Source organism: Streptomyces sediminimaris, assembly GCF_047049295.1.
GTDB lineage: Bacteria > Actinomycetota > Actinomycetes > Streptomycetales > Streptomycetaceae > Streptomyces > Streptomyces sediminimaris.
This window is the reverse complement of sequence record NZ_JBJWOT010000001.1, coordinates 6,535,154-6,591,579: the sequence shown is the minus strand read 5'-3', so window position 1 is coordinate 6,591,579 and position 56,426 is coordinate 6,535,154. Positions and strand designations below refer to the sequence as shown.

The following is a 56,426-nucleotide window of genomic DNA, read 5'->3' as shown; positions in this document are numbered from 1 at the left end:
AGGCGATCGTCGAGGCGCACCTCGCGTACTTCGAGGCGGGCGCGGACGTGGCGATCACGTCGAGCTACCAGGCCACCTTCGAGGGCTTCGCCCGGCGGGGCATCGGCCACGAGAGGGCTGCCGCGCTCCTCGCCCTGAGCGTGGAGTCGGCGCGCGAGGCGGCGCGGCGGGCGCGGGCGAACGGTGTCACCCGGCCGCTGTGGGTGGCGGCGTCCGCCGGACCGTACGGGGCCATGCTCGCGGACGGGTCGGAGTACCGGGGGCGGTACGGGCTCGGCGCCGGCGAACTGGAGCGGTTCCACCGGCCCCGCCTGGAGGTGCTCGCCGCGGCGGGTCCCGACGTACTGGCGCTGGAGACGGTGCCCGACGCCGACGAGGCGGCGGCGCTGGTGCGGGCGGTGCGCGGACTGGGCGTGCCGGCCTGGCTGTCGTACTCCGTCGCGGGCGGCCGCACCCGTGCCGGGCAGCCGCTGGAGGAGGCCTTCGCACTCGCCGCCGACGCCGACGAGATCATCGCGGTCGGCGTCAACTGCTGCGCCCCGGAGGACGCCGGCGGTGCGGTCGAGACGGCCGCACGTGTGACGGGCAAGCCGGTCGTGGTCTATCCCAACAGCGGCGAGTCCTGGGACGCCGAGGCCCGCGCCTGGAACGGCCGGACGACCTTCGCCCCGGACCAGGTCACCGGCTGGCGGGAGTCGGGGGCCCGGCTGATCGGCGGATGCTGCCGCGTGGGGCCGGAGGCGGTCGCGGGCGTCGCGGAGGCGCTGCGGGCCTGACCGTGAGCGCCTCGCCGCCCCGCGCTTCGGCCTCGCCGCCCCCGCGCTTCGGTCCCGTCGTCCCCGCGCTGCGGTCCCGTCGTCCCCGCGGCTCCCGGGCCGCACCGCCGGGACCTGTGAGCCCCTGGGCCCCGGCGCCGCACCGGGGCGGTCGCGCCGGGGCACCTGCGGTGGTGCGCGGGTCACCGGCGGTGGACCGAGCCCGGCAGCCGCAGGCGCCGTACGACCGATCGCAGCTCCGTACCGCGCGGGGGTGCCGTGAGCGGGGGCACCATCGCCCGGGGGGTGTCGTCCGCGTTGGGCAGGGTGCCGGCGCTCCACAGGGCGAGTTCGGCGTCGCGCGGCCCGTGGGCGACGCGCGGCGGGCCCGCGTCGAAGATCCGCACGGGGTGCGTGGCGTCCCAGTGCTGCCAGCCGGGGTCCCCCTCGGTCGCGAACCGCACCCACGCGGCGTGCATCGCCTCGGCGAGGTGCTCGGGCCCGCCCTCGCCCGCGAGCTTGCGCGACTCCGGCACGTCGCCGGTGTCGAACACGAAGCCGAGTTCCAGGGCGTGGCAGGCGCCCAGGCCGGGCAGGTTGGAGGGCCAGGCGAACTCGTAGACGTGGCAGGAGCCGCCCCGGGCGTCGGCCAGCCGGTGCAGCGGGCGGCGCAGCAGATGGTCGGTGACCATCTGCCCGACGGTCTCGGCGGTGCCGGCCCGCGGGTGCAGGGCGCGGTAGCCGCGGGGCACCTCGGTGCCGCAGTGGCAGCGGGCCATGGCGCCGGCGAGCGCGACGGCGCCCAGCCGGTCGACACGCTCCAGCAGGCCGCCGGGGACGAGCCAGAGGCGGTACTCCTCGCTGGTCCAGCCCATCATCAGGTCGACGCCCCGGGCCACGTCGCCGTCGACCAGGGCCTGCAGGGGGTCGCGCGGCACGAGGTCGCCGTCGACGACGATGCCGAAGGACGGGCCGCCCAGCACGGGGCTGCTGAGCCGGCCCACCTCGCCCTGGGTGCGCAGCAGCAGATCGCGGTCGACCTCGGCGAAGGCCGCGGCGGTCGCCGGGATCTTCAGCCGGGTCGCCATCCGGCGCACCATCCGGCGCACCTTGTCCCGTTCGAAGGCCTCGGGCGAACCGCTCTGCAGGACCGCCCGGCGCACCAGCCCCTGTGCCCGCGGGGCGGCCAGCAGGGCCCCGGTGCTGATCGCTCCCGCGGACTGGCCGGCCAGGGTGATCCGGTCCGGGTCGCCGCCGAAGGCCGCGATCGACTCGTGCACCCACTCCAGGGCGGCCAGCTGGTCGCGCAGGCCGGCGTTGGCCGGAGCGTCCGGGAAGAGGCCGTACCCCTCGACGCCCAGCCGGTAGTTCACCGAGACCAGGACCACGCCGTCCCGGGCGAAGGCCCGCCCGTCGTACACCGGCACCGCGGAGGATCCCCTGGTCAGGGCGCCGCCGTGCAGCCACACCAGGACCGGGAGGCGGGCGTCCGGGTCGGGCTGCGGGGTCCACACGTTCAGGTTGAGGCAGTCGTCGCCCGGCACGTCGGGATCCGACAGGTACGCGTCGAAGGACTCCGAGTACGGCGGCTTGGGCGCCGTGGGGCCGAAGGCACCGGCGTCGCGCACACCGTCCCAGGGCTCGGGCGGCACGGGCGGCAGGAACCGCCGGGGGCCGAAGGGCGGCGCCGCGTACGGGACGCCCCGGAACACGGCGATCCCGTGCTCGCGGCGGCCCCGAACGGCGCCGTACGGGGTGTTCACCACGGGGTCTGCAGGGACTGCTGCCGTCATACGACCACCCGTTTCCTCACGCGCTACCGCACCGTGAACAACAGAGCACCACAGGACGGCGCGGTATTCCGGCGCGGACCACGCACACGGACGTGTCGCCCCGGGGCGGGAGCCGCGGGGCGGGGGCGTGGGCCGGCCGGGCGGCTGCCGGTGCGCCGTGGCCGGCGCGCGCGGTCCCGCCCCTGGGGGTGGTGCCGGGTGCGGTCAGGCGCCCCTGGTCGGGACGCTGTTGTCGGGGGCGCCGTCGCCGTTCGGCGGGAGGTCTCCGCGTCGCACCGGGGCGGTGGGGACGGTCGTGGGGGCCGGGGGCAGGAGGTCGGCGAGTTCGGCGGCGGTGGGGCGGTGCACGGCGAGGAGCGCCCGGTGCAGGGTGGTGCGCGGGACGCCGGCGCCGGTGAGCCAGATGACGTAGCCCTTCCTCGGCTCCGCGTATCCGTGCTGCCGCCCGGCGCTGCGGTACCAGGCGTCGCCCTCGCGCGTGCACCTGGTCCGCCCCTCGGCCGCGTCACCCACGGGCTGCCGGGGGCAGGTGGCGGCGGTCAGCGTGCCGCGGTCCACGCGGATCTCGATCTGCGTGTGGGTCTTCTCCGACCAGTACACGGCGGAGAAGCCGTCGTCCCCGGAGACGCCCACGGACTGCCGGGCGAGGGTGTAGCCGGGCGACTCGGTGACGTAGACGAGTTCCGGGGCGATGCCCAGCGCCCGGGCACGGGCCGTGAGTCGGGCCGGGTCGGCGGGTGCGGCCGAGCCGCCGCCGGCCCCGGCGCCCGCGCCGGCCTTCTCGGTGCCGCAGCCGGTCACCAGCAGCACCGGCAGCAGCAGAAGGGGCGGCAGGGCACGCAAGGCACGCAAGGCACGCAAGGCACGCAGGGCACGTAAGGCACGGATCACGCCCCCATCCTGCCTCATGCCCTGTCACGCCGCCGCACAGGTGTTCCATCGCGGGGGCGGGGCTGCGTAGCCTCGACTCCGATGAACACGATCCCCCCACACCTCGACCACCTCGTCCTCGCAACCCCCGATCTGGCGGCGACGGTCGCCGAGTTCACGCGCCGTACCGGTGTGGCACCCGCTCCCGGCGGCGCCCATGTCGGGCGCGGCACCCGTAACTTCCTGGTGTCGCTGGGCGGTTCGAGCTACCTGGAGATCATCGGGCCGGACCCGGAGCAGTCGGAGCCGGACGGCCCGCGCCCCTTCGACGTCGACGCGGTGGCCGCCGCGCGGACCGTGACGTGGGCCATCAGCCCGCCCGACCTCGACGCGGCGGTGGCGACCGCCCGGGCCCGGGGCTACGACCCCGGCGACGTCCGCCCGATGAGCCGCCGCCGCCCCGACGGCACCCTGCTGGAGTGGCGGCTGACCGACGGCGACACCCAGCACCCCTCCGGTCTGGTGCCGTTCCTCATCGACTGGGGGAGGTCGGTCCATCCGACCGCCACGGACCTGCCGGTCACGCCCCTGCTCCGGCTGTCCGCCACCGCCCCGGACCCCGGCGGGCTCCGGCCCCTGCTGGCCGCCGTCGGGGCCGAGCTGGCCGTGGCCGAGGGACCGGTGGGGCTGTCGTTCACGGTGCGGACGCCCCGGGGGCCGGTGACCTTCGGCTGAGGCGCGGGGGCCGCGTCCGATTCCTTCAAGACCCGCCGCCGGCGTGCTGCCTACGGTGACCGCATGACTCCACGAATCGATGCCGTAGGGCTGGTCGTCTCGGACATGGCGGCCGCCGTCGCGTTCTACCGCCGGCTGGGCCTGGCGTTCCCCGAGGACGCCGGGAGCCGTCCGCACTGCGAGGCCGAACTGCCGGGCGGACTGCGCCTGTTGCTCGACACCGAGGACACGGTCCGCTCCTTCCACGCCGGGTGGCGGCCCCCCGCCGGCGGTTACCGGACCGGGCTGGCCTTCCGCTGCGACAGCCCGGCGGAGGTGGACTCGGCCTACGCGGAGCTGGTCGCGGCGGGACACCACGGGGAGCTGAAGCCGTGGGACGCCTTCTGGGGCCAGCGGTACGCGGTCGTGCGCGACCCGGACGGCAACGGCGTCGACCTGTTCGCGCCGCTGCCGCGGTAGCGGCGCGCCGCTATCCGAGCAGTTCGCGCAGCGGCAGGCCCGCCAGCTCCTTCACGTCCCGGGACAGATGGGCCTGATCGGCGAACCCGGCCCGGGCCGCCGTCTCCGCGAACGGCACCCCCCGCCGGGCCAGCCCCAGTGCCCGCTGCAGCCGCAGCACGCGGGCCAGCGTCTTGGGACCGTAGCCGAAGGCGGCCAGGCAGCGGCGGTGCACCTGGCGGGCGCCGAGACCCAGTTCCCCGGCGGTGGCCGCGACCGGGCGGCCCGCGCCGAGGGCGGTCACGAGGTGCCGCAGCAGCGGGTCGGGGGGCCCGGCGCCGGCGGCCAGGCGCAGTGCCAGTTCCTCCAGGCCGCTCTCCGGTACGGCGGCGGCGCGCACTCCGGCGGTCAGGCGGCGGACCTCCGCGGCCGGCCACAGGTCGGCGAGCGCCACGCGCCGGTCGCGCAGCTCGTGCGCGGGCACGCCCAGCAGGGCGGGAGCGGTCCCGGGGGCGAACCGCACGCCCGACCAGACGCCGGGAGCGCCCTCGGTGACATGGGCGCGCGTGTCGGGTCCCGCGACCAGCAGGCGGCCCTCGTGCCAGAGCAGGTCCATGCAGCCGTCGGGCAGCACCCGCCCCACACCGGCCACGGCCGGGGTGTTGCGCCACACGACCGCTCCGGACAGCCGGGACGGTCTCTCCTCGTACACGTCCATCAGCCTACGCGCGGTCTCCCGGCCGGCCCCGGCGCCCATGCCGGCTCACGCCGCGCACCCGCTCGAACCCGCCGGAGGGGACGGGCCGAGCGGGCTACGGGGTGTCCGGCTTGTGGTGCGGATGCGGTGGGTGCGTGCTCTTCACATGGGTGCGCAGGCGGGACGTCACGTCCTCCGGCGGCAGGAAGCGCGACCAGCGCTCGGGGAACTCGGAGGGCATGTCCGGGTCGTCCGGATCGTGTTCGACGCCCGCGGCGGCCCGGGCCACCTGCTCGGCCAGCTGCGCCTCCCGGACCCGCTCGTTCGCGGCGCGGGCCGCGGCGGTCGCGGCGGCCGGCCAGACCCGGTCGATCGCGGCGTTGACCGCGGCCCCGACAAGGACGGCGAAGGCGGACACACCGATCCACAGCAGCACGGCGACGGGCGCGGCCAGCGAGCCGTAGATGGTGGGGCCCTCCACGGTGCCGGTGAGGTAGATGCGCAGCAGGAAGCTGCCGAGCACCCACATCGCCAGGGCGACCAGCGCGCCCGGCACGTCCTCGATCCACGGGGAGCGGACCGGCACGGAGACGTGGTACAGCGTGGTCAGGAAGACGATCGACAGCACGATGACGACGGGCCAGTACAGCACCTGCACGACGGTCGTCGACCAGGGCACGACGTTCACCACCGCGTCCGGGCCGGCCACCATCAGCGGCAGCGCGACCGAGCCGATCAGCAGGGCGACGATGAACAGCGCGAAGGACAGCAGGCGGGTCTTGACGATGCCGCGGACGCCGTCGAGGCCGTACATCACGGTGATGGTGTCGATGAAGACGTTCACGGCGCGCGAGCCCGACCACAGGGCGAAGAGGAAGCCGATGGAGATGACGTCGGGTCTGCCGCCCTTCATCACGTCGTGCAGGATCGGCTGGGCGATCTCCGACACGCCCTTGCCGGACAGGACGGTCCTCGACGCCTGCAGGATGTTGTTCTCCAGGCTGGCGATGGTGTCGGCGCCGGTCCAGTCGTCGACGTAGCCGAGCAGGCCGATCATGCTGAGCAGCAGCGGCGGCACGGACAGCAGGGTGAAGAACGCGGCCTCGGCCGCGAGGCCGAGGATGCGGTACTCCATGCACGAGTTGACGGTGTCCTTGAGCAGCAGCCAGACGGTCCTTCGCTTCGAGACGTTCCGGTAGAGGGCACGCGCCCGGTGGAGACGCCCGGAGGGGGCCCGTGGGGATTCACTTGCTGGCTGCACGCCCTAAAGGTATCCGTCGTTGCCCGGTGCACTCACCCCCCCGGCCCGCCGCCCGTCGGGGCGCGAGCCCCGCCCGGCCCCGGGTACGCCGCCGCCCCCGTCCTCGTCCGCGTGGCACCGTCCGGGGCTGCGGGGCACCGCGCCCCGGCCACCGAATGGGCCTGAACGGGTCCCCCGCCCGGACACCGGACCGGGCCGGTCGTGCTGACCGGCGCCGATCCGGGGTACTTTCGCCGCATGGCACGCCGCACCCACACCGTGACCAACCAGCCGCCGCCCCTGGTCGGCTACGACGTCTACAGCGCCGACCGTGCCCTGACCGAAGCCGTCGAGCGGCACCTGGACCCCAGGCTGCTCGACGAGGGACGCGCGGAACTGGCCGCCCTGGGGCGGGCCTCAGGGTCCCGGCAGCTTCAGGAATGGGGCACCCAGGCCAACGAGAACCCGCCCCGGCTGCGCACCCACGACCGCCAGGGCCACCGCGCCGACGAGGTCGACTTCCATCCCGCCTGGCACCGGCTGCTCGGCAAGGGCGTCTCCGCCGGCCTCACCGCGGCCTGGAGCCGGCCCGGCGGCCACGTGCGCCGGGCCGCCGCGTTCGTGGTGTGGACGCAGGTCGAGGCCGGCAACCTGTGCCCCCTGTCGATGACCCATGCGGCCGTGCCCGCCCTGCGCACGGACCCGGCGCTCGCCGCCGAGTGGGAGCCCCGGCTGACCTCCGAGGTCTACGACCGCGAGCTGCGCCCCGCCCGGCTGAAGGCCGGAGCGCTGTTCGGGATGGGCATGACCGAGAAGCAGGGCGGCAGCGACGTACGCGCCAACACCACGGCCGCACGGCCGCTCGACGAGGCCGGGACGTACGAGCTGACCGGCCACAAGTGGTTCTGCTCGGCTCCCATGTCCGACGGGTTCCTGGTGCTCGCCCAGGCTCCCGGCGGGCTCACGTGCTTCCTCGTGCCGCGCGTCCTGGACGACGGCACGCGCAACGTCTTCCTGCTCCAGCGGCTGAAGGACAAGCTCGGCAACCGCTCCAACGCCTCCGCCGAGGTCGAGTTCGACGGCACCTGGGCGCGCCGCGTCGGCGAGGAGGGGCGCGGGGTGCGCACCATCATCGGCATGGTGGCGGCGACCCGGCTGGACTGCGTGCTGGGCTCCGCCGGCCTCATGCGGCAGGCGGTCGCGCAGGCCGTGCACCACTGCACCTACCGGGAGGCGTTCGGCGCGAAGCTGGTCGAGCAGCCGCTGATGCGCAACGTCCTGGCCGACCTGGCCCTGGAGTCGGAGGCGGCGACCACCCTCGCGCTGCGCCTGGCCGCCGCCTACGACGAGGGCGGCGAGCAGGAGCGGGCGCTGCTGCGGATCGCCGTACCGGCCGCCAAGTACTGGGTGACCAAGCGGTGCGCTCCGGTGGCGGTCGAGGCCGCCGAGTGCCTGGGCGGGAACGGATACGTCGAGGAGTCGGGGCTGCCCCGGCTGGTGCGCGAGTCGCCGCTGAACTCGGTCTGGGAGGGCGCGGGCAACGTCCAGGCGCTGGACCTGCTGCGCGCGCTCCGGCGGGAGCCGCAGGCCATGGGCGCCTACCTCCAGGAGGTCGGCCGGGCCCGCGGCGCCGACCACCGGCTGGACACCGCGATCAAGAACCTGCTGACGGACCTGGCCGACCTGGAGGGCGTCGAGGGGCGCGCCCGGCGGCTGACGGAGCGGATCGCGCTGGTGCTGCAGGGCTCGCTGCTCGTCCGGTTCGCCCCACCGGAGGTGGCCGACGCCTTCTGCGCCTCGCGGCTGGGCGGCGACGGCGGCTCGGCCTTCGGCACCCTGCCGCACACCCTGGACCTGGCGTCGGTGGTGGAGCGGGCGAGGCCGCTGTCCTGAGGGCGCCGCGGGACGCGGGGGTGGTGCTGCGCCGACACGGCACCACCCCCGCTCAGCTGGCCCCATCAAGGCCATGAACGCCGCTCGGGACGGCGTCGCCCAATATTCAAGCAATCCGGGAGCGCTCCACCAGGGTTGCAAGGGGTTGCAACTTGCTGCTGTGTGTGGCCGGACTGTCTCCGTCCGTCAGCGCCGGACGGCACTATGAGACGGACAGTGCTGGACGACTCGACGGCCCGTGGCCGGAACGCCACGGGAAAGCGGTTGTCCCGAACCCTTCTTCCCGGGAGGACCAGTGGCGCCATCGCCGACGGACCTGACGCAGCTCGCCCTGGTCGACACGGCACGGGCGGCGCGGGTGCTGAGCGAGCTGCGCTCGGCCAGGCTCTCGGGGCAGCGCACGCCCATCGCCCCGCGCCCGGTGATCGAGCAGTCCTGGGGACGGATGCTGCGCAGCGGCATCGACCCCGACCACGACCGCCGCTCCGGGCTGCTGTCCGCCGACGAGGTGCGGCGGCGCCGGGAGAGTTCGGCGCTGCGGCACGTCCTGCCGGTGCTGCGCAAGGGGCTGCTGTCCGTCGCGGACGTCGCCCACCACATCATGGTGGTCGCCGACGAGGACGGCCGGGTGCTGTGGCGCGAGGGCAGCCCGGCCGTGCTGCGCAGGGCCGACGCGCTCGGCCTCGAACTCGGCGCGGACTGGCGGGAGGACGTCGTCGGCACCAACGGCCTCGGCACGCCCGCGGTGGAGCGCCGGCCGGTGCAGGTCTTCGCCTCCGAGCACTTCGTGCGCTCGCAGACCAGCTGGACGTGCACCGGCGCGCCGATCACCGATCCGCGCGACGGGCGGCTGCTGGGGGTGGTGGACATCAGCGGACCGCTGGAGACGATGCACCCGGCCACGCTCGCCTGGGTGGACTCGGTGGCCAAACTCGCCGAGGCCCGGCTGCGCGAACTGCACCTGGCCTCGCTGGAGCGGCTGCGCGCGGTGGCCGCGCCGGTGCTGGCGCGGGCCGGCGGCCGGGCGGTGGCGGTGGACCGGGACGGCTGGACCGCGGCGGTGACCGGAATGCCGTACACCGGCCGGATCACGCTGCCCAAGTCCCTGTCGGCGGGCCGCCGGTGGCTGCACCCGCTCGGCCTGTGCACGGTGGAGCCGCTGGCGGAGGGCTGGCTGATCCGGGCCTGGGACGAGCCGCTGCCGCACGGCACCACCAGGATCGTGCTGGATCTGTCGCAGCCGCGCCGCTGGTCGGTGACGGTGTCCGGGAGCGCGGGTTCCTGGTGCCGTGAACTGAGCCCCCGGCACGCCGAGTTGCTGTACCTGCTCGCACTCGGCCGCGACGGGTGCAGCGCGGCGGGCCTGGCCGAGGAGATGTTCGGGGACCCGGCCCGCCGGGTGACCGTGCGCGCGGAGATGTCCCGGGTGCGGCGCTATCTCGGGGGGCTGCTGGAGCACCGGCCGTACCGCTTCACCGAGGGCGCGGAGGTGGAGCTGCTCCTGCCGGCCGAGCCGCGCGACCTGCTGCCGCAGTCGACGGCGCCGGCGGTGCGGCGGGCGCGGGAGCCGGCCGGGACGCCCTGACGCAGGCCCGCCGGGGCGCCGGTCGCGTGCGCGGCGTCACCGCGGTGCACCCCTGGGTGACCCCGGCGGGGTCATCTTCCGCATATTTGCAGGTTCTTCGTCCCCGATCACGCCGGACTGCCGTAGCATCCTCTACGGGCCATCCCACCTGCTTCTTTGGTCAACGTACGGACCAATGAACGCAGTTGGCCCGCCTCGGCCGGCGAGCCGGTGGACGGGGCCGGTGCGCCCCGGAGGCAGACCGCCCTGGAAGGAGGGCCGTATGACGCGGCGTGGCCGACATCGCAGGCAGAAGCGGGGCCGCGCGCTGCGCGCCCTGCTCGCCGGGACCGCCCTCGCCCTCACCGCCGCCGCCACGATGATCAGCGTCTCGCAGGCCACGGTGAGCGATCGGCCCGGGGCGCTGAAGGCGCTCCCCCTCTCCGGCCGGGAGGCCGCCGGGCTGCGGTTGCAGGAGCACGCGGTGCCGCGGAGAACGCTCGACCGGCTCGCCTCCGCGATGGGCAGGCCCGTCGGCGTCACCACCGTCCTCGGCGACGCCGACCACTCCCTGCTCGACGCGACCGACTGCCCGTCCACCGCGCGCGCGGAGCTGCCCGTCGCCCCGGTGGCCCGGCGCGCGTACTGCTGGGGCGCCGCCGACACCCGTGGCTGGCGGGCCGGCGCGGTCACCACCTCCGGTGACGCGGACGACGACGGCCACTGGGGCGAGCACCGGGTGATCCTCTCCGGCTGGAGCCGCGGCAGCGGCCGGGCCGGCCACGCCCGGGTGGCCTTCGTCGACGCCACCGACCCGGCCCATCTGACCTACACCTGGGCCGCGCTCGCCGTCACGGTCGACGGCGGCCGTGACTACCGCGCCCTCGCCTCCCCCGTCTCCGGCATGGTCTGGTACCAGGGCAAGCTGCTGGTCAGCACCGCCGACGGGCTGTACGTGTACGACGTGCACCGCATCCAGCGGGCCACCGTCGACAGCGGCGCGGTGGGCCGGGTGCGCGGCGGCTGGTCGGCGTACGGCTCGAAGTACGTGCTGCCGGCGGTCGGTTCGTACCGGTTCGCCGGGAGGACCGCGGGCCCGGCGGCGATCTCGCTCGACCGCAGCACCGCGCCCGACAGCCTGGTCGCGAGCGAGCGGGTGCCGGCGGACAGCCGGCGGAGCACCCGGCTGTGGCGCTACGCCTTCAGCGGCGACCCGGTGCGTGCCGGCCTGCTGGCCACCGACGCCGCGGGCCGCGCGGTCCCGTCCCAGGCGTACCGGACGACGGCGACCGGCGTCGGCGGGGTCCTGTCCTACCGCTCGCGGTGGTATCTGGCGCGCGCGGCGGACCCCCCGGACGGCCACGGCACCCTCTGGCGGCAGGACACGCACAAGGCGCGGGCCACCCGGTGCGGTGCGGACGACTTCCACCACTGCTGGAGCGGACGGGCCGGGTCGCTGTCGTACTGGCAGCGGACCGGTGAGGTCTGGGGCCAGTCGGGCCGGATGCTCTTCGCACTGCCGCTGGCCTCGATCGACAGGTCCCTGGGATAGATGATTCCCTGACGGGCATGACCAACATCCCCGTGACCACCTGGTCCCTGGAGCAGACCGCCCGGGCCGACCTGCTGCCGGCCGCCACGCCGGAGGGGGACGTCCGCATCGTCCGCGCCGAGGTCCCCTCCCCCGAGTTCAGCCGCTTCCTGTACGCGTCCGTCGGCGGCGACATCCACTGGATCGACCGGCTGGGCTGGACCTACGCGCGGTGGCGGGAGCAGCTGGAGCGGCCGGGGACGGAGACCTGGGTCGCCTACGACCGGGGCACACCCGCGGGATACGTCGAGCTCGACCCGCAGGACGACGGGGTCGTGGAGATCGCCTACTTCGGCCTGATCCCCGCCTTCCGGGGCCGCCGCATCGGCGGACACCTGCTGTCCTACGGCACCGCCCGCGCCTGGGACCTCGCCGAGCGCTGGCCGGAGCGGACGCCGACGAAGCGCGTCTGGGTGCACACGTGCAGCCTGGACGGCGAGCACGCGATGGCCAACTACCGGCGCCGGGGCTTCACGCTCTTCGACACCGAGGTCGAGGAGCAGCGCGAGGTGCCCGCGCCCGGCCCGTGGGCCGGCGCCTACCCGGTGTGACCTGGACGGACAAGAGCGGCGAAGGCCAATGTGACCGAGGACACCCTTGTCCCATATTCCGGGACAAGGATGTCCACATCGCGGACGAAGCTGGACTGTGTCCAGATCGCCGTGCCACGCTTCCGTCATGTCTGGAACTGGAATTGCCTTGGTGAGTCGGCGGCACGTCGACCTCGGCCGCATGTCCAGCGCCATCTGTCCGGCGAGCTGACAGCACAGCACGCCCGGCATTCCTGACTCTTTCCCCCTTCTTCCCGCGCGATGCCGCGCATGCCTGCCCATGCGCCCGTACGCGCAGGTCACAGCCGTATTCCCGCCTGTCCCGAAGGACGTATCAACCATGGCCGCCACCCCGCCGAAGCCTGCCGCCGCGACCCCCCGCCGCAAGGTGAGCCGTCACCGCGGCGAGGGCCAGTGGGCCGCGGGGCACTTCACCCCGCTCAACGGCAACGAGCAGGCCAAGAAGGACGACGACGGTCTCAATGTGCGGACACGCATTGAGACGATCTACTCCAAGCGCGGCTTCGACTCGATCGACCCCGGCGACCTGCGCGGACGGATGCGCTGGTGGGGGCTGTACACCCAGCGCAAGCCCGGGATCGACGGCGGCAAGACCGCGGTCCTGGAGCCGGAGGAGCTGGACGACGAGTACTTCATGCTGCGCGTCCGTATCGACGGCGGTGCGCTGACCACCGGGCAGCTGCGCGTCATCGGCGAGATCTCGCAGGAGTTCGCGCGCGGCACCGCGGACATCACCGACCGGCAGAACGTCCAGTTCCACTGGATCCGGATCGAGGACGTGCCCGGGATCTGGGAGCGCCTGGAGGGCGTGGGACTGTCCACGATCACCGCCTGCGGCGACTCCCCGCGTGTGATGATCGGCTCCCCGGTCGCGGGCATCGCCGAGGACGAGATCATCGACGCCACCCCGGCGCTGGAGGAGATGAAGCGCCGGGTCCTGAACAACAAGGCGTACTCGAACCTCCCCCGGAAGTTCAAGACGGCCATCTCGGGATCGCCGCTGCTGGACGTGGTGCACGAGATCAACGACGTCTCCTTCGTCGGCGTGCGCCACCCCGAGCACGGCCCCGGCTTCGACGTCTGGGTCGGCGGCGGACTGTCCACCAACCCCAAGCTGGGCGTGCGGCTCGGCGCCTGGGTGCCGATCGAGGAGGTCCCCGACGTCTACGAGGGCGTCATCTCGATCTTCCGCGACTACGGCTACCGCCGGCTGCGCACCCGCGCCCGGCTGAAGTTCCTCGTCGCCGACTGGGGCGCGGAGAAGTTCCGCCAGGTGCTCGAGGACGAGTACCTCGGCGGGCGCAAACTGATCGACGGCCCCGCCCCCGAACAGCCGGTCCAGCGGTGGCGCGACCACATCGGCGCGCACCGGCAGCGGGACGGCCGGTTCTACGTCGGCTTCGCCCCGCGCGTCGGCCGCGTCGACGGCGCCACCCTGACGAAGGTCGCCGACCTCGCGGAGGCGCACGGCTCGGGCCGGGTGCGCACCACCGTCGAGCAGAAGATGATCATCCTTGACGTCGAGGAGGGCCAGGTCGACTCGCTCGTGGACGAGCTGGAGGCGCTGGACCTCACCGCCCGGCCGTCCACCTTCCGGCGCGGCACCATGGCCTGCACCGGCATCGAGTTCTGCAAGCTCGCCATCGTCGAGACCAAGCAGCGCGGCGCGCAGCTGATCGACGAACTGGAGCGCCGCCTGCCGGACTTCGACGAGCCGCTCACCATCAACCTCAACGGCTGCCCGAACGCCTGCGCCCGTATCCAGGTCGCGGACATCGGTCTCAAGGGCCAGTTGGTCCTCGACGACAACGGCGAGCAGGTCGAGGGCTACCAGGTGCACCTCGGCGGCGCGCTCGGCCTGGAGGCCGGCTTCGGCCGCAAGGTCCGCGGCCTGAAGGTGACGTCGGACGAGCTGCCCGACTACATCGAACGTGTCCTGAAGCGCTTCCAGGCCGAACGCGAGGACGGCGAGCGGTTCGCCGCCTGGGCCTCGCGCGCGTCCGAGGAGGCCCTGTCATGAGCGAGCGCGCGGCCCCCTTCTACTGCCCCTACTGCGGGGACGAGGACCTACGGCCCGGTGAGCAGGGCCATGGCTGCTGGGAGTGCGCGGCGTGCAACCGAGCCTTTCGGCTGGCGTTCCTCGGGCTGCTCGCCCGCGGTCTGCAGCACACCGGAGCAGGGGGAGACGAGACATGACCGCGGTGACGCACGAGCGGACGACCGAGGACCTGAAGGCGCTCGCCGAGCAGGCGGGCCGCGACCTGGAGGACGCCTCCGCCCTGGAGATCCTCAGGTGGGCGGCCGCGACCTTCGGCAGGCGGTTCTGCGTGACCTCGTCCATGGAGGACGCGGTGGTCGCCCACCTCGCCTCCCGGGCCATGCCCGGCGTGGACGTGGTGTTCCTCGACACCGGCTACCACTTCCCGGAGACCATCGGCACCCGGGACGCGGTGGAGGCCGTGATGGACGTCAACGTCATCACGCTGACCCCCCGTCAGTCGGTCGCCGAGCAGGACGCGGAGTACGGCCCGAAACTGCACGACCGCGACCCCGACCTGTGCTGCAGGCTGCGCAAGGTCCAGCCGCTGGAGCGGGGCCTGGAGAACTATGTCGCCTGGGCGACCGGTCTGCGCCGCGACGAGTCCCCGACCCGGGCGGACACCCCGGTGGTCGGCTGGGACGAGAAGCGGCAGAAGGTCAAGATCTCGCCGATCGCCCGCTGGAGCCAGGACGACGTGGACGCGTACGTGGCCGAACACGGCGTCCTGACCAACCCGTTGCTGATGGACGGCTACCCGTCCGTCGGCTGCGCCCCCTGCACCCGCCGGGTGCTGGAGGGCGAGGACGCGCGCGCCGGCCGCTGGGCCGGCCGGGCCAAGACCGAGTGCGGGCTGCACGGCTGACCATGACCGTGACCTCTACGAATCAGGAGACACACGTGACGACCGGAGCCACCGTCTGGCTCACGGGTCTGCCGAGTGCCGGCAAGACCACCATCGCGTACGAGCTGGCGGGCCGGCTGCGCGAGGAGGGCCACCTCGTCGAGGTGCTCGACGGCGACGAGATCCGCGAGTTCGTCTCGGCGGGCCTCGGCTTCACCCGCGAGGACCGGCACACCAACGTGCAGCGCATCGGCTTCCTCGCCGACCTGCTCGCCCGCAACGGCGTCACGGCCCTCGTCCCGGTGATCGCACCGTACGCCGACAGCCGTGAGGCCGTGCGCAAGCGCCACCACAGGAGCGGGGCGCCGTACCTCGAGGTGCACGTCGCGACCCCGGTCGAGGTGTGCTCCGTGCGTGACGTGAAGGGCCTCTACGCCAAGCAGGCCGCGGGCGAACTGAGCGGGCTGACCGGGGTCGACGACCCCTACGAGGAGCCCGAGTCGCCCGACCTGCGCATCGAGTCGCAGCACCAGACCGTCCAGGAATCCGCGGCCGCGGTCCACGCGCTGCTCACCGAAAGGGGACTGGCATGACGACCGTCGCCACCGTCGAGGAGGGCACGGGCTCCCCGTACGCCCTCTCGCACCTGGACGCCCTGGAGTCGGAGGCGGTGCACATCTTCCGCGAGGTGGCCGGTGAGTTCGAGCGGCCGGTGATCCTCTTCTCCGGCGGCAAGGACTCCATCCTCATGCTGCACCTGGCACTGAAGGCCTTCGCCCCCGCCCCCGTGCCCTTCGCCCTGCTGCACGTGGACACCGGACACAACTTCCCCGAAGTCCTCGCCTACCGCGACCGCGTCGTCCAACGCCACGGCCTGCGCCTGCACATCGCCTCCGTCCAGGACTACATCGACCGGGGAATACTGCGCGAACGCCCCGACGGCACCCGCAACCCCCTGCAGACCCTGCCCCTGACCGAGAAGATCCAGAACGAGAAGTTCGACGCCGTCTTCGGCGGCGGACGACGCGACGAGGAAAAAGCCCGCGCCAAGGAACGCGTCTTCTCCCTGCGCGACGAGTTCTCCCAGTGGGACCCCCGCCGCCAGCGCCCCGAACTGTGGAACCTCTACAACGGCCGGCACGCCCCCGGCGAACACGTCCGGGTCTTCCCCCTCTCCAACTGGACCGAACTCGACGTCTGGCAGTACATCGCCCGCGAGGACATCGAACTCCCCCAGATCTACTACGCGCACGAGCGCGAGGTGTTCGACCGCAACGGCATGTGGCTGACGGCCGGCGAGTGGGGCGGCCCGAAGGACGGCGAGAGCGTCGAGAAGCGGCAGGTGCGCTACCGCACCGTCGGCGACATGTCCTGCACCGGCGCCGTCGACTCCGACGCCGACACCATCGACAAGGTGATCGCCGAGATCGCCGCCTCCCGGCTGACCGAACGCGGCGCGACACGCGCCGACGACAAGCTCTCCGAGGCCGCCATGGAGGACCGCAAGCGCGAGGGGTACTTCTAAGCATGAGCACGATCTCGACCGAGGAACTCCCGGCCACCACCCTGCTGCGCTTCGCCACCGCCGGCTCCGTCGACGACGGCAAGTCGACCCTGGTGGGCCGGCTGCTGCACGACTCCAAGTCGGTCCTCGCCGACCAGCTGGAAGCCGTCGAACACGCCTCCCGCAACCGCGGCCAGGAGACCCCCGACCTGGCACTGCTGACCGACGGCCTGCGCGCCGAGCGCGAGCAGGGCATCACCATCGACGTCGCCTACCGCTACTTCGCCACCCCCAGACGGCGCTTCATCCTCGCCGACACCCCCGGCCACGTGCAGTACACCCGCAACATGGTCACCGGCGCCTCCACCGCCGAACTGACCGTGATCCTCGTCGACGCCCGCAACGGCGTGGTCGAACAGACCCGCCGCCACGCCGCGATCGCGGCCCTGCTGCGCGTGCCGCACGTCGTCCTGGCCGTCAACAAGATGGACCTGGTCGGCTACCGGGAGCCCGTCTTCGCCGCGATCGCCGAGGAGTTCACGGCGTACGCGACCGAGCTGGGCGTGCCCGAGGTCACCGCCATCCCGATCTCCGCCCTCGCCGGCGACAACGTCGTGGAGCCCTCCGCCACCATGGACTGGTACGGCGGCCCGACCGTCCTGGAGCACCTGGAGACCGTCCCGGTCAGCCACGATCTGAGCCACTGCCACGCGCGGCTGCCGGTGCAGTACGTGATCCGGCCGCAGAGCGCCGAGCACCCCGACTACCGGGGCTACGCGGGCCAGATCGCCGCCGGTTCGTTCCGCGTCGGCGAGCCGGTCACGGTGCTGCCGTCCGGCCGCGCGTCGCGGATCTCCGGGATCGACCTGCTCGGCGAGCCGGTCGACGCCGCCTGGACCACCCAGTCGGTGACGCTCCTGCTGGAGGACGACATCGACATCTCGCGCGGCGACCTGATCGTGCCCAGCAAGGACGCCCCGGCGACCACGCAGGACGTCGAGGCGACGGTCTGCCACGTCGCCGACGCGGCGCTGACCGTCGGCCACCGGGTGCTGCTCAAGCACGGCACCCGCACCGTCAAGGCGATCGTGAAGGACATCCCGTCCCGGCTGACCCTGGCCGACCTGTCGCTGCACCCGCACCCGGGACAGCTCGTCGCCAACGACATCGGCCGGGTGAAGATCCGCACCGCCGAGCCGCTGCCGGTCGACTCCTACGCCGACTCGCGCCGCACCGGCTCCTTCATCCTGATCGATCCCAGCGACGGCACCACGCTCACCGCCGGGATGGTCGGCGAGTCGTTCGCGTCCCCCGAGCCCGTCGAGGACGCCTCCGACGACGACGGCTGGGACTTCTGACATGGACTCCCAGGACTACTACTCCACGTTCGCGAAGGAGGGCGGCCGCGTCGGCAGCGGTGCTCTCGGCAGCGGGCAGGGCGGAGTGCCGCGATGTGTGCGCTGACGTACGCGCACCGCACGCGCGCCCTCACCCCCCGCCGTCGTAGACGCAAACCTGCCGATCTCCCGGCCACGACCTGACGGGCCGTGACCGCCGGGCCTGGCGAGAGGACCACCTCCCGTGCCTGCAACCACCGTCCCGCGCCGCGTGCTCGCGGTCGTGGCCGCCCTGCCCCTCCTGGCCCTGGCCGCCTGCGGCTACGGCTCCCAGGCCAGAACCGACGACACCGCGAAGATCGCGGCCGGGGCCGAGAAGACCGACGGCCTCGACTCGGTCAGGATCGGGTACTTCGGCAACCTGACCCACGCCACCGCGCTGGTGGGGATGGAAAAGGGCTTCTTCCAGAAGGAGCTGGGCGCCACCAGGGTCAGGCCCGCCGTCTTCAACGCCGGCCCCTCCGAGATCGAGGCACTCGACTCGGGCTCCCTGGACATCGGGTGGATCGGCCCCTCCCCCGCCGTCAACGGCTACGTCAAGTCGGGCGGCAAGAGCCTGCGGATCATCGGCGGTTCGGCGTCCGGCGGCGTGAAGCTGGTGGTCGACCCGGAGAAGATCAAGTCCCTGGACGACGTCAGGGGCAAGCGGATCGCCACCCCGCAGCTCGGCAACACGCAGGACGTGGCGTTCCTCGACTGGGCCGCGGGCAGGGGCTGGAAGGTCGACGCGCAGAGCGGCAAGGGCGACGTCACGGTCGTCCGCACGGACAACAGGATCACCCCGGACGCCTTCCGGTCCGGCTCCGTCGACGGCGCCTGGGTGCCGGAGCCGACCGCGTCGCGGCTGGTCGCCGAGGGCGGCAGGGTGCTGCTCGACGAATCGTCGCTGTGGCCGGACGGGAAGTTCGTGATCACCAACATCGTCGTGTCGCAGAGGTTCCTGAAGCAGCACCCGAAGGCAGTCGAGGCCGTGCTGAGGGGTTCCGTCGCGGCCAACAAGTGGATCAACGCGCATCCGGACGAGGCGAGGACCGCGGCGAACAGGCAACTGGCCGAGGACTCCGGCGCGGCACTGCCGGCCGCCGTCCTCGACCGGGCCTGGACGTCCATCCGGTTCACCGACGACCCGCTCGCCTCCACCCTCGGCACCGAGGCGGAGCACGCGGTCAGGGCCGGTCTGCTGGAAAAGCCCGACCTGAAGGGGATCTACGACCTCACGATCCTCAACAAGGTCCTCGATGCCGACGGCGCGAGCACGGTCGGCGACGCCGGTCTCGGCACCAGCTGACGCAGATCCCGACGACTTCCCAGGAGGTGACGACCATGGCCACGACCACGACTCCCGCCGAGGCCGGCGAGACCGCCCAGGCCGGCGAGGCGGTCGAGTACGCGGCGCGCATCGAGCACGTCTCGAAGTCCTTCGCGACTCCGGGCGGGCGGCAACCGGTCCTGGACGACATCAGCATCGATGTCGCACCGGGCGAGTTCGTCACCCTCCTGGGTGCCTCGGGCTGCGGCAAGTCCACGCTGCTGAACCTGGTGGCGGGCCTGGACCGGCCGAGCGCCGGCCGCATCACGACCGACGGGCGCCCGGCGCTGATGTTCCAGGAGCACGCCCTCTTCCCGTGGCTGACCGCGGGCAAGAACATCGAACTCGCCCTCAAGCTCAGGGGAGTTCCCCGGCCGGAGCGGCGCGGCAGGGCGGAGGAACTGCTGGCGCTGGTCCGGCTGAAGGGCGCGCACGGCAAGCGCGTCCACGAGCTGTCGGGCGGGATGCGCCAGCGTGTGGCGATGGCCCGCGCGCTCGCCCAGGAGAGCAACCTGCTGCTGATGGACGAGCCCTTCGCGGCACTGGACGCCATCACGCGGGACGTGCTGCACGACGAGCTGACCCGCATCTGGGCGGAGACCGGGCTCTCGGTCCTGTTCGTGACGCACAACGTGCGCGAGGCGGTGCGGCTGGCCCAGCGGGTCGTCCTGCTGTCCTCCCGCCCGGGCCGGATCGCCCGCGAGTGGAGGGTCGGCATCCCGCAGCCGCGCCGTATCGAGGACGCGCCCGTGGCCGAGCTGTCTCTCGAGATCACCGATGTTCTGCGCAGGGAGATCCGCCGTCATGGCCAGCACTGACACGACCGCCGCGCACGACGCCGGAAGTACCGCCGCGCACGACGCCGGAAGTGTCGAGGCGGGCCTCGACGCGCTGGAGACCACGGCCACCGGCCGTGCCCCCCTGCGCCAGACGCTCCGCACCAGGGTCCTGCCGCCGCTCATCGCCGTCGTCGTGGTCCTGGCGGTCTGGCAGGGGCTGATCACCTTCGAGGTCGTCGACGACCCGACCAGGCTGCCGTCGCCGGGCGACGTCTGGCAGGCCCTGCACCGCTCGTGGCTCGAGGGCACGCTGCTCGGCTACATCTGGACCAGCGTCTCGCGCGGTCTGCTGGGCTTCTGCCTCGCGCTGCTCATCGGCACCCCGCTGGGTCTGCTGGTGGCACGGGTGACGTTCGTCCGCGCGGCCATCGGGCCGATCCTGTCCGGCCTGCAGTCGCTGCCGTCGGTGGCCTGGGTGCCGCCGGCCGTGATCTGGCTGGGCCTGGACAACTCGATGATGTACGCCGTGATCCTGCTCGGCGCGGTCCCGTCCATCGCCAACGGCCTGGTGTCCGGCGTCGACCAGGTCCCGCCGCTGTTCCTGCGGGCGGGCCGCACGATGGGCGCGAGCGGGCTGAAGGGCACCTGGCACGTCACCCTGCCCGCTGCGCTGCCCGGTTACGTGGCCGGCATGAAGCAGGGCTGGGCGTTCTCCTGGCGCTCACTGATGGCGGCGGAGATCATCGCGAGCTTCCCCGATCTGGGTGTGGGCCTCGGCCAGTTGCTGGAGAACGCCCGCACCGCCGCCGACATGGCCATGGTGTTCGAGGCCATCCTGCTCATCCTGTTCGTCGGCATCGCCATCGACCTGCTGATCTTCAGTCCCCTGGAGCGGTGGGTGCTGCGCAGCCGCGGCCTGCTGGTGAAGGGCTGATCGCCATGCGTCCTGTGCGGCCGGTCCGCCCCGTCCTCGTCGTGGTCGCCCACGGCAGCCGCGACCCGCGGCACGCCGCGAGCGTGCGGGCCCTGGTCCGTCGCGTACGGTCGCTGCGGCCGGGGCTGCGCGTGGAGACCGGCTTCCTGGACTTCAGCGTCCCGTCCGTGCACGGGGTGCTGGAGTCGCTGGCGGCGGAGGGCGTCCGCGACGTGGTGGCGCTCCCGCTGCTGCTGACGCGCGCCTTCCACGCGAAGGCCGACATCCCCGCGGTCCTGCGGGAGGCGCCGCCGCGGCTGCGTGTCCGCCGGGCGGACGTGCTGGGCCCCGCGCCGCTGCTGCTGACCGCCCTCGAACGACGTCTGTACGAGGCGGGGCTGAGCCCCGCCGACAAGTCCTCGACCGGGGTCGTCCTGGCCTCGGCGGGGTCCACCGACCCGGAGGCGATCGCAGTGATCGCAGACATCGCGCGGGAGTGGCGGCACACCGGTTGGTGCGCCGTGCGGCCTGCGTTCGCCTCCGCGGGTTCTCCCGCGGGTTTCCCCCGCACGGAGGACGTGGTCCGCGACCTTCGCGCAATGGGCTGCGCGAAGGTCGCGGTCGCGCCGTACGTCCTGGCCCCCGGCTTCCTGCCGGACCGCATCGTGCGGGGCGCGGGCGGGGCGGACGTGCTGGCCGACGTGCTCGGGGCGGCGCCGGAGGTGGCGCGGGTGGTGCTGGACCGGTACGACGGGGCGCGGACACCGGCACCGGCGGCCGTGGGAGCCTGAGCCCCGCGGGACGGACCGGCCGGGCAGTGGCCCGCAGCGCCTGAAGGGCGCCGGGGAAGCGTTCAGTCGAAGCGCAGCGCACCCGTGCGGGTGCGCTTGAGCTCGAAGAAGTCCGGGCAGGCGGCCAGCGTGCGGAAGCCGTCGAAGAGCTCGGCCGCGCGGGCGCCTCGGGGGACGGCCCGCAGCACCGGGCCGAACCACACCGTTCCGTCGACGTGGAGCGTGGGTGTCCCCACATAGCCACCCGACTCCGGCTCAGCGCCCGCCTCGTGGCTGCGGCGTACGGCGTCGTCGTACGACGGGTCGTGGGCGGCCGCCGCGAGGCCGGCCGGGAGACCCAGGTCGGCGAGGGAGCTGGCGATCACCGCGTCGAAGTCGTCCTCCTTCCGCTCGTGGATGCGGCTGCCGAAGGCGGTGTAGAGCTCGCGCAGGACCTTCTCGCCGTGCCGTTCGGCGGCGGCCACGGCGACCCGTACGGGGCCGACGGACCTGTCGACCAGCTCCCGGTACCAGTCGGGCAGTTCGTTGCCGACGTTGTGCAGGTGGAGACTCATCGCGTGGAAGCGGAGGTCGAGCGGGCGGTCCCGCTCGACCTCCAGCAGCCAGCGGGAGGTGATCCAGGCGAAGGGACAGGCGGGGTCGAACCAGAAGTCGACACGGGTGGGCGGGGTGCTCGTCATGGCGTCGACGCTAGCGCCGCAATGGTGCATAACATCGACCCATTCCGCGACCTTTTCAGTGGCCCAATTTTGGATCCCGTCCGCTGGAGGCGAGCGCGCGGTCGAACACGGGCGCGTCGTCGGGCACCGGTACCGGGTCGGCGAAGCCGTCGTACTGCCGGTAGAGGGCTCCGTGCTTCTCGACCACGTGGAGGACGAAGCGGGCGGCCTCGTCGGAGACGTGGAAGCGTCGGCCGGTGGCGGTGGCGACGTCCCAGCCGTGGACGGCCGTCTCCTTGATGACCATCGACGCGATGTCGAGGGCGGGCACCTTCGCCGCGCCGAGGTCGACCTCGCCCTCCCACACGGCCGGGTCGGCCCAGGCCGCCACGGCGCGGTCCAGCTGGGCGGCGTAGGCCGCGGGCCAGTCGGGGTCGGCGGTGAAGTCGCGGGCGGTCAGCTCCTCGGGGAGCTGCCTGCGCAGGGCGCGGTGCTCCAGGCCGTGGGAGGTGTAGAGGACCCAGTGGTTGACCAGGGCGCGGAGGTCCCAGCCGGTGCAGTGGGTGGGCTCGCCGAGCCGGTCCGCCGGGACGCCGCGCGCGACGCGCGCCGCCTCGGCGGCGCATTCGCGCATGTACGGGTGCAGTTGCCTGGGGTCGTCGTACGTCATGCGCTCCACGCTAGGAAGCCCCCGCCCGGGACGCTTGAAGAAACGCGACGGCTTCCCCGGCCCGGGCGGCTTCCCCGGCCCGGGCGGCTTCGGCGGTCACGGCGGGCCCGGCGACCCGGGCGACCGGCACGGCGCCTCGCGGTCCGCGCCCGCGGGCCGGCCCTGGCGCCTGGTCACTCCGCCGTGAGCTCGACCAGCTTCACCACGGTGTTCCAGTTGCGGGTGGTCGCGATCAGGTCCTTGGTGAGACGGCGCTTCGACAGGTGCTCGGCGAGCCTGGAACGGCCGAGTCCGTCCGGGACGTAGAGGTACAGCTCGCGCTCGCCGAGCCGGAACTCCTCGGGCAGGTAGGTCTCCCGGTCGATCTCCGCGAAGCGCGCCGCGTCGACCGGCGCGGAGAAATAGGTGACGTGCAGCTGCCTGGCCTCCAGCTCGGCGGCCGGGAAGGGGCAGGCCTCGGCGACCGCCCTGAGGTAGGCGTGGTCGCGGACGATCACGTCGACCGAGAAGCCGAAGCGCTCCCCGATCGCGTCCGCCAGCTCGGCCGCGAGGGACTCCTCGTCGCCGTGGTCGGAGGCGAAGACGGCCTGGCCGCTCTGGAGGTGGGTGCGCACGCCGCCGTGTCCGAGGCCGATCATCAGCTGCCGCAGCTCGGCCATCGGGAGCTTCTTCGCGCCGCCCACGTTGATCCCGCGCAGCAGCGCCGCATACATCGTCATGGGCACACCCTAGGACGGCCGTCGTGCCCCGTGGGGGCGGGCACGACGGCCGTTTCCGCGCAGGCGGACTGCGCGAAACTCTGGCCGAACGACCGGGCCCGGAGCAACACCTACACGCAGCTGTGACTTGTTCAACAAAGTTCTGTAATCACAAAGGAGGAGCGATGCCGACGGACCGGACACGGGCCGGGCAGGGGCGGGGCAGGGGCCGGGCACCCTGATCATTACCTTCGGGTAGCCCGGATAGATGTAAGGGGCCGGTGTCCTCCCCAGCGGTGAGGCGACCGGGTCCGAGCGGATGAGTTCCGGCCGCGCCACTTCACCGGGCAGCACGACGAGACGCGCTTACGCCGGCCATACCGTCGAAGCGAAAGGTGGCGGCAGGGGGTCGCCACCGCGCACGAGGGGGCAGGCCCGTCATGGGGAACGGAGATTCGCGGGTGCGGGGCATGGCCGCCCGGGCCGGCGGCTGGAGCGCCCGGCACCGATGGGCCGCCGTCGGCATCTGGGTGCTGTTCGTGGCGCTGGCCATGGGGCTCGGTTCGGCCGCCGGCCGGGTCGACCTGAAGGACAGCGACCAGCTCAAGGGCGAGACGCACACCGCCGCGAGGATCATCGACGACGCGGGGATCAAGGAGCCGGCCGGCGAGACGGTTCTGATCCAGGCGAGGAGCGGCGGACCCAAGGCCACCGACGCCGAGTTCAAGGCGGCCGTCGGCGCCGTCGTGAAGGCGGTCGACGCGACCGGCAAGGTCACCGACGTGAGGTCGCCGTACGTCACGCGGACGATCTCCAAGGACGGGCGCAGCGCGCTGGTGCAGTTCGACATGCGCGGCGACGCCGAGACCGCGGGCGACCGCGTGGCACCCGTGCTGAAGGCCGTCGACGGCGTGCAGCAGGACCACCGGACGCTGCGGATCGAGGAGATCGGCAGCGCGAGCATGCAGAAGACGTTCGACGACGCGTTCGGGGACGACTTCCAGAAGGCCGAGCTCTCCGCGGTGCCGGTGGCCCTCGGGATCCTGCTCATCGCCTTCGGCGCACTGGTGGCCGCGCTGCTGCCGGTCGCCCTCGCGATCACCGCGATCATGGCGACGATGGGCCTGATGGGCATCGTCAGCCACCTCCAGCCGATGACCGACACCGCCAACTCCGTGATGCTGCTGGTCGGTCTGGCCGTGGGGGTCGACTACTGCCTGTTCTACCTGCGCCGCGAGCGCGAGGAGCGGGCCGCGGGACGCGACGCGCGGACGGCGCTGCAGATCGCCGCCGCCACCAGCGGCCGGGCGATCATCGTCTCGGGCATCACGGTCTGCGTGGCGATGGCGGGCATGCTCTTGACGGGGCTCGCCACGTTCGAGGGCATGGGCCTCGCCTCGCTGATGGTCGTCGCGGTCGCCATGGTCGGCTCCGTGACGGTGCTGCCCGCGCTGCTGTCGCTGCTGGGCGAGCGGGTCGAGAAGGGCAGGGTCCCCTTCCTGGCCAAGGCCATGGAACGCCGGGCCGAGCGCACGGGCGGCAAGAGCCGGTTCTGGACCGCCGTCCTGCGCGGGGTGCTCGCGAAGCCGCTGGTGTCGGTGCTGGTCGCGGCCGGCGCGCTGCTCGCGATCGCGGCGCCCGCGGTCGGCATGAAGACTCAGAACCTCACACTGGACCAGGAGTTCGGGAACTCGCTGCCGATCGTGCAGACGTACAACCGCGTCAACGACGCCTTCCCGGGCGGTTCCGAGCCGGCCGAGGTGGTCGTCAAGGCGAAGGACATCAACGCCCCCGAGGTGCGGTCCGCGCTCGCCGACTTCAAGGAGCGGGCGATCAGTTCGGGCGCCTCGCGCGGCCCGGTCGAGATCAAGCTGCACGACGCGCAGAACATCGCCTACGTCTACGTCCCGCTGGTCGGCGGCTCCGACCTGGACAAGGCCGGCGCCAGCCTGCACAAGCTCCGCGACGAGGTACGGCCCGCGACCCTGGGCAAGGTGGCCGGGGTGCAGGCGCCGATCACCGGGCAGGTGGCCGGTTCGCAGGACTTCAACGACCAGCTCGCCGGAGCCGTGGTCCCGGTCTTCGCGTTCGTCGTGGTCTTCGCCTTCGCGCTGATGCTGCTGTCGTTCCGCTCGCTGACGGTCGCGATCACCTCGATCCTGCTCAACCTGCTGTCGGTGGGCGCCGCCTACGGCATCCTCGTCGCCGTCTTCCAGCACGGCTGGGGCGCGTCCCTGGTGGGCGCGGCGGGCGTCGGCGCGATCATCACCTGGCTGCCGCTGTTCCTGTTCGTGATCCTGTTCGGGCTGAGCATGGACTACCACGTGTTCGTGGTCTCGCGGATCCGCGAGGCGCGGCTGCGCGGCCGTACGACGCGGGACGCGATCCAGCACGGTGTGGTCACCACGGCCGGTGTCGTCACCAGCGCCGCGGTCATCATGGTCGCCGTCTTCGCGATCTTCGGCACGCTGTCCATGCAGTCCATGAAGCAGATGGGCGTGGGCCTCGCGGCCGCGGTGCTCATCGACGCGACCGTCATCAGGGGCGTGCTGCTCCCGGCGGTGATGGCACTGCTGGGTGAGCGCAACTGGTACCTGCCGAGGTGGATGCGCCGGCTGCCGGACCTGACGCACGACGAGGCGGCGGACGCCGTGGTGGCGCCCGCGGTGCGGGACGACGAGGGCGAACCCGTCAGGGTGTGACCCCTCTCCGGCCGAGGGCCCGTTGGTCACAGGGGAGCCAACGGGCCCTCACCCGCGCCCGGCGCGCGGTCTCTGGGCTCGGGAGCCCGCGCACCGGGTGCGACCTGTGCGGATGCGAGACTGACCGGGGCACGGCGTGGTCCCGGCCGCCGCTCACTGCAGGGCTGCGACGACACGGAGGCGACGATGGACGAGGCACGGGCGCGGGAGGTACTGGCCTCGGCGCGGGTGCTGCCGGGCCCGGCGCGTGACGCGCGGCTGCTCGCCCTGGGCGAGAACGCGGTGTTCGCCGCCGGTGACCTGGTGGTCAAGGTGGGCCGTGACGCGGAGCTGCTGGACCGGGCGCGCCGCGAACTGGACATTGCGCTCTGGCTGGCCGGGGCGGGCGTGCCGGCGGTGCGGGCGGCCGAGCCGGAGCCGCGGCTGGTCGGCAGGCACCCCGTGACGGTGTGGCACCGCCTGCCGGATCCCGTGCGGGACGCCGAGCCGCGGGATCTGGCCGCACTGCTGCGCGTGGTGCACGCGCTGCCGCTACCCCCCTTCCCGTTGCCGCCGCGCGAGCTGCTCGGCGGGGTGGAGCGCTGGCTGCGGCTCGCGGGGGACGCGATCGACCCGGCGGACGCGGCGTATCTGCGTGAGCGCCGGGACGGGTTCGCCGCCGCCGCGGCCGCGTTGACGCCCCGTCTGACGCCGGGGCCGATCCACGGGGACGCGCTGCCGCGCAATGTGCACGTCGGGCCGGAGGGTCCGGTGCTGGTCGATCTGGAGACCTTCTCCTGCGATCTGCGGGAGCACGACCTGGTGGTGATGGTCCTTTCGCGGGACCGCTACGGGCTGCCCGCGGCGGCCTACGACGGGTTCGCCGAGGCGTACGGCTGGGACGTGCGGGAGTGGGAGGGGTGTTCCCTGCTGCGGGGGGCCCGGGAGACGGCCAGTTGCGCGTGGGTGGCCCAGCACGCGCCGGGCAGTCCCGGGGCGTCGGCCGAGTTCCGGCGGAGGGTGGCGTCGTTGCGGGACGGGGACGAGACGGTGCGGTGGTTCTCCTTCTGAGCACACGGGGGCGGCGTGAGCGGTGACGGCCGGCGAGCGGGTGGTCCGCGCACGGGCGGAGCGCCCGGCGGGCCCCGCGGCCGCATGGGGACACGGGCCGCCGACGCCGCCCGCTCACCCGCTCACCCGCTCACACCACCGGCTCGTCCGTCAGCTCCCGCAGGGGCCAGGTGCCGTCGACGACCGCCGTCGCGTCGCCCTTGCGGCGCAGGAAGTCCTGGAAGTCCGCCGCCCACTCGGCGTACCACTCGATCTGGCGGCGGTGCAGTTCCGCCGGGCCGAGGGCCGCGATCTTGCTGTGGCGGGCGGCTATCGCACCGGCCAGGCCCGCCGCGGCGAGGGCGTCCGCCGCGGCGTTGTGCGCGGCGTCGAGGGGGACGCCGTACTCCGTGCAGACGGCTTCGAGGTTGCGCTTGCCGCGGCGGTAGCGGTCCACCCGGCGGTCGATGCAGTACGGGTCGATGACCGGGGCGGGGTCGGTGCCGCCCAGGCGTTCCCGCAGCGACGGCAGGTGGTGACGCCGCAGTTCGGCGGAGAGCAGGCTGAGGTCGAAGGCGGCGTTGTAGGCCACCACCGGGACGCCCGTCTTCCAGTACCCGGCGAGGACGTCGGCGATGGCGTCGGCCACCTGGTCGGCGGGGCGGCCCTCCGCGGCCGCGCGTTCGTTGCTGATCCCGTGCACCGCCACCGCGTCCGCCGGGATGACCACGCCCGGATCCGCCAGCCACTCCCGGCGCCCAAGCGGCCGCCCGCCCCTGACCTCGATCACGGCCCCCGCGACGATGCGCGCCTCACGCGGATCGGTGCCGGTCGTCTCCAGGTCGAAGCCGATCAGCAGCTCCCGGTGCCAGCCCATGGGCGGCCCCCCTTCTTGGTGGTGCTTTCCCCCAGTGGTCTCCACCTTCCCATGCGCCACTGACAATCCGAGGAGCGCATTCCGCTTACCGCCGGGGACAGTTCAGGACACGGGGCGCGAATCCGCCCACGTCATTTCGAACTCCTCGCGGTAGGTGGGGAAGAGTCCACTGTCGACCCCCTTGTCCAGATCGCCCGGCTTGACCACCCGGTTGCCGTTGCGCAGCACCAGCACCGGTGCCTCCATGCCGCGCGAGCGCCGCAGATAGGACTGCACGACGGCGACGCCGTCCGAGCCGTCCCCGTCGACCAGGTAGGCCGAGCAGCGCGGGGTCTCGTCGTAGACCTGGATCTCGAAGGCGCCCGGGTCGCGCAGCCGGGAGCGCACCCGGCGCATGTGCAGGATGTTCATCTCGACGGACCGGCTCAGCTCCCCGCGCTTCATGCCGAGTTCACGCTCGCGCCGCTTCACCGCGCTGGAGGCCGGGTTGAGGAACAGCAGCCGCACCCGGCAGCCCGCCTCGGCCAGCCGCACGAGCCGCCGCCCGGAGAAGTTCTGCACGAGCAGGTTGAGTCCGATGCCGACGGCGTCGAGGCGGCGGGCGCCGCCGAAGATGTCCTCGGCCGGGAAGTGGCGCAGCAGCCGCACCCGGTCGGGGTGCACGGCGACCACGTCGGCGTACCGGTCACCGACCAGGTCCTCCACGGCGTCCACGGGCAGCCGGCGGGCCGAGGGCACGTCCCCGGCCGCGCCCAGCATGTCCAGCAGCTTCGCCGAGGCCCGCTCGGCCTGGTGCAGGACGGCCTCGGACAGCGCCCGGTTGCGGGAGACGACGTTACGGGTCACCTCGAGTTCGTCGAGGGCGAGTTCGACCTCGCGGCGGTCGTCGACGTACGGCTCGAAGCACGGCCAGTGCTGCACCATCAGCTCCCGCAGCTGCGGGAGGGTGAGGAAGCTGAGGACGTTGTCGTCGGCCGGGTCGAGCAGGTAGCCCTTGCGGCGGCTGACCTCGCGCACGGCGACCGCCCGCTGCACCCACTCCTGGCCGGCCGGTCCGGCCGCGGCGACCACCCAGTCGTCACCGTGGACGGGTTCGTAGACGGGCCGCAGAACGGCGGCCACGACCGCGCGCATCCGCTGTTCGACGAGGTTCAGCCATATGTAGGCCCGTCCCGCTCGCTGGGCGCGCGTACGCACCTCGCGCCAGGCGTCGGCGTCCCAGTCCAGCTCCGGCCCGATGGAGTTCGCCGCCATGGGCCTGGCCAGGGACACCGTGCCGGGCGGGACCTCTGTGGAGTCCCCCTCGTGACCCTCGTCACCAGGGGGCAGCTCCCGCCCTCCCGAGCCCACCCGCGCACCGCCTTCCGCTCCCCCGAGCACTCCCCGTCCCAACGATCAAGGAAGGGTACTCCGGGACCGGTCGGCGATGCAGCCGGATGGACAGGGTCGTTGCTCAACTACGCGGCTCCCAGTGGCCGTTCTGGCCCGCGGGGGCGCCGGGAATGAGCGGATTCATAGCGGTGACCTCCCGCGGGGCGGTCCAGAAGCCCTGCCGCTGCGCCGGCACGGGCCGCTGCCGGTCCGGCGCGGTGGGCTCCTCGCCGGTGACGTCCTCGCGGTCCGCCCGCAGGCCCGCGCCGAGCGGACCGGCGATCAGCAGCCCGGCCGCCCCGGCGCTCCCGGCGCGGCCGAGCGGCGGCTGGAGGCCGTGCCGGACCCCGGTCTCGTCGAGCTCCCCGCTGTCCGGATCGACGTCCTCGGTGACGAGGGCGTCGTGCCGGTGGCCGGTAGAAGGTCACATCGGCCCGTCCCGGCCCGGCGCGCACGGGCCGCGCCGGACCTCCCCGTCCCGCTCGGCGCCGCCCGGAGCGTGACCGGCGGGCGGGGGCCGCGGCGCCTCACCGTCGGCCTCCGACGCCCCGCCGCCCCGCCGCCTCCCGACACGTCCGCGCCCCCCGCCCCCGGCAGAACGATCACAGCCGTCACAGCGGCCGCATCCGCCACCACCTACCCCGTATGGCGGTGCGCCGAGTCGCTCCTGTTCTTCCCCCTGCTCCCCTTCGGTCACGGGAGTACCTGTTCGCCCCACCGGTTCGGCATACCGCGTATGCCTGGTCGAGCGGTAAGAGGGACATAAGTCATAGGGGGTTCCCTCACTTTCGGGGACACTCGACGCCAAGGCGCCCCCGACGGCGCGCTCCACCTGAAAGAGTCGATGCATGCAGGTCTGGCCTGGCGAGGCGTATCCGCTCGGTGCCACGTACGACGGCGCCGGCACCAATTTCGCGGTCTTCACGGAGGCCGCGGACCGAGTAGAGCTGTGTCTGCTGCACGACGACGGCTCGGAGACGGCGGTGGAACTGCGCGAGAGCGACGCGTTCGTACGGCACGCGTACGTGCCCGGCATCATGCCGGGGCAGCGCTACGGCTTCCGCGTACACGGTCCGTACGCCCCCGAGCGCGGTCTGCGCTGCAATTCGGCGAAGCTGCTGCTCGACCCGTACGCGCGTGCGATCAGCGGTTCCGTCCGCTGGGGCGAGGAGGTGTACGGCTACCACTTCGGCGCCCCCGAGAGGCGCAACGACCTCGACTCGGCGCCCCACACCATGACGTCGGTCGTGGTCAACCCCTACTTCGACTGGGGCGACGACCGGCGGCCGCGCCGCGGCTACCACGAGACGGTGATCTACGAGGCCCATGTGAAGGGCCTCACGATGCAGCACCCGGGGCTGCCCGAGGAGCTGCGCGGCACCTACGCGGCGCTCGCGCACCCGGTGATCATCGAGCATCTGGTGGAGCTCGGCGTGACCACGCTGGAGCTGATGCCGGTACACCAGTTCGTCAACGACCACCGGCTGGTCGACATGGGCCTGAACAACTACTGGGGCTACAACACGATCGGCTTCTTCGCCCCGCACAACGCGTACGCCTCCTGGGGCGACCGCGGCCAGCAGGTCCTGGAGTTCAAGTCGGCGGTGCGGGCCCTGCACGAGGCCGGCATCGAGGTCATCCTGGACGTCGTCTACAACCACACCGCCGAGGGCAACCACCTCGGCCCGACGCTGTCCTTCAAGGGCATCGACAACCCCCAGTACTACCGCCTCACCGACGACCCCCGTTACTACATGGACACCACGGGCACCGGGAACTCCCTGCTCATGCGGTCCCCGCACGTCCTTCAGCTGATCATGGACTCGCTGCGGTACTGGGTCACGGACATGCACGTCGACGGCTTCCGCTTCGACCTCGCGGCGACGCTGGCCCGGCAGTTCCACGAGGTGGACCGGCTGTCGTCGTTCTTCGACCTGGTGCAGCAGGACCCGGTGGTCTCCCAGGTGAAGCTGATCGCCGAGCCGTGGGACGTCGGCGAGGGCGGCTACCAGGTGGGCAACTTCCCGCCGCTGTGGACCGAGTGGAACGGCAAGTACCGCGACACCGTACGGGACCTGTGGCGCGGCGAGCAGCGCGCGCTCGCGGAGTTCGCCTCCCGGCTGACCGGTTCCTCGGACCTCTACCAGGACGACGGCCGCCGTCCGCTCGCCTCGATCAACTTCGTCACCTGCCACGACGGCTTCACGCTGCACGACCTCGTCTCGTACAACGACAAGCACAACCAGGCCAACGGCGAGGACAACCGGGACGGCGAGAGCCACAACCGGTCCTGGAACTGCGGGGCGGAGGGCGAGACCGACGACCCCGGGGTGCTGGAGCTGCGGGCCCGCCAGATGCGCAACTTCTTCGCCACGCTGATGCTCTCCCAGGGCGTGCCGATGATCAGCCACGGCGACGAGTTCGCGCGCAGCCAGCGCGGCAACAACAACGCCTACTGCCAGGACAACGAGCTGGCCTGGGTGACCTGGCCGGCCCCCGACGCGGAGGAGGGCTCGCCCGAGCGCGAGCTGCTCGACTTCGTGCGCGCGATGGTGTGGCTTCGCAAGGACCACCCGGTCTTCCGCAGACGCCGCTTCTTCCACGGCCGGCCCGTGGAGGGCACGCACGACGACCTGTCGGACATCGCCTGGTTCACCCCCGAGGGCAAGGAGATGACGCAGCGGGACTGGGACAAGGCGCCGGCCTCCGCGCTGACGGTGTTCCTCAACGGCAACGCGATCTCCGAGCCCGGCGTGCGCGGGGAGCGGATCAGCGACGACTCGTTCCTGCTGATGTTCAACGCCTCGCCCGAGCCGCTGGACTTCGTGGTGCCCGTCGACCACGGCCGGCAGTGGCAGGCCGTGGTGGACACCGCCCGCACGCAGGGGGTGCTGCCGGACGGGGACCAGAAGGTGCAGGCCGGTGACCGCCTGACCCTGGTGGACCGGAGCATGACGGTGCTCCGGCGGCCCGTCTAGCTCCTCGGCCGCCGACGCCCGCGGTGTGCGGGTCCCCACGGCGGTCACCCGGCCCGAGGCACCGGCCCGCCACGCGCGCGTGGCGGGCCGGTGCGCCTGCGGGACGTACACCCGTGCGGGGGACGATGACAGGAAGGGCGGCAGGGCGGGTACGTAGGTCTGCATGACATCTGAGCGACCCGACCCCATGGCGCCCACGGCCACCTACCGGCTGCAGCTGCAGCCGGCGTTCCCGTTCGCGGCCGCCGCGGCCGCCGTGCCGTACCTGGCCTCGCTCGGCGTCTCGCACCTGCACCTGTCGCCCGTGCTGGAGGCCGTGCCGGGCTCCACGCACGGCTACGACGTGGTCGACCCCGCGCGCGTGCGCGAGGAGCTGGGGGGCGAGGACGGGCTGCGCGCGCTGGCCCGCACCGCGCGGGAGCACGGTCTCGGCCTGGTGGCCGACATCGTGCCCAACCACATGGCCATGGCACCGCGGCACAACCGCGCCCTGTGGGAGGTGCTGCGGGAGGGCCCCGACTCGCCGTACGCGCGCTGGTTCGACATCGACTGGGAGGCGCAGGACGGGCGGATGCTGCTGCCGGTGCTCGGGGGGCCGCTCGGCTCGGTGATCGGCGAGCTGCGGGTCGACGGCGACGTGCTGCGCTACCACGACCACGTCTTCCCGCTGCGCGAGGGCACCGGGGGACTGCCGCTGCCGCAGCTCCTGGACGCGCAGTACTACCGGCCGGCGTGGTGGCGGCTGGCCCGCACCGAGCTGAATTACCGGCGCTTCTTCAGCATCTCGGAACTCATCGGCGTGCGGGTCGAGGACCCGGAGGTCTTCGAGGCCACCCACGCGAAGATCCTGCGGCTGCTGCGCGAGGGCGTGATCGACGGGCTGCGCGTCGACCATCCCGACGGCCTCGCCGACCCCGGCGCGTACCTGCGCCGCCTGCACGAGGCGACCGGGGGCCGCTGGACGGTCGTGGAGAAGATCCTGGCCGACGGGGAGCGCCTGCCGCCGTCCTGGCCCGTCGCGGGCACCACCGGCTACGACGCCCTGCGGCACGTCGACGGCCTCTTCACGGACCCGGCGGGGTCCGGTGAACTCCTCGGGCAGTACCGGCGCTTCGCGGCCCCGCAGACGGACCGGGGAGGCGACTGGGCGGCGACGGTGCGGCGGGCGGCGTACAAGGTGATCACGTACGAGCTGGCCACCGAGGTCAGCCGGCTGACCCGGCTGGCGAGCGGGCTGTGCGCCGCCTCGCCGGACCCCGCGCTGCGCGACCGCGCCCCCTGGGCGCTGCGCACGGCGCTGCGGGAGCTGCTGGTCCGTCTGGAGGTCTACCGGCCGTACGGCGCCGAGGACGCCGCGTCGGTGGTGACGGAGGACGCCGCGGCCGAGGCCCGGCTCGCCTTCGTCGTACCGGAGGAGGCCGGCGCGGTCGACGTGGTGCGCGACCTGGTCCTCGGGCGGGCGGGCGACGGACCCGGGCACGAGGAGTTCCGGACGCGTTTCGCGCAGACGGCGTCGGCGCTGCGCGCCAAGTCCGTCGAGGACACCGCGTTCTACCGCTATGTGCCGCTGCTCTCGGCCAACGAGGTGGGCGGCAACCCGGGGAGCCCGGCGCTCCCGCCGGAGGACTTCCACACCTACTGCGCGCGCGTGCAGCGCGACTGGCCCGTGACGGGGACGGTCGCCTCGACGCACGACACCAAGCGCAGTGCCGACGTACGGGCGGCCCTGGCGGTGCTCACCGAGTGCCCGGGGCGCTGGGCGGACGTCCTGACGGAGGTGACGCGCGCGGGCGAGGGCGTGCCGGACGCACAGCTGGCGTGGGCGGCCTGGCAGACCGTGTTCGGGCTCGGGCCCGCGGACCCGGAGCGCGTGCGGGAGGCCCTGCTGAAGCATGTGCGCGAGGCGGGGCTGCTGACGAGCTGGACGGAGCAGGAGCCCGCGTACGAGGAGGCGGTGGCCGCGTTCGTCGCGGCGGGGCCGTGCGGGCCTCCGGGCGAGCACGTCACCGCCCTGCGGCGCGCGCTGGGGACCCACATCCGGGCGAACGTGCTGGGAACCGCCCTGGTCCAGCTGACGATGCCGGGCGTGCCCGACGTCTACCAGGGCACCGAGGGCGAGTACCTGGCGCTGGTGGACCCGGACAACCGGCGGCCCGTGGGCTTCCCGCCCGCGCACCCCGGCGACAAGGACGCGCTGACCTCGGCGGCGCTGCGGCTGCGCGCGCGGCGGCCGGGCGCCTTCGGGGACGCGGCCACGTACACACCGCTGCCTGCGCGGGGCCCGGCGGCGGCCCACTGCACGGCGTTCGCGCGGTCCGGGCAGGCCGTCACGGCCGTGACGCGGCTGTCGCTGCGGCTGGCGGAGGCGGGCGGCTGGCGGGACACCCGGCTGCCGCTGCCACCGGGTCACTGGTCCGACACGCTCACTCCGGGCCGCCGGTTCACGGGCCACGTACGCGTGGCGGAGCTCTTCGAGGGGCTGCCGGTGGCGCTGCTGGAGCGGGAGGACGCGGAGTAGTCCGGCCGGCCGCGGCGGACCGGGGACCCGGAGGCCCGGCCGGGAGGAGGACCGCACGCGCGCGGAGCACCGCCGGAGCCTCCTGCCGCCGACCCCGGCCCACCGCCGTCCCGTCCTCCGGCCGGTCGTCTCCGGCCGGTCCCCGCCGGCCGTCCCCCCGGGCCGGTGACTTGCGGCCCGGGCCCCACCGCGAGCTCCCTCGCTCACCCCGGCCGGCGGTCAATGCATCAGGGCGCCCCCTGGCGCCTCCCCCCAGGCGTTATTGACACTTCGGCGCGAGCATGGGGTACTTCGGATGGCGAAGCCGGGCGGACGTGACGGGGGGTGGGTCTCCTGCCGCAGCTGCGCTACCCCACCGTGACGGAACTCGTCGCACGCGCACGGTCGTTGGCCGTCCAGAGTCCCGGTCTGTGCGCACTGAGGCAGGTGGGGGCCTCCCGGGCGGGCCGCCCCCTGCACCTGCTGTCCGTGGGCCACGCCCCGCGGGCCGTGCTCGTCGTCGCCGGCGCCCACGCCAATGAGCCCACCGGCGCCTGCACGGTCCTCTCGCTCGCCGAACGGGTTCTGGCGGAACGGGAGTTGCGCACCGGCACCTCCTGGCACTTCCTGCTCTGCGTGGACCCCGACGGAGCGAGCCTGCACGTCACACCGGCGCCGCGCAGCCTCTACGAATACCACCTCGGGTTCTTCCGGCCCGCCGCCGAGGAACAGCCGGAGTGGTCGCCGTCGGTGCTGCCGGCGCACCTCCTGCCGCCGGAGACCCGCGCGCTGACCGGGGTCATCGACGAGGTGCGCCCCTACCTCCAGGTGTCCCTGCACGGAACCGACCTGGGCGGCAGCTGGGTGCAGCTGACCAAGGACATACCGGGTCTCGCCGAGCCGTTCGCCAAGTCGGCGGCGCAGCTGCACATCCCGGTGGAGACGGGCGCCTCCGACGCCGCCGGCTGGGCGGCGTCGGGCCCCGGGGTGCATGTGATGCCGGCCCTCGGCGCGGGCGCCGCGTACCCGAGCATGCCGGACGACGCGCGCCGCAGCACCTGGTACGCCACGCACCGCCACGGCGGCCTGACGGCGGTCGTCGAGGTGCCGATGTGGGCGAGCGACCTGGTGGACGACCCGGCCCCGCATCCCGCGCCGGCCGCGGCGATACGGCGGACGGCCGGCCGGCTGCTGCGGGACGCCTTCGAGGTGGACCGGGTGCTCGCCGAGGCGCTGCCCCGTCTGCAGGACGTCGGCGGGCCGCTGCTGCGGGCCACCCGATGGGTGCTGGAGCTGGTTCCCGGCCTGGCCGCGGACTGGACCCACACGCCGCCCGCCGACGACACGATGGCGTACGTCAGCAGTGTGGACGCGTTCGGCCGCCGCCTGCCGCTGCGCGCGGCGGCCATGCTGCTACGGGTCCTGCGGGAGCACGGCGACCGCGGGGCACCGGGTCTGGAGCGGCTCGTGGCGGCCTGGAGCGAGGGCTTCGCGGAACGCTTCCGGGCCCGCTGGGTGCCGCTGGAGCACCAGGTCGAGCACCAGTCCCGTACGGTCGTCACGGCCGCGCGGTACGCGCGCGACCGCGCGACGTGAGCACGCCGCGCGGGTTCGCGCACGGGCCGCGGGGGCGGGGTCAGCCGTCGAGGGCGAAGACCGACCCGGTCCGCGCCCTCATGAAGCAGGCGCTGGAGAACGTCTCGGTGTAGTCGATCTTCCGGTTGCGCCACTCGCCGCGCGCGCGGACGGTCACCGGCGCGTAGATCATGGGGCAGTAGGCGTTCTTCGCCGGGATGCGGGAGATGTCGCCGTCGGCCGCCGCCAGTTCGCCGCACGCCTGGGCCGCCCGCGCGTGGCCCGCGGGCGGGTCGCACAGCAGCAGGGTGTCGTGGTGGCCGCCGGAGCGGGCGTCGCCCCTGGTCACGGTGAGGTAGAGCCAGTTGTCCGGCGGGAAGTGGTGGGACAGCGCCTGCGCCGGGGCCGCGCCCGCGAGCAGGAGCGCGGCCGCGAGCAGGCCGCCTCGTACCGCTTTCGCCGTGCTGCTGATCGCCTGTGTGGTGCTGGTCGTCATTCCCGGTGCATCGGCACGGCGGCCTGGGAACCCCAGCCCGGCTCACCCGAACGGGAGCACGTGGGCGCGTACCGCAGGGCGAGTTCGAACGCGGCGAACACCACGCGCGACTGGTACTCCACCTGACGCGCGACCGGGATCCAGCGCGCGCCGATGCGGTCGCGGTAGTCGGTGCACCACTCGTCGATGAGCCGGTCCAGGTCCGGCAGCACGCCCGCGGGGTCGCGGCCGGCGGCCGTCACGAGCTGGTGCAGCAGCCCCGCCGTGCGCAGCGCCAGGCGGCGCCCGGCGATGCGCAGGGCGGCCAGGTGGCCGTTGCTGAGCGGCGGCAGGGGGCGCGCGCCGCCGTCGGCGACGTCGGGGTCCCAGGCGTCGGCGATTCCGGGGCAGACCAGTAAATAGTCGTCCACCGGGGCGAGCAGGGCCGCCGCGTCCGGCGTGCGGGCCAGGTGCGGCCTGAGCCGGGCGAGGAGCGCCTCCAGGAGCCGCGTGTCGCGGCGCAGCGTGTGGCTGACGGTGCGCAGCACCGCGGCCACGTCGGCGGGCGGGGAGCCGTCCTCCACGGCCGCCACGCCCCACATGGGCGCCTCGACGACCGCGGTCACCGTGCCGTGCCGGTAGGGGTGGAACCAGGTCGACTCGACGGCGGCCTCGGTGATGGCCGCGGCCAGGTCACCGATGCGCGGCGGCGGGATGCGGTAGACGGCGGGGCCCAGGCTCGGCCAGTACAGGGTGTCGTACGGGCCGAGTTCGCGCGGGATGCCGAGGCGGGTGGCGGCGTGGGCGACGCGCCTCGCGAGGCCGGGCAGGTCGTGGGTGAGCTCGACGAAACCGCCGCCGACGTCGACGCCGTGCAGCGAGCACTGGAGGAAGGGCCGCAGCTCGTCCTGCAGTTCCAGCAGCGTGCGGGTCTCGGGCAGCGCGGCGCCCGCCGCGCCGTCGGGCAGCCACTCGGGCTGTTCGAGGAAGCCGGGCCGAAAGAAGTTGCGGAAGTAGCGGCCGAGCGCGTACGGGCCCGGCAGCCAGCCCTCGTTGCGGCGCAGTCCGTCGGGGTCGAGGGAGAGCAGCAGGTTCCAGGTGGCGTCGCTGCCCTCGGTGAACCGCGGGTCGGCCAGGGCGCGTTCGGCCAGCCGCAGCACGGTGCCGCCGCCGACGGGTTCGTTGGCGTGCGGCCCGGCGACGACGAGGGCCTGACGGCTGCCGTGACCGACGGAAAGCAGCCACATCGGGTTGCCCGCCCGGGAGGTGCCGACGCGGCGCAGACGAGCGTCCGCGGGACGGCGGGCCACGAGTGCTGCCGCCCGAGCGCCGAGTTCGTCGACGGTCGGGTAGCGGAGGAGGGGCGGCAGGGCACACCTCCACAATGTGGCGCCGTCGTTTCACCTGATGTACATGGCGTACGCACAGTCAGTCACGACTTGGGGGGTACGTCAACACCGCGGGACGGAAACCGCTGCGGCCCATCGCAGCACGTCAACGTGATGTCATGCTCAGGCCAAAGCTGTTCCGTCGCGGCCGGGCCCGCTCAGCCGGAGGCGAGCCGGAAGGACATCCGCCCGAAGCCGACCTGATCGCCCTCGCGCACGACGGCGGCGCCGATGACCCGCCGCCCGTTCACGGTGGTGCCGTTGGTCGAGCCGAGGTCGCGCAGCACCCACATGCCGCCCTGGCGGCGGAGTTCGGCGTGCACGCGGGAGACGGTCTCGTGCGTCAGGCGCAGTCCGTTGGCCGGATCACGCCCTATGCGCAGCGGGTGGCCGTTGCCCGGGTGCGGCAGCAGCAGCTTGGGCAGGCGCTCGGCCTGCCAGGCCCTGCGCAGCCGCACGGTGAAGCCGGAGACCGCCTCCACGGTGCCGAGGACCAGGCGCGCGAGACGGTTGTCCTGGCGGAGGTCGGCGGTGAGCGCGGCGAGTTCCTCGGAGCGGCGGGCGGCGAGCGCGAGCTCCATGCGGTGGATGAACGTGTCGTGCGAGAGCCGTCCCGTGGCGACGCCGTCACGCAGCACCTTCAGCGCCTTGTCGCGCTCCGCGTCGGACAACCGCGCGCGGTAGGTGGGGAACTCGAAGGACGACGTCACGTTCGTGATTGTCGGTCAGCGGACCCCGGCTGTCCAGGAAACGGGAGAACGCCGGGCACCCGCGCGGGCCCGGCGACACCAGCCGCAAAACGGCGGATGCGAAAGCGCGCCGATCTCGTTTGGCGCACCATGGACGGGCTACGTCACGGTGAGCAGACGAAGGGGAACCGTCCGTGCAGTTCGAGGTGTGGGCACCACAGGCCGAGCGTGTGACACTCCGGTGCGACGGCGCCACGCGCGCGATGGAGCGCGATCCCGGCCGGGAGGGGTGGTGGCGGACGGAGGCCGAGGCGCGGGACGGCTCGCGCTACGGGTACGCGCTGGACGACGGTCCCGTGCTGCCCGACCCGCGTTCGCGCCGGCAGCCGGACGGCCCCGACGGGCTGAGCGCGGTCGTCGACCACGAGCGCCACGCCTGGCGCACCGCGTGGGCCGGGCGCCCGCTGCCCGGGGCGGTCCTGTACGAGCTCCACGTGGGCACCTACACCCGCGAGGGCACCCTGGACGCGGCGGCCGAGCGGCTCGGGCACCTGGCCGAGCTGGGCGTCACCCACGTCGAGCTGATGCCGCTGTGCCCCTTCCCCGGGCGGCACGGCTGGGGCTACGAGGGGGTCTCGCTGTGGGCGGTGCACGAGCCGTACGGCGGCCCCGAGGCGCTGAAACGGTTCGTCGACCGGGCGCACGCCCTCGGCCTGGGCGTGGTCCTGGACGTCGTCCACAACCACCTCGGCCCCTCGGGCAACTACCTCCCCGCGTTCGGGCCGTACTTCACCGACACCCACCACACACCGTGGGGGTCCGCCGTGAACCTCGACGCGCCCGGGTCGGACGAGGTGCGGGACTACCTGCGGGAGAGCGCCCTCGCCTGGCTGCGCGACTACCGGATCGACGGGCTGCGGCTGGACGCGGTGCACGCGCTGGCGGACACGCGCGCGTGCCACTTCCTGGAGGAGCTGTCGGCGGCGGTCGACGCCCTCGCCGCCGAACTGGACCGCCCGCTGTTCCTGATCGCCGAGTCCGACCTGAACGACCCGCGGCTCATCACCCCGCGCGAGGAGGGCGGCCTCGGCCTGCACGCGCAGTGGAACGACGACTTCCACCACGCCCTGCACACCGCGCTGACCGGCGAGTCCCAGGGCTACTACGGCGACTTCGCGCGCGCTCCCCTGGCGGCGCTCGCCAAGACCCTCACCGGCGGCTACTTCCACGACGGCACCTACTCCAGCTTCCGCGGCCGGCGGCACGGGCGGCCCCTGGACCGTACGCGCGTGGCCGCTCACCGGCTGCTCGGCTACGGCCAGACGCACGACCAGGTCGGCAACCGCGCCCTGGGGGACCGGCTGTCGGCCTCCCTCTCCCCCGGTCTGCTGGCCTGCGCGGCGACGCTGGTGCTGACGGCCCCCTTCACGCCGATGCTGTTCATGGGCGAGGAGTGGGCGGCCGGCACACCCTGGCAGTTCTTCACCGACCACACCGACCCCGAGCTCGCCGAGGCCGTACGGCGCGGCAGGCGGCGGGAGTTCGCCTCCCACGGCTGGGCGGAGGAGGACGTACCGGATCCGCAGGACCCGGCGACCCGCGACCGTTCCTGCCTCGACTGGACGGAGCCCGGCGGCGAGCCCCACGCGCGCGTGCTCGACTGGTACCGCACGCTGATCGCGCTCCGGCACGGTCAGGCGGACCTGACCGATCCCGACCTCGCCGACATCAAGGTGGCCCACGACGAGCGGCAGCGCTGGCTCGCCTTCCGCCGCGGGGACGTCCGCGTGGCCGTGAACCTCGCCAAGGAGCCGGCCGCGATCCCCCTGGGACCGCGCCACGCGCGCGTGCTCGCCGCGTGGGAGCCCGTCGAGGCGCCGGGCCCGGACGGGCTGCTGCAGGTGCCCGGGGAGTCGGCCGTGGTGCTGCTCCAGGGCTGAACGGCGCGGAGCGCCCGGCGGGAGGCGCCGCGAGGTGCCGCGCGGCGCCGTCCGCCGGGCGCCGGCGAACCGCGGCGGGCTCCGCCCGGCCCGCTCAGACGTCCCCGTCGCCGTCCCGGAACTCCGTCACGCGCTCCAGCAGGATCGCCTCCCAGGCCCGGCGGAGCCGGAGCCTGAGCAGCGGCAGCACGGCCGCGTCGGGGCCCCCGAGGGCCCCGGCGAGGCGCACGACGGCGTCGCAGCGGGCCAGCCACAGGCCGCGCAGGCAGGGGCGGGCGCCGTAGCCGGCGAGGGTCGCGGCGCGGACGGCGGCCGGTGAGCCGACGGCGACGGCCAGCCCGGCGATGTCCTCGGCGGGGTCGCCCACGACCGCGTGGGACCAGTCGAGGACGCCGCGCACCCGGCCGTCGGGGCTGACCACGAGGTGCTCGCCGCCGAGGGAGTGGTGGACGAGCACGGCCGTGCCCGGCTGGGCGGCGAGCTGCACGGCGGCGGGCCCGGTGAGCTGGTGGAGCCGTACGGGATCGAACTCGTCGGCGGCGGCGAGCGGTTCGGCGGCGCGCCCGGCGGCCCGGCGCAGGGCCTCCAGGGAGCGGGGGGCGACCCGCGGGACGCCGAGCGTCTCGGCCTGCCGGGCGGGCACCCCGCGCAGCCCGGTGAGCAGCCCCGCGAGGTCGGCCTCGCCGACGGCGGACACGTCGTGCTCCTCGCCCGATCCGCCGGGCACCTTCGTGTCCAGCGTGTACGTCAGCCCCGGCGCCCACTCCCCGTGCGCCACGCTGCTGGGCACGGCGACCGGCAGGTGCGGGCGCAGCAGGTCGCGCAGCCGCAGTTCGCGGCGCTGGCGGACGGCGGCCTCACGGTCGGGCGCCAGGCGCAGCACATGCCGGCCGCCGACCCACCAGGTGCTGTGCCCGGCGCCCTCGGTGACGGGCCGCACCTCGGGTCCGACGCCGGCCGCACCCTCCTTGAGCAGGGAACTGACCAGCCTGCGGACGGTGTCCGCGGTGGGTGTCGGTGCCTGGGTCATGGTCCGCGCCGTCGTCGCTCGGGGGTCTGCCGGGGTTCCTGGTGGCTGCTTCAGTCCACTATGACCATCTCCCGGGTCGTGTCGTTCAGCCGGCGCCCGCCGTCCTCGGTGACGGTGACGATGTCCTCGATGCGCACCCCGAACCGGCCGGGCAGGTACACGCCGGGTTCCACGGAGAAGCACATTCCGGGCACCAGGGGCTGCCGTTCGCCCTCGATCATGTACGGCGGCTCGTGCGTGGTGACGCCGATGCCGTGCCCGGTGCGGTGGATGAAGTACTCGCCGTACCCGGCGCCGGTGATCACCTCGCGGGCGGCCCGGTCGACGTCCTGGCAGGCGGCGCCCGGCCGCACCGCCCGGAAGCCCGCCTCCTGGGCCTCGCGCACCAGGTCGTGCACCCGGCGCTCCTCGTCGGTGGGCTCGCCGACGTGGACCGTGCGGGAGGTGTCGGAGCCGTAGCCGTCCTTGAGCCCGCCGAAGTCCAGGACGACCATGTCACCGCGCTCGATGACGCGGTCGCCGACCTCGTGGTGCGGGTCGGCGCCGTTCGGGCCCGAGGCGACGATGGTGAAGTCGACCTGGGAGTGGCCGAACTGCCGCAGCAGGTCGGCGAGGTCCGCGCCGACGGCCGACTCCTTGCGGCCGGCGAAGGGAACCTTCCTGATCTCCTCGAACGCGGCGTCCGCGGCCGCGCCGGCCGCCGCCATCAGTTCCAGCTCCGCCGCGTCCTTGACGGCGCGCAGCATCGGCAGGGCCTCGGTGAGGGAGTCGTAGGAGGTGCCGGGCAGCGCCCGCTGGAGGCCCAGCAGGTGCATCGCCCAGGCGTTGTCGCTGATGCCGAAGCGGCCGGTGCCGGACAGCAGCGCGGCGGTCGCGGCGTAGGGGTCCTTGCCGTCGGTCCAGTCGCGCAGGTTCAGGGCGGGCGCACCGGGCGCCCGCGCGGCGTCCGGGGCCTCCAGCGTGGGGACGACCAGGACGGGGGACCGGCCCTGGGCGAGGACCAGCAGGGTGAGCCGTTCGGTGACCGCGGTGGGCGCGTAGCCGGTCAGCCACACCAGGTCGGGCCCGGGTGCCACCAGGAGCCCGTCGAGACCGGCGTCGGCGGCGGCCCGCGCGGCGCGGTCCATGCGGGCCCGGTAGTCGTCGGCGGTGAAGGGCGCGTGCGTGCTGCCGGTCATCCGGGCCTCCCTGGCCGGTTGAAAGGACCACAAAGGACTACGGGCAGCATCCTGCCCGGACGGCGGGGGCGGCGCGACCGGTCCGCGGGGCTTTCCGGCCCTGTGCCGTGCACGGCGTCAGCCCTCCAGGGCGAGGCGGACCCCGAGCAGCAGCAGTACGCCCCCCGAGGCCTGCTCCAGGCGGCGGCGCACCCCGGCGCGCGACAGAGCGGTCCGCATCCGGCCGACGCACCACACTGGGTCGGCGAGGCTCATCAGCAGCCCCGCGTGGCAGCCGCCGCGCCGCTCTTCCTGCCGCCCTGCAGCGCCCCGCCCCCGGACGCCCTCTCCGGAAGGCGGCAAGGGTGCTCGGCATGAGGGTCATCGTGGCCGGTGCCGCCGGACGGGACCAGTGGTTTTCCCGGTGTCACATCCGGGGTCACATGACGAATCCGGGTACGGCCGTCAGCCGCTGGTAGCGGCCGCTCGGGTGCCGGATCGTCAGGACGACCCCGGAGCCGGGGCGGGCGTGCGCGACGGCGCGGGCGAGGTCCGCGGCCGACGCGATACGGGTCCCGCCGAACGCGAGGAGCACGTCGCCGCGGACCAGGCCCGCCGTGTAGCCCGGGCCGGGGACGTGGACGCCGACGACGAGGGCGCCCGTCCGGTGGGCGTCGACCGCCTCCAGGCCGAGGGTCGCGGTGGCGGGTGCCGGGGGCGCCGGCGGGGTGGCGGGCGGGCTCGTGGCCGGGGGCGCGGGAGCCGGGTGGGACGCGGCGGGCGGGTGCCGCTGCGCCTGGCGTTGCAGGCCGGCGAGTCGGCTCATCCCCATCACCGTCGTGCCCACGGTGCCGAGGCCGACGCCGGTGAGCACCAGGACCGCGGCGACGAGCAGGCCGGACAGCAGGGTCCTGAGCCGGCGGGCCCGCTTCCGCGCGGCGTGCGGGTGCGGGACGGGCGCGCCGGGCCGGGTGCCGCGACCGGGGTCCCGGCCGGGCATCGGCTTGGGCCGCAACGCAGTCTGTTCCATGGATCGCCTCCTGCTGAAGCTCTACCCGGGACCCCCGGCGCGCGACGAGCCACGAACGAGTGAGACTGACCGGTGGAAGGCGGCGGCCCACAAGGCGTGGACACCAGTTCGATACGACGGGCTCGCGTCCGCACCCGATCGGCCCGTGCCCGCGCCCGCCGGTACGGGCGGCGGGCGCGGGCACGGGCCGGGTGGGGAGGCGGGTCACCCGAGGACGGGTACGGCGGGCGGCCGGTCCGGGAGGAAGCCGTGGACCCGCCGGGCCAGGTAGTCGGCCTTGTAACGGTCCACCGTGCGATGCCAGTTGAGGATGCCCGACAGCCAGTTCCGCAGATCGGCCACATAGCCGCCCAGCGCCTCGCGCGCCTCCCGCGAGAGGCCGAGGTCGTCGGCGACGAGCGGCAGTTCGTGCGCGACGACGTGCTCGAACTGCCGCATGCGCTGGGTCATCAGGTCGTGGACGACCGAGAGCGCGGTCGGATAGTCGACGCCGAAGAAGTTCTGCACGACGAGGATCGAGTTGTGGATCTCGCCCTCGTACTCGATCTCCTTCTGGTAGGAGAAGACGTCGTTGAGCAGGCAGGCATAGTCGATCGCGGCGTTCTCCAGTGAGCGGACGGGGCCGCTGCGGTAGACCTCGGGCGGGACGGCCGGGCCCCGGCCCATCCGGCACAGGCTCAGGGTGAGGTCGGAGCCGAAGGTGGCGCGGCGCATCTCCAGGTAGTCGACCGGGTCGGGGATGCGGTGCTGCAGCTGGTTGGACAGCTCCCACACCCAGCTCTCGGTCATCACGTTCACCGAGTCCTTCAGGGTGCGCCGGTCCTCGGGCGGCATCCCCGCGGTGGTACGCGCCCACAGGTCGGCGAGGCCGCGTTCCATGGCGTTGAGCGGGGCGACGGGCACCTCGCCGTCGAGGGGCATGCAGTCCGACAGGCGCCGGGTGGTCAGCCGCGCGGCGGCCAGGTCGCGGCGGTGGCCGTACACGAGCGGGTAGTAGTCGTCGCCGTACGTCCCCCAGGCCAGCCACTGGGAGCTGAGGTCGAGGGCCTCCGGTGTCGCGTCCGGGTCCAGGCCCGCGGAGCACAGCGCAAGGTCGTAGGCGGCGAGTTTGTCCTCGTCCCAGACGCCCTCATGGAGCATCCCCATGGCGTGCGTCCAGGCGGTGAGCCGGGGCCGGGCGGCCTGCAGATGGGGGCTCAGCTCGACCTGGAAGGGCATGTGGAAGTCGGGCAGCAGGGACGGCCCGACCTTCTGGTACGGCACGTGCGTGTACGCGCGCAGCCTCCCCCACTGCCCAAAGGGCGTGGGAGGTGCCCCCACGGCACCGGCCGCGGCGAGCAGCGTGCCGGCGCCGGCGGCGGAACCGCTCGAACCGCTCGGGCCGTGCCACGGATTCCCCGGCCGTGCACGGGCGTTCATGTAGCGGCTGGAGCGCATGTGCCATTCGTGACCGCCGGACTGCCAGTCCTGCAGCCCCCGGGTGTAGGCGGCGACGGCGGCGACCTCGGGCGCGGACAGGCCCAGTTCCACCGCCAGCGCGGGCACTTCGGTGAGCGCGGTGTGCTCGAACTGGTGCAGACGGGAGGTGAGGACGTCGTTGACGGTGTCGGCGGCCTGCTGGGTGGTGCAGCCGAAGAAGGTCTCCAGGACGAGCACGCCGTTGCTGTTCTCGCCCTCGTCCTCGACCTCGCGCTGGTAGGAGAACAGGTCGTTGCGCAGGTGGACGGCGTCGGCGAAGGTCTCCATCAGCACCCTGAGGGGCCGCGAGGCGGCCGCGGCGGCGGGGACCTCGGCGGTCGCGTACTCCACGAGCCCCGCCGACCAGGGGGCGCCGCCCACCTTGCGGCGCATCTCGATGTACTCGACGGGGTTGGCGACACGCCCCTCGTTGATGTTGGACAGCTCCCACAGCGACTCGTTGAGGAGGTGCTCGGTGGCCACGGCGAAGCGGCGGCGCCAGCCGGCGGACATCGCCGGCACGGTACGCGTCCACAGGTCGGCGAGGCCGGCCTCGACCGGGTTGCGCGGCTCGGGCATCGGGGTGGCGAGGTCCATCGGCATGAACAGCGGGAGCCGGTCCAGGTGGGCCTTGCCGGCCGCGCGGTCCTGGGTGCGCTTGAAGACCTCCAGGAAGTGGTCGTCGAAGAAGAAGACCCACACGTACCAGTCGGTGATCAACGACAGGGCCGGTCCGTCGCATTCCGGATGGGTGTAGGCGCAGAGCAGTCCGTAGTCGTGGGCCTCGAGGTCGGACCGCTCCCAGATCCCGGACCCCTCCAGCATGCCCATCTCGCGCGCCCACCGGGTCGAATGGGCACGCGCCTCGTCGACGTGCGGGTTCAGCCGCGCGGGGTACGGCATGTAGAAGTGCGGGAGTTCGAAGGGCTGGTGCGTCATGGCCGGGCCCTACCCGGGGCTGTTCGGCGTCATCCGCCGGCCCGGACATGATCACACCATCGCGTGAAGCAGGGGTGGGTGCGGGAGGTCCCGTGGGAGCTCAGGCCCGGCCGCCCGCCTCAGCTCCCCCGTACCGCCCGCCCCACCTCCGCTCGCAGCGCCACGAACTCCGGCAGCCCGCGGGTCGCGATCTGCTCGCGCCCGCCGGGGAGTTCGACCGGCAGGTCGAGGACGACACGGGAGGCCGGGCCCGGGGACAGGACGACGACGCGGTCGCCGACGTAGACGCTCTCGTCGATGTCGTGGGTGACGAGGACGATGGTCGCGCCGTCGGTGCGGTGCACCTCCAGGAGGAGGTCCTCCAGGTCCTCGCGGGTCTGCGCGTCCAGGGAGCCGAAGGGTTCGTCCATCAGAAGCAGTGCGGGGCGGCAGACCAGGGCGCGGGCGATGGCGACGCGCTGCTGCATGCCGCCGGAGAGCTGCCAGGGATGGCGGCGGCCGGCTCCTTCGAGGCCGACGCGTTCGAGGATGCGCTGCGCCGCGGACCGCCGCTCGGCGCGCGGCAGGCCGCGGCGGCGCAGCGGGAGGGCGACGTTGTCGCGGACGGTGAGCCAGGGGTAGAGGGAGCGGCCGTAGTCCTGGAAGACGACGGCGAGCCGGTCGGGTACGCCGGTGACGGGGGTCCCGTCGAAGGTGACGGAGCCCTCGGACGCGGGCTGCAGGCCGGCGACGGTGCGCAGGAGCGTCGACTTGCCGCAGCCCGACGGGCCCACGACGCACAGCAGTTGGCCCTCGGGGACGGTGAGGGTGATGTCGTGCAGGACGGGCTGGTCGCCGTAGCGCTGGCCGAGGCCGTCGAGGCAGAGCTTCATGCCGTGGTCCTTCCCCGGCCGACGAGCCGTCTCTCCACCGCCAGCAGCGCGGTGTTCAGCACGTATCCGAGGACGCCGAGCAGGAGCAGCGCCGCCCAGACGGTGAGCAGGTCGGAGCGGGACTGGGCGTCGGTGAGGGTGAAGCCGATGCCGTCGGCGCTGCCCGGGAGCAGTTCGGAGAAGACCATGAGGATGAGGGAGAGCGAGAGGCTGAGGCGCAGGCCCGCGAAGATGCGGGGCAGCGCGGAGGGCAGGAGCAGGAACCACAGCCGCTCCGCGGGGTTCAGCCGCAGCACGGCGGCCACGTCGAGCCGCAGCGGGTCGGTGTTGCGCGCCCCCTCCGCCGTGTTGATCAGGACCGGCCAGACGGCGCTGAAGGCGATCGCCGTGATCTGCATGGGCGTGCCGAGGTCGAGGACGACGACGAAGACGGGCACCAGCGCGGGCGGCGGCACGGCCCGCGCGAACTGCAGCACGGGGTCGCACAGCGCGTACGCCCAGCGCGACCTCCCGACCGCGAGCCCCAGTGCGACGCCGGTCACCGCGGCGATCCCGAACCCGGCCGCCATGCGCCCGAGGCTGGGCAGGACGTCGGCCACGGCGGCGTCGGTGAGGAACAGCCGGCCGGCGGGCCCGGAGAACCACAGCTCGTGGGCGCGGCCGGCGATGCGGCCCGGTGGCGGGAAGTACACGCTGCCGTGGGCCCGGGCCGCCACCTCCCACAGACCGACCGCGACGGCGAGGACCGCCAGGCGCAGGAGGACACGGCCACCCGCGCTCGCGGCCGGAGCCGGGCCGCGCCCGGTGCCGCGCGCGGGCGCGGCGGCCGCCTTCACGAGCGCACCCCCTGGCCGTCCGCCCGCCCCTGGGGCGTCCAGGGGAAGAGCCGGCGTTCGCACCGGACCAGGACGGTGTTGACGATCAGCCCGAGGGCGCCCGTCCAGACGACTCCGGCCAGCACGTCCCGGGTGCCGTCGGTGGCCAGGCCCGCCTGGGCGATGAAGATGCCGAGGCCCTCGCCGAAGCCGGAGAGCAGTTCGGTGGCGACGGCCAGGATGAGGGCGACGGCCGCCGAGATGCGGATGCCGGCGGCGATGAACGGTGCCGTGCCGGGCAGTTCGACCCGCAGCAGCACCGAGAGCCGGCCGAAGCCGAAGGCGCGCAGGGTGTCCTTGGCGAGCGGGTCGGTCTCGCCGAGGCCGTAGACGGTGTTGAACAACACGGGCCAGACGCACGCGTACGTGATCAGGGCGACCTCGGTCTCGGTGCCGGTGCCCAGCAGCAGGGAGACCAGGGGGATCAGCGCGACCGACGGCAGCGGCCGCAGGAACTCCACGATCACGCGTACGGCGGAGTCGACCAGCGGCACGCTGCCGAGCAGCAGCCCGAGCGGGACGGCGATCGCGACGGAGAGGCCGAGGCCGAGTGCCCAGGCCTTCAGGGTGGCACCGACCCCGGCCAGGAAGGCGCTGTCACCGCCCAGCTCCACGGCGCGGGCGAGCACCTCGGAGGCGGGCGGCAGGTAGCTGCGGCGGACGATGCCCGCGCGGCCGACCGCCTCACAGGCACCGAACGCCAGCAGCACGCCGAGCAGCCCCAGCCACCGTTCCCGGTGCCGTCCGGACCGCTTCACTTGACCAGCAGCGTCGCCGGGTCGAGCTTCTTCTTCAACAGCCCCTGTTTCTCCATGAGTTGTGTCAGGCGGCGCAGCTGCGCCGCGTCGCTGGTGGCCGGATAGGCCGGCAGCTGGATCTTCTTCGCCTGGTCGGCGGTCACCTTGGTGTACTTGGGCAGTTCCCCGCGTACGGCGTCGGGGTCCCGCGTCGCGATCTCGGAGGCGGCCTCGATGGCGCGCCGGAAGGCCGCCGCCGCCTCGGCGTGCGCGTCGGCGAACTTCCGCGTGGTGACGTAGCCGCTGATGGGCAGCGACCGGACCGGCGCCGAACCGCCGTCCAGCAGCACCCTGGCCTTCAGGTCGCCCTGGATCGCGCTGTCGAAGGGCTCCACCGCGTGCACGGCGTCGACCTGGCCGCGTTCGAGGGCGGGTCCCATCTGCGGGAAGGCGATCTGCCGGTAGACGGGCCGGCCGACGCCCCTGGCGTCCAGGATCGCGTTCAGCGTGAGTGACTGGACGTTGTTGAGGATGTTGACGGCGACCTTCTTGCCCGCGAGGTCGGCGACGCTCTTGATGGAGGAGTCCTTCGCCACCAGGACGTCCATCATGTGCGGCGCGACCCGTACGCCCTCGGCGAGGATGCGGACGTCGAGGGTGCCCTTCTCGTCGGCCTGCAGGAAGGTCACGTAGTTCGCGCTCGCGATCACGTCGACCTGGCCGTTGGCGAGGGCGGGCAGTGCCTGGATGCTCTGCTGGACCGGCCGGATCGTGACGTCCAGCCCCTCCTTCTTGAACAGCCCGCGATCGCGGGCGAGGTAGAGCGCCGCCGAGTCGGTCAGCGGCAGCGCGGCCACCGTCAGCTTCGTGCCTTGGCCGCCTGTGGAGTCCGTGCCGTCCTTGCCGCCACCGCAGGCGGCGAGGAGCAGGATCAGGGCGGCCAGGACGACCGCCGGTTTTCCGATTCCCGGCCGTGATCGACGTAACGCCATGCGGGCATGACTACCAAATATTTGGCATGATCACTACAGGCGGGTCGGTACAACCGTCAATCTTTGGAGAAAAGCGAAGGGCTCTGCCGTCTCCCGGGCGCCCCCGGCCTTCCGCACGGTCGTCCTGGCACGGGCGGCGGCACCGCGACCGCCGCGGGCACGCCCGCCGCACGCTCCCTTGCCGCGCCCCCGTCCGCCGCGCCACCGTGGTCGCATGAAGGTGCGCGCGGCCCCGCCCGTCCCCGACGTCTTCGACCCGCGGCAGTACGCCGCCGGGGTGCCCCATGCCGCCTACCGCGTCCTGCGCGACCACCACCCCGTGGCCTGGCAGGACGAGCCCGAGGTGCTGGGCTGGCCGGCCGGGCCCGGATTCTGGGCGGTGACCCGGCACGCCGACGTCGTCCGGGTCCTCAGGGACGCGGCGACGTACTCCTCATGCCTCGGAGCGACCCAGATCCGCGACCCCGACCCGGCCGACCTGCCCTTCATCCGGCGCATGATGCTCAATCAGGACCCGCCCGCGCACGGCCGGCTGAGGCGGCTGGTCAGCCGGGCCTTCACGCCGGGCCGCATCGACCGCTTCGCGGCCGTGGCACGGGACCGGGCACGCACGCTGATCGCGCGGGCGCTGCGGGAGGCCCGCGCGCAGGACGGCACCGTCGACCTCGTCGGCGCCGTGACCGACGACTACGCCCTGCTCAACCTCGCCGACCTGCTCGGCGTCCCGGACAGCGACCGCGGCCTGCTGCTGCACTGGACCCGGCGCGTCATCGGCTACCAGGACCCGGACGAGGCCGGCGCCCCCGTGCTCGACTCGGCGGGCAAGCCGGTCAACCCCCGCTCCCCCGCGATGCTGCGGGACATGTTCGACTACGCCCAGCAGCTCGCCGCGCACAAACGCCGGCACCCCGCCGACGACGTGCTGACCACGCTCGCACACGAGCGCGAACTCGCCGACGCCGAACTGGAGATGTTCTTCTTCCTGCTCACCGTCGCGGGCAACGACACCGTCCGCAGCGCCGGCCCCGGCGGACTGCTCGCCCTGGCCGAGCACCCGCAGGCCCACCGGCTGCTGCGCACGGGCAAGGTGCAACCCGCCACCGCCGTGGAGGAGTTGCTGCGCTGGCACCCGCCCGTGCTCACCTTCCGCCGCACCGCCACCCGGGACGCCGAACTGGCCGGGCACCGGATACGCGCCGGTGACAAGGTGGTCGTCTTCCACGCCTCCGCCAACCGCGACGAACGGGTCTTCCCCGCGCCGGACCGCCTCGACCTCTCCCGCCGCCCGAACCCGCACGTCTCCTTCGGGGACGGCCCGCACGTCTGCCTGGGCGCGCACTTCGCCCGGCTGCAGCTGCGGGTGCTCCACGAGGAGGCGCTGCGCGGGCTGCCCGTCCTGCGTACGGCGGGCCCGGCGGGGCGGCTGACGTCCAACTTCATCAACGGCCTCAAGTCCCTGCCCGCGCAAGTCGCATGAGCCTCGTCAGGTGCGGACCTGGATGAGCGCGTGTGTGCCCCCGGTCCGCCACCGCTGCCCCTCGGCCGCCATCAGCGCGGCCTCCGTGCCGGGGTCCAAACCGGTGATCACGTCGGACTTCAGGGTGCGCAGGGCCGCGACCGGACCGGGGAAGTGGGCGGTGACCCCGCTGAACGGCGTGGTCGGCGGCCACAGCCGATCGCCGACCAGGCGCCGGTAGTTGAGGTCGCCCTTGACGATCGTCAGGGTGGCCGAGGCGAGTTCCGCGCGGAGGTCACCGGGCATGTCCGCGTACGGCAGCGGGGCGCTGGAGAAGGGGTGGGCACGCAGCACGAGGCGGCCGTCGGTCATCGCCGCCCACAGGACGCGGCCGTACTCGGCCGCCGCGCCCCGCGCCCCGGTCAGTCTCCGCAGCGCGTCGAGCACGTCCGCCGTCGTGGCGTCGGAGACGTAGTAGGGGTACGGCTTGACGTGCAGCACGGCGCGCGCGATGCGCCCGCGCCGAAGGAGATGGGCGACGAGCAGCAGGTCGGGGATGAGTTCGCGGCCCGCGTTGTCCGCGATCAGGCACAGGGTGGCGCCGCCGGACGGCGGGAGCAGCGACCACAGGGCGGCGCTGTCGTCGGCGACCAGGCCCGGGGCCGCGTCCGCGCCGCTCGCGTCCCCGGCGGAGAGGCGGAAGCCGAGGTCGGCGCGGTTGCCCCAGAGGGAGCCGTGCAGCAGGGCCCGGTCCTGGTCCTCGGCGGACAGGGAGTCCAGGGCGGCCAGTTCCTCGTCCGTCTGCGGCGCGTCGAGCTCGGCGAGCTTGAACGGGCGGAAGGGATCGATGCCCTGCCAGGGCCCGGCGCCGAAGTACCCCACGGCCTGCAGCAGTTGACGGTAGAAGAAGCTCTCCGACCAGAGCCAGGGAAGGTCATACCAGGAACGGCCGGTGTGCTCGGCCGCGCCCCACTCCCGCCAGAGCTCCCGGTCGTGCGCCCCGGCGGGGAGCGGTTCGACGACGCCCTTGGTGCAGCTCTCCAGGAGCGCGTCGAGCGCGCCGTGCCGGTCGGGGCCGTACGGGAACGCCTCCCGCACCTGCCGGATGATCGCGGGGTGGCGCTCGGCGAGCACGCTGTGCGGGAACGAACCGGGCTCGTCGCCGAGGATCACGGGCGCGGACGGGATGTCGGGCATGCGCCTCACCCTAAGCGCTCGGCCGGAGGTGCCGTGGTACGGCGTCCGCCGTCCGCGCCGTCGTGAGAGCCCCCGCGGTTGTCCGCACCCCGCCAGGGGCGCCGGCGGACCCGCGGGGGGCTTCCCCCCGACCGCCGCCCGCTCCCGGCCCGCGCCGCCCCCGGGCCCGCGCCGCGGATCGGTCCGGGGGCCGCGGGGGCCGCCCGGCGCGCGCGTCAGACGAGTCCGATCTCCCTCTCCAGCCGCGCGGCGAGGTTCAGATAACGGGCCCGGCGGGTCACCGGGACCAGGCCGCGGATCATGATGTGCCACATCTCGGCCAGTCTGCGGGGCTGGCGGGCGACGGGTTCGAGGGAGCGGCTGACGACCCGGGTGCCGACGTAGAAGCCGACCAGGGAGTGGGCGACGGCGTCGACGTCGGTGTCCGCGTGGAGGTCCGACTCCTTGACGGCACCGAGGAGTTTGCGGCCTGCCACGTCCCGGAACTCGGTGAAGGGATGCTCCAGGGGCGGCCGCACCGCGACTCCCCCGGTGGCGAGTCTGAGCCCGGCGCGCGGTATCGGGCCCTCGACGGAGAGCCGGGCCATGGAGAAGGTGATGCGCATCAGGGTCTCGAGCGAGGAGTAGCCCCGGGCGTCCAGCTCCCCCGCCACCTCCCGCAGGGCCCTGGACTGCAGTTCCATGATCGCGTGTGCCAGGTCCTCCTTCGCCGCGAAGTGGAAGTACAGGGCGCCCTTGGTGACATGGGCGTGTTCGACGATGTCGCTGAGGCTGGTCGACTCGTAGCCGTGACGGTCGAACAGGTCTGCCGCGGCCGTGATGATCGTCGCGCGGGTCTGCTCGGCTCGTAACTGCCTCGCCATCGCCTGAACACTCCTGAGGGCCGGAAAGAACGGGTCGTGCTGTTTTTTCTCACTCCCCGTGCACGATATCTCACCCCTCGGCGGCGTCCACAGCGCACTCGAAGATCGTCGAATCGCCCTGGCTGCCCCGGACGAGCAGGCCCGGTCCGTCCCCCTCGACGACCTCGATCCAGGTGGATCTGTCCAGCTCGGCGTATTGGTGGAAGGTGGCGGCGAAGGACGCGGACACGTCCGGACCCGCGGTCCGCAGCCGGGCCGCCTGCCGGGCCGCCTCCAGCAGGAGCATGCCCGGTACGTGATCCAGCGGATGGTCGAAGAAAACGGGATGCGCGGTATCTACTCGCAGCTGCCAGCGCCCGGGCCGCTCGGGTGGCGCCAGGACGACGTCCGCGGGCAGCAGCCGTCCGACGGCACCGGCCGGCAGGGCGGGCGGCAGCGGCACCGCGCAGACGGTGGCCGGGGTGCGGCCGCCGCGCAGCCTGCGGTAGACGGCCGCGCTGGTCCAGCTGACGGCGATGTGCGCGTCGGCGACCGGCTCGCCGCCCAGCCGCACCTCGGTGTCGTAGCGCAGCGCGGTCGGGCGGCCGGCCCGGTGGCGGACGTCGAAGACACGGACGTCCAGGACCGGTTCGGCGGGCGCGGCGCCCACGGCGAGCCGGCCGGGCCGCGTGCTCAGGCGCAGTTCGCGCAGCACGAAGCAGCTCTCGAGCGGGACGCGGTACTCGGCGTGCGCGAGGAGCGCCCCGCACTGGCGGACGGTCTCGGCGACGAGCAGGGGCTCGTAGGCGGAGCGGTCCGGGGACACGTGTAACTGATGGGCGCGCGGCCACTGGGCGCACAGCCTGAAGCTGTCCGGCCCGGTCTTCTCCCAGTCGGTGAGGAACGTTTCCGCGATCGCCGCCCGGTGAACGAGCTGACGGGGCACGGTGGCCGTCAAGGACGGTTGAGGCATGTCCCTCCCTCGGTCCCCCGAAAAACAACGACAGACCAGACGGACGAACCCGTGCCGGCGACCGCCAGAGTACGAGGCGACCGGTTGGTTTTCAATGAGACGTGGGCGGCCTTCAGAGGCGTACGGCGCAGGTGGGCCCTCCTGGTGAACGCGCCGGGCGCGCGCCCCGTACACACCGGAAGCACTCCGTTCCCGCGCCGGCCGAGGAGACGTTCCGGATGCCCCGGATGACCGCACACCGCGCCGCCCTGACGGCCGCTCTGGTGACCCCGTTCCTGCTGCCGCTGTGGGCGGCGGGCCCCGCGCGGGCGCACGGCGCGCCCACGGATCCGGTCAGCCGGGTCTACGCCTGCTCCCCCGACGGCGGCGACGCCGCACGCTCGGCCGCCTGCGAGGCCGCCGTCGCCGCGAACGGCGCCCCCTTCACGCTCTGGGACGACCTGCGGGTGCCGGGCGTCGGCGGCAGGGACCGGCAGGCCATCCCTGACGGAAAGCTGTGCAGCGGGGGCCTGCCCGCCTACAAGGGACTCGACCTGGCCCGCTCCGACTGGCCGTCCACGACGCTGACGCCGGGCGCCACGCTGAGGATGACGTACGCCTCGACGATCCCGCACACCGGCACGTTCAAGCTCTACCTCACCAAACCGGGTTACGACCCGGCCAAGCCGCTGACCTGGTCCGAGCTGCCCTCCCGGCCCTTCGCGCAGGTCAAGGACCCGGCCCTGGTGAACAGCGCCTACCGCATCACCGCCAAGCTGCCCGCGGACCGGACCGGCCGCCACGTCCTCTACACGATCTGGCAGAACAGCAGCACGACGGACACGTACTACTCCTGCTCGGACGTGGTGTTCCGGACCGCGTCCGCCGGCGGCGGGAAGGCGTCGGGCGGCGCTCCCGCTGCCGCGCCCTCGTCCGCACCGGCCCCTTCGCGCACCGCCGGGACGGCGGCGGGCCCGCGGCAGGGCGGCGGCGCACCCGGCAGCACTCCGGTGGCCGCGGCCTCCAGGGCCGGCTCGGCGCCTTCCGCGCCCATGCTGGCGGGCGGCGCCGCTGCGGTGCTGGTGCTCACCGGCGGCGCCGCCCTGGCGCTGCGTCTGCGTCGGCGCTGACGTCGCGCCGGGTGGTGGTCAGTTGACGTAGACCGCCGCCCCGTTGTCGGTGACGGGGGCGTACTTGGCGGTGAAGTAGCCGCTGCTGAAGCAGAGCGAGGAGCCGGAGGTCTTGGTGAACTGCTGGTTGGTGAAGGCGATGCTGTTGTCGTCGTTGCTGGCCGTGCCGGTCAGGCTGGGGGCCTGGTAGACACAGGTGATGCTGCCCAGCAGGGTCCTCAGCTTGACCGTGGTCTGGATGGCCGAGCCGCTCGCCGGGGTCACGGTGAGGGTGCCGTCGGAGGCCACGGTGGTGGTGTAGGGCAGGTTGTCGACGGTGATGCTGCTGACGCCCGTCACGCCGAAGACGTTGCTGGTGCAGCTGCTGCTGTCGAAGCTCTGCCCGGTGACCGACTCGGTGGCCGTGCCGGGGGCGGCGGGGTTGTCGGTGACGCTCGCGGTGAACGTCGAGGAGGAGCAGGTCACACCGCTCGTGCCGGTCGCGCTGG

Annotated in this window: 50 protein-coding genes and 1 pseudogene (2 of these 51 running past the window's edge); 26 read left to right on the top strand and 25 right to left on the bottom strand. The window is 73.6% G+C overall.

The window, feature by feature from the left end:
• Positions 1-776, top strand: the 3' portion of a protein-coding gene (mmuM, locus tag ACJ9NR_RS30290) for a homocysteine S-methyltransferase (RefSeq protein WP_412491555.1). 142 nt of this gene lie to the left of the window's left edge; the window shows 776 of its 918 coding nt (coding positions 143-918); the start codon falls outside the window, past its left edge; its stop codon occupies positions 774-776.
• Positions 777-958: 182 nt separating this feature from the next.
• Here mmuM and ACJ9NR_RS30285 read toward each other — a convergent pair whose 3' ends face one another.
• On the bottom strand, positions 959-2,548 hold the full coding sequence (locus ACJ9NR_RS30285; protein ID WP_412491556.1) for a carboxylesterase/lipase family protein: 1,590 nt from the start codon (positions 2,546-2,548) through the stop codon (positions 959-961).
• 204 nt (positions 2,549-2,752) lie between these two features.
• Complete coding sequence (locus ACJ9NR_RS30280) at positions 2,753-3,400, bottom strand: hypothetical protein (protein WP_412491557.1); 648 nt, start codon at positions 3,398-3,400, stop codon at positions 2,753-2,755.
• A 120-nt stretch (positions 3,401-3,520) separates the two neighbouring features.
• Here ACJ9NR_RS30280 and ACJ9NR_RS30275 point away from each other — a divergent pair, with 120 nt between their 5' ends.
• On the top strand, positions 3,521-4,153 hold the full coding sequence (locus tag ACJ9NR_RS30275; protein WP_412491558.1) for a VOC family protein: 633 nt from the start codon (positions 3,521-3,523) through the stop codon (positions 4,151-4,153).
• Between the two features lie 63 nt (positions 4,154-4,216).
• Positions 4,217-4,612: a VOC family protein gene (locus tag ACJ9NR_RS30270; RefSeq protein WP_412491559.1), complete on the top strand. Its 396-nt coding sequence runs from the start codon at positions 4,217-4,219 to the stop codon at positions 4,610-4,612.
• A gap of 10 nt (positions 4,613-4,622) precedes the next feature.
• Here the strand turns inward: ACJ9NR_RS30270 and ACJ9NR_RS30265 are convergent, their stop codons facing one another.
• A complete protein-coding gene (locus tag ACJ9NR_RS30265; protein ID WP_412491560.1) occupies positions 4,623-5,303 on the bottom strand; it encodes a helix-turn-helix domain-containing protein in 681 nt (226 codons plus the stop codon).
• 100 nt (positions 5,304-5,403) lie between these two features.
• Complete coding sequence (locus ACJ9NR_RS30260) at positions 5,404-6,549, bottom strand: YihY/virulence factor BrkB family protein (RefSeq protein WP_412491561.1); 1,146 nt, start codon at positions 6,547-6,549, stop codon at positions 5,404-5,406.
• Positions 6,550-6,786: 237 nt separating this feature from the next.
• On the opposite strand from ACJ9NR_RS30260, the gene ACJ9NR_RS30255 reads away from it, so the two are divergent.
• The 15 genes from ACJ9NR_RS30255 to ACJ9NR_RS30185 all read left to right on the top strand — a co-directional run bounded on the left by ACJ9NR_RS30255 (position 6,787) and on the right by ACJ9NR_RS30185 (position 21,723).
• Positions 6,787-8,421 (top strand): acyl-CoA dehydrogenase family protein, encoded by a 1,635-nt coding sequence (locus ACJ9NR_RS30255; protein ID WP_412491562.1) that lies wholly within the window; start codon positions 6,787-6,789, stop codon positions 8,419-8,421.
• Positions 8,422-8,716: 295 nt separating this feature from the next.
• Complete coding sequence (locus ACJ9NR_RS30250) at positions 8,717-10,006, top strand: GAF domain-containing protein (RefSeq protein WP_412491563.1); 1,290 nt, start codon at positions 8,717-8,719, stop codon at positions 10,004-10,006.
• Between the two features lie 262 nt (positions 10,007-10,268).
• Positions 10,269-11,537: a hypothetical protein gene (locus tag ACJ9NR_RS30245; RefSeq protein WP_412491564.1), complete on the top strand. Its 1,269-nt coding sequence runs from the start codon at positions 10,269-10,271 to the stop codon at positions 11,535-11,537.
• A 17-nt stretch (positions 11,538-11,554) separates the two neighbouring features.
• Positions 11,555-12,127, top strand: coding sequence for a GNAT family N-acetyltransferase (locus tag ACJ9NR_RS30240; protein WP_412491565.1), 573 nt, complete (start codon positions 11,555-11,557; stop codon positions 12,125-12,127).
• 127 nt (positions 12,128-12,254) lie between these two features.
• Complete coding sequence (locus ACJ9NR_RS30235) at positions 12,255-12,338, top strand: putative leader peptide (RefSeq protein WP_309486338.1); 84 nt, start codon at positions 12,255-12,257, stop codon at positions 12,336-12,338.
• Between the two features lie 129 nt (positions 12,339-12,467).
• The gene (locus ACJ9NR_RS30230) at positions 12,468-14,168 is read left to right on the top strand and encodes a nitrite/sulfite reductase (protein WP_412491566.1); all 1,701 of its coding nucleotides are present in this window, start codon (positions 12,468-12,470) and stop codon (positions 14,166-14,168) included.
• Entirely contained in the window at positions 14,165-14,344 is a 180-nt protein-coding gene (locus ACJ9NR_RS30225) for a hypothetical protein (RefSeq protein WP_412491567.1), read from the top strand. The genes ACJ9NR_RS30230 and ACJ9NR_RS30225 overlap by 4 nt, the downstream gene beginning before the upstream one ends.
• Entirely contained in the window at positions 14,341-15,051 is a 711-nt protein-coding gene (locus ACJ9NR_RS30220; RefSeq protein WP_412491568.1) for a phosphoadenylyl-sulfate reductase, read from the top strand. The genes ACJ9NR_RS30225 and ACJ9NR_RS30220 overlap by 4 nt, the downstream gene beginning before the upstream one ends.
• Before the next feature lie 2 nt (positions 15,052-15,053).
• Positions 15,054-15,623, top strand: coding sequence for an adenylyl-sulfate kinase (cysC, locus tag ACJ9NR_RS30215; RefSeq protein WP_412491569.1), 570 nt, complete (start codon positions 15,054-15,056; stop codon positions 15,621-15,623).
• A complete protein-coding gene (gene cysD / locus ACJ9NR_RS30210) occupies positions 15,620-16,555 on the top strand; it encodes a sulfate adenylyltransferase subunit CysD (RefSeq protein ID WP_412512745.1) in 936 nt (311 codons plus the stop codon). Before cysC ends, cysD begins: the two co-directional genes overlap by 4 nt.
• A gap of 2 nt (positions 16,556-16,557) precedes the next feature.
• On the top strand, positions 16,558-17,892 hold the full coding sequence (locus ACJ9NR_RS30205) for a sulfate adenylyltransferase subunit 1 (RefSeq protein WP_412491571.1): 1,335 nt from the start codon (positions 16,558-16,560) through the stop codon (positions 17,890-17,892).
• A gap of 223 nt (positions 17,893-18,115) precedes the next feature.
• Entirely contained in the window at positions 18,116-19,219 is a 1,104-nt protein-coding gene (locus tag ACJ9NR_RS30200) for an aliphatic sulfonate ABC transporter substrate-binding protein (RefSeq protein ID WP_412491572.1), read from the top strand.
• A gap of 35 nt (positions 19,220-19,254) precedes the next feature.
• Entirely contained in the window at positions 19,255-20,058 is an 804-nt protein-coding gene (locus ACJ9NR_RS30195) for an ABC transporter ATP-binding protein (RefSeq protein ID WP_412491573.1), read from the top strand.
• Positions 20,045-20,953, top strand: coding sequence for an ABC transporter permease (locus ACJ9NR_RS30190; RefSeq protein WP_412491574.1), 909 nt, complete (start codon positions 20,045-20,047; stop codon positions 20,951-20,953). The genes ACJ9NR_RS30195 and ACJ9NR_RS30190 overlap by 14 nt, the downstream gene beginning before the upstream one ends.
• Positions 20,954-20,958: 5 nt before the next feature.
• Positions 20,959-21,723 (top strand): sirohydrochlorin chelatase, encoded by a 765-nt coding sequence (locus ACJ9NR_RS30185; protein WP_412512744.1) that lies wholly within the window; start codon positions 20,959-20,961, stop codon positions 21,721-21,723.
• Between the two features lie 62 nt (positions 21,724-21,785).
• On the opposite strand, the gene ACJ9NR_RS30180 is transcribed toward ACJ9NR_RS30185, so the two are convergent.
• From ACJ9NR_RS30180 to ACJ9NR_RS30170, 3 genes are all read right to left on the bottom strand, one after another.
• Positions 21,786-22,403: a mycothiol-dependent nitroreductase Rv2466c family protein gene (locus tag ACJ9NR_RS30180; protein ID WP_412491576.1), complete on the bottom strand. Its 618-nt coding sequence runs from the start codon at positions 22,401-22,403 to the stop codon at positions 21,786-21,788.
• A gap of 55 nt (positions 22,404-22,458) precedes the next feature.
• Entirely contained in the window at positions 22,459-23,052 is a 594-nt protein-coding gene (locus ACJ9NR_RS30175) for a TIGR03086 family metal-binding protein (RefSeq protein ID WP_412491577.1), read from the bottom strand.
• 173 nt (positions 23,053-23,225) lie between these two features.
• On the bottom strand, positions 23,226-23,771 hold the full coding sequence (locus ACJ9NR_RS30170) for a DUF1697 domain-containing protein (protein WP_412491578.1): 546 nt from the start codon (positions 23,769-23,771) through the stop codon (positions 23,226-23,228).
• A 419-nt stretch (positions 23,772-24,190) separates the two neighbouring features.
• Here ACJ9NR_RS30170 and ACJ9NR_RS30165 point away from each other — a divergent pair, with 419 nt between their 5' ends.
• Positions 24,191-26,452, top strand: coding sequence for an MMPL family transporter (locus ACJ9NR_RS30165; RefSeq protein ID WP_412491579.1), 2,262 nt, complete (start codon positions 24,191-24,193; stop codon positions 26,450-26,452).
• 186 nt (positions 26,453-26,638) lie between these two features.
• Positions 26,639-27,502: a phosphotransferase gene (locus tag ACJ9NR_RS30160; protein WP_412491580.1), complete on the top strand. Its 864-nt coding sequence runs from the start codon at positions 26,639-26,641 to the stop codon at positions 27,500-27,502.
• A 130-nt stretch (positions 27,503-27,632) separates the two neighbouring features.
• On the opposite strand, the gene ACJ9NR_RS30155 is transcribed toward ACJ9NR_RS30160, so the two are convergent.
• Together ACJ9NR_RS30155 and ACJ9NR_RS30150 are read right to left on the bottom strand one after the other, a co-directional pair.
• Complete coding sequence (locus ACJ9NR_RS30155) at positions 27,633-28,358, bottom strand: 3'-5' exonuclease (RefSeq protein ID WP_412491581.1); 726 nt, start codon at positions 28,356-28,358, stop codon at positions 27,633-27,635.
• A 102-nt stretch (positions 28,359-28,460) separates the two neighbouring features.
• Complete coding sequence (locus ACJ9NR_RS30150; RefSeq protein WP_412491582.1) at positions 28,461-29,708, bottom strand: DUF5919 domain-containing protein; 1,248 nt, start codon at positions 29,706-29,708, stop codon at positions 28,461-28,463.
• Positions 29,709-30,577: 869 nt separating this feature from the next.
• Here ACJ9NR_RS30150 and glgX point away from each other — a divergent pair.
• The 3 genes from glgX to ACJ9NR_RS30135 all read left to right on the top strand — a co-directional run bounded on the left by glgX (position 30,578) and on the right by ACJ9NR_RS30135 (position 36,800).
• A complete protein-coding gene (gene glgX / locus ACJ9NR_RS30145; protein ID WP_412491583.1) occupies positions 30,578-32,707 on the top strand; it encodes a glycogen debranching protein GlgX in 2,130 nt (709 codons plus the stop codon).
• Between the two features lie 163 nt (positions 32,708-32,870).
• Positions 32,871-35,225, top strand: a complete 2,355-nt coding sequence (gene treY, locus ACJ9NR_RS30140; RefSeq protein ID WP_412491584.1) for a malto-oligosyltrehalose synthase — start codon at positions 32,871-32,873, stop codon at positions 35,223-35,225.
• A gap of 324 nt (positions 35,226-35,549) precedes the next feature.
• Entirely contained in the window at positions 35,550-36,800 is a 1,251-nt protein-coding gene (locus tag ACJ9NR_RS30135) for a M14 family zinc carboxypeptidase (RefSeq protein WP_412491585.1), read from the top strand.
• Positions 36,801-36,840: 40 nt separating this feature from the next.
• Here ACJ9NR_RS30135 and ACJ9NR_RS30130 read toward each other — a convergent pair whose 3' ends face one another.
• The 3 genes from ACJ9NR_RS30130 to ACJ9NR_RS30120 form a co-directional block, all read right to left on the bottom strand.
• On the bottom strand, positions 36,841-37,275 hold the full coding sequence (locus ACJ9NR_RS30130) for an SSI family serine proteinase inhibitor (protein ID WP_412491586.1): 435 nt from the start codon (positions 37,273-37,275) through the stop codon (positions 36,841-36,843).
• Entirely contained in the window at positions 37,272-38,639 is a 1,368-nt protein-coding gene (locus ACJ9NR_RS30125) for a M14 family zinc carboxypeptidase (protein WP_412491587.1), read from the bottom strand. The genes ACJ9NR_RS30130 and ACJ9NR_RS30125 overlap by 4 nt, the downstream gene beginning before the upstream one ends.
• A gap of 161 nt (positions 38,640-38,800) precedes the next feature.
• A complete protein-coding gene (locus tag ACJ9NR_RS30120) occupies positions 38,801-39,352 on the bottom strand; it encodes an FHA domain-containing protein (protein WP_412491588.1) in 552 nt (183 codons plus the stop codon).
• A 173-nt stretch (positions 39,353-39,525) separates the two neighbouring features.
• Between ACJ9NR_RS30120 and treZ the strand changes: the two genes are divergently transcribed.
• The gene (gene treZ / locus ACJ9NR_RS30115) at positions 39,526-41,271 is read left to right on the top strand and encodes a malto-oligosyltrehalose trehalohydrolase (RefSeq protein ID WP_412491589.1); all 1,746 of its coding nucleotides are present in this window, start codon (positions 39,526-39,528) and stop codon (positions 41,269-41,271) included.
• A 94-nt stretch (positions 41,272-41,365) separates the two neighbouring features.
• Here treZ and ACJ9NR_RS30110 read toward each other — a convergent pair whose 3' ends face one another.
• The 9 genes and pseudogenes from ACJ9NR_RS30110 to ACJ9NR_RS30070 all read right to left on the bottom strand — a co-directional run bounded on the left by ACJ9NR_RS30110 (position 41,366) and on the right by ACJ9NR_RS30070 (position 50,361).
• Positions 41,366-42,301: an aminoglycoside phosphotransferase family protein gene (locus tag ACJ9NR_RS30110; RefSeq protein ID WP_412491590.1), complete on the bottom strand. Its 936-nt coding sequence runs from the start codon at positions 42,299-42,301 to the stop codon at positions 41,366-41,368.
• Between the two features lie 50 nt (positions 42,302-42,351).
• Complete coding sequence (locus ACJ9NR_RS30105; RefSeq protein WP_412491591.1) at positions 42,352-43,479, bottom strand: aminopeptidase P family protein; 1,128 nt, start codon at positions 43,477-43,479, stop codon at positions 42,352-42,354.
• 117 nt (positions 43,480-43,596) lie between these two features.
• Positions 43,597-43,716 (bottom strand): annotated as a pseudogene (locus ACJ9NR_RS30100) (LysE family translocator); the annotation flags it as partial.
• A gap of 181 nt (positions 43,717-43,897) precedes the next feature.
• Positions 43,898-44,488, bottom strand: a complete 591-nt coding sequence (locus ACJ9NR_RS30095; protein ID WP_412491592.1) for a PDZ domain-containing protein — start codon at positions 44,486-44,488, stop codon at positions 43,898-43,900.
• A 204-nt stretch (positions 44,489-44,692) separates the two neighbouring features.
• A complete protein-coding gene (gene cyc2, locus ACJ9NR_RS30090; RefSeq protein ID WP_412491593.1) occupies positions 44,693-46,885 on the bottom strand; it encodes a germacradienol/geosmin synthase Cyc2 in 2,193 nt (730 codons plus the stop codon).
• 119 nt (positions 46,886-47,004) lie between these two features.
• Positions 47,005-47,757, bottom strand: coding sequence for an ABC transporter ATP-binding protein (locus ACJ9NR_RS30085; protein WP_412491594.1), 753 nt, complete (start codon positions 47,755-47,757; stop codon positions 47,005-47,007).
• Complete coding sequence (locus ACJ9NR_RS30080) at positions 47,754-48,593, bottom strand: ABC transporter permease (protein ID WP_412491595.1); 840 nt, start codon at positions 48,591-48,593, stop codon at positions 47,754-47,756. The genes ACJ9NR_RS30085 and ACJ9NR_RS30080 overlap by 4 nt, the downstream gene beginning before the upstream one ends.
• Entirely contained in the window at positions 48,590-49,390 is an 801-nt protein-coding gene (locus ACJ9NR_RS30075) for an ABC transporter permease (RefSeq protein ID WP_412491596.1), read from the bottom strand. Before ACJ9NR_RS30075 ends, ACJ9NR_RS30080 begins: the two co-directional genes overlap by 4 nt.
• Positions 49,387-50,361, bottom strand: coding sequence for an ABC transporter substrate-binding protein (locus ACJ9NR_RS30070; RefSeq protein ID WP_412491597.1), 975 nt, complete (start codon positions 50,359-50,361; stop codon positions 49,387-49,389). The genes ACJ9NR_RS30075 and ACJ9NR_RS30070 overlap by 4 nt, the downstream gene beginning before the upstream one ends.
• Before the next feature lie 214 nt (positions 50,362-50,575).
• Here ACJ9NR_RS30070 and ACJ9NR_RS30065 point away from each other — a divergent pair, with 214 nt between their 5' ends.
• Positions 50,576-51,838: a cytochrome P450 gene (locus ACJ9NR_RS30065; protein WP_412491598.1), complete on the top strand. Its 1,263-nt coding sequence runs from the start codon at positions 50,576-50,578 to the stop codon at positions 51,836-51,838.
• A gap of 6 nt (positions 51,839-51,844) precedes the next feature.
• Here ACJ9NR_RS30065 and ACJ9NR_RS30060 read toward each other — a convergent pair whose 3' ends face one another.
• The 3 genes from ACJ9NR_RS30060 to ACJ9NR_RS30050 form a co-directional block, all read right to left on the bottom strand.
• The gene (locus ACJ9NR_RS30060) at positions 51,845-53,014 is read right to left on the bottom strand and encodes a damage-control phosphatase ARMT1 family protein (protein WP_412491599.1); all 1,170 of its coding nucleotides are present in this window, start codon (positions 53,012-53,014) and stop codon (positions 51,845-51,847) included.
• 215 nt (positions 53,015-53,229) lie between these two features.
• Positions 53,230-53,877 (bottom strand): ScbR family autoregulator-binding transcription factor, encoded by a 648-nt coding sequence (locus tag ACJ9NR_RS30055; RefSeq protein ID WP_412491600.1) that lies wholly within the window; start codon positions 53,875-53,877, stop codon positions 53,230-53,232.
• 70 nt (positions 53,878-53,947) lie between these two features.
• Positions 53,948-54,829 carry a ScbA/BarX family gamma-butyrolactone biosynthesis protein gene (locus ACJ9NR_RS30050; protein ID WP_412491601.1) on the bottom strand — a complete coding sequence of 294 codons (882 nt, stop codon included), beginning with the start codon at positions 54,827-54,829 and terminating at the stop codon, positions 53,948-53,950.
• A 218-nt stretch (positions 54,830-55,047) separates the two neighbouring features.
• Between ACJ9NR_RS30050 and ACJ9NR_RS30045 the strand changes: the two genes are divergently transcribed.
• The gene (locus tag ACJ9NR_RS30045; protein WP_412491602.1) at positions 55,048-55,938 is read left to right on the top strand and encodes a lytic polysaccharide monooxygenase auxiliary activity family 9 protein; all 891 of its coding nucleotides are present in this window, start codon (positions 55,048-55,050) and stop codon (positions 55,936-55,938) included.
• 18 nt (positions 55,939-55,956) lie between these two features.
• Here the strand turns inward: ACJ9NR_RS30045 and ACJ9NR_RS30040 are convergent, their stop codons facing one another.
• Positions 55,957-56,426: the 3' portion of a Tat pathway signal sequence domain protein gene (locus tag ACJ9NR_RS30040; RefSeq protein ID WP_412491603.1), read on the bottom strand. The gene runs 184 nt beyond the window's last position; the window shows 470 of its 654 coding nt (coding positions 185-654); its start codon lies off the right edge, out of view; it ends in the stop codon at positions 55,957-55,959.

Excerpts from the sequence above, each read along its gene's own strand:
- ACJ9NR_RS30285 (WP_412491556.1), bottom strand. The coding sequence starts at position 2,548 with ATGACGGCAGCAGTCCCTGCAGACCCCGTGGTGAACACCCCGTACGGC.
- ACJ9NR_RS30275 (WP_412491558.1), top strand. The coding sequence starts at position 3,521 with ATGAACACGATCCCCCCACACCTCGACCACCTCGTCCTCGCAACCCCC.
- ACJ9NR_RS30270 (WP_412491559.1), top strand. The coding sequence starts at position 4,217 with ATGACTCCACGAATCGATGCCGTAGGGCTGGTCGTCTCGGACATGGCG.
- ACJ9NR_RS30255 (WP_412491562.1), top strand. The coding sequence starts at position 6,787 with ATGGCACGCCGCACCCACACCGTGACCAACCAGCCGCCGCCCCTGGTC.
- ACJ9NR_RS30245 (WP_412491564.1), top strand. The coding sequence starts at position 10,269 with ATGACGCGGCGTGGCCGACATCGCAGGCAGAAGCGGGGCCGCGCGCTG.
- ACJ9NR_RS30240 (WP_412491565.1), top strand. The coding sequence starts at position 11,555 with ATGACCAACATCCCCGTGACCACCTGGTCCCTGGAGCAGACCGCCCGG.
- ACJ9NR_RS30235 (WP_309486338.1), top strand. The coding sequence starts at position 12,255 with ATGTCTGGAACTGGAATTGCCTTGGTGAGTCGGCGGCACGTCGACCTC.
- ACJ9NR_RS30230 (WP_412491566.1), top strand. The coding sequence starts at position 12,468 with ATGGCCGCCACCCCGCCGAAGCCTGCCGCCGCGACCCCCCGCCGCAAG.
- ACJ9NR_RS30225 (WP_412491567.1), top strand. The coding sequence starts at position 14,165 with ATGAGCGAGCGCGCGGCCCCCTTCTACTGCCCCTACTGCGGGGACGAG.
- ACJ9NR_RS30220 (WP_412491568.1), top strand. The coding sequence starts at position 14,341 with ATGACCGCGGTGACGCACGAGCGGACGACCGAGGACCTGAAGGCGCTC.
- cysC (WP_412491569.1), top strand. The coding sequence starts at position 15,054 with ATGACCGTGACCTCTACGAATCAGGAGACACACGTGACGACCGGAGCC.
- cysD (WP_412512745.1), top strand. The coding sequence starts at position 15,620 with ATGACGACCGTCGCCACCGTCGAGGAGGGCACGGGCTCCCCGTACGCC.
- ACJ9NR_RS30205 (WP_412491571.1), top strand. The coding sequence starts at position 16,558 with ATGAGCACGATCTCGACCGAGGAACTCCCGGCCACCACCCTGCTGCGC.
- ACJ9NR_RS30195 (WP_412491573.1), top strand. The coding sequence starts at position 19,255 with ATGGCCACGACCACGACTCCCGCCGAGGCCGGCGAGACCGCCCAGGCC.
- ACJ9NR_RS30190 (WP_412491574.1), top strand. The coding sequence starts at position 20,045 with ATGGCCAGCACTGACACGACCGCCGCGCACGACGCCGGAAGTACCGCC.
- ACJ9NR_RS30185 (WP_412512744.1), top strand. The coding sequence starts at position 20,959 with ATGCGTCCTGTGCGGCCGGTCCGCCCCGTCCTCGTCGTGGTCGCCCAC.
- ACJ9NR_RS30180 (WP_412491576.1), bottom strand. The coding sequence starts at position 22,403 with ATGACGAGCACCCCGCCCACCCGTGTCGACTTCTGGTTCGACCCCGCC.
- ACJ9NR_RS30175 (WP_412491577.1), bottom strand. The coding sequence starts at position 23,052 with ATGACGTACGACGACCCCAGGCAACTGCACCCGTACATGCGCGAATGC.
- ACJ9NR_RS30170 (WP_412491578.1), bottom strand. The coding sequence starts at position 23,771 with ATGACGATGTATGCGGCGCTGCTGCGCGGGATCAACGTGGGCGGCGCG.
- ACJ9NR_RS30165 (WP_412491579.1), top strand. The coding sequence starts at position 24,191 with ATGGGGAACGGAGATTCGCGGGTGCGGGGCATGGCCGCCCGGGCCGGC.
- ACJ9NR_RS30160 (WP_412491580.1), top strand. The coding sequence starts at position 26,639 with ATGGACGAGGCACGGGCGCGGGAGGTACTGGCCTCGGCGCGGGTGCTG.
- ACJ9NR_RS30155 (WP_412491581.1), bottom strand. The coding sequence starts at position 28,358 with ATGGGCTGGCACCGGGAGCTGCTGATCGGCTTCGACCTGGAGACGACC.
- glgX (WP_412491583.1), top strand. The coding sequence starts at position 30,578 with ATGCAGGTCTGGCCTGGCGAGGCGTATCCGCTCGGTGCCACGTACGAC.
- treY (WP_412491584.1), top strand. The coding sequence starts at position 32,871 with ATGACATCTGAGCGACCCGACCCCATGGCGCCCACGGCCACCTACCGG.
- ACJ9NR_RS30130 (WP_412491586.1), bottom strand. The coding sequence starts at position 37,275 with ATGACGACCAGCACCACACAGGCGATCAGCAGCACGGCGAAAGCGGTA.
- ACJ9NR_RS30110 (WP_412491590.1), bottom strand. The coding sequence starts at position 42,301 with ATGACCCAGGCACCGACACCCACCGCGGACACCGTCCGCAGGCTGGTC.
- ACJ9NR_RS30105 (WP_412491591.1), bottom strand. The coding sequence starts at position 43,479 with ATGACCGGCAGCACGCACGCGCCCTTCACCGCCGACGACTACCGGGCC.
- ACJ9NR_RS30095 (WP_412491592.1), bottom strand. The coding sequence starts at position 44,488 with ATGGAACAGACTGCGTTGCGGCCCAAGCCGATGCCCGGCCGGGACCCC.
- cyc2 (WP_412491593.1), bottom strand. The coding sequence starts at position 46,885 with ATGACGCACCAGCCCTTCGAACTCCCGCACTTCTACATGCCGTACCCC.
- ACJ9NR_RS30085 (WP_412491594.1), bottom strand. The coding sequence starts at position 47,757 with ATGAAGCTCTGCCTCGACGGCCTCGGCCAGCGCTACGGCGACCAGCCC.
- ACJ9NR_RS30070 (WP_412491597.1), bottom strand. The coding sequence starts at position 50,361 with ATGGCGTTACGTCGATCACGGCCGGGAATCGGAAAACCGGCGGTCGTC.
- ACJ9NR_RS30065 (WP_412491598.1), top strand. The coding sequence starts at position 50,576 with ATGAAGGTGCGCGCGGCCCCGCCCGTCCCCGACGTCTTCGACCCGCGG.
- ACJ9NR_RS30060 (WP_412491599.1), bottom strand. The coding sequence starts at position 53,014 with ATGCCCGACATCCCGTCCGCGCCCGTGATCCTCGGCGACGAGCCCGGT.
- ACJ9NR_RS30055 (WP_412491600.1), bottom strand. The coding sequence starts at position 53,877 with ATGGCGAGGCAGTTACGAGCCGAGCAGACCCGCGCGACGATCATCACG.
- ACJ9NR_RS30050 (WP_412491601.1), bottom strand. The coding sequence starts at position 54,829 with ATGCCTCAACCGTCCTTGACGGCCACCGTGCCCCGTCAGCTCGTTCAC.
- ACJ9NR_RS30045 (WP_412491602.1), top strand. The coding sequence starts at position 55,048 with ATGCCCCGGATGACCGCACACCGCGCCGCCCTGACGGCCGCTCTGGTG.